This is a genomic window from Rubripirellula tenax, from assembly GCF_007860125.1.
GTDB lineage: Bacteria > Planctomycetota > Planctomycetia > Pirellulales > Pirellulaceae > Rubripirellula > Rubripirellula tenax.
On record NZ_SJPW01000005.1, the window covers coordinates 1 to 57,671 of the forward strand.

Here is a 57,671-nt window from a genome sequence, read left to right on the forward strand (position 1 = left end):
GCTCGCAAAACATGTAGAGAAGCCGGAAATCACTTCGCCCGCTACTCGGAATCCGAATCTTCGCGACTGAAACTCGTAAGCTCACCCCGAGGAAATCGCACTCGGAGTGATTTCCGGACAGACACTAGCTAGTCCCGCCAGGGTTCAGTTGAATGCAGATCGAAATGGACTGAACCCTGGCGGGATCAGCTACGACCGTTGTTTGCAAATACGGAATCTGTTTCGGGACAGTTCCTTATTGCGTTCGTTGAGCGTTCGCTTCACACTACTAGCGGGACGGTGTGATCACCGGAGGAGTGTCACACCAGGTTTCCAAGTTCTGTGAAAATTCTGTTGATCGTGCGATCAATGGGTGTTCTTGCAAAAACTCTCTCTCAGTGACGGATGACTCGATGGCCGCGAAGCCGGACTTGAAGGACTCGTCAACCTCGCATTCAATGCTGGACGGTATGAAGGCGGGCGACTCCGGGCAGTGGGATCGCTTCGCGCTCCTGTTCACACCGTTGATCTACCAGTGGTGCCGCAGAGCCGGGGTTGAACATCAAGATGCGGCGGATGTGACGCAGGAGGTTTTCCGGGCCGTGGCGAAGAACCTGGGCGATTTCCGTCGCAGCCGTGAAGAGGATTCTTTTCACGGTTGGCTGTGGGGCATTACTCGATTCAAAATCCTGGATCACTTTCGGGCTGCGGCCAAACGGCCGATCGCAACAGGAGGATCGTCAGCCCTAGTCGAATGGAATCGGCTCGCCGAGAACGTGCCGGAAGTTCTCGAGTCGAAACAGGCCAAACACGACATTCGAACGATTTACCGACAAGCGGTTGAGCTCTTGAACACGGAGTTTGAACCATCCACGTGGCAAGCTTTCATTAAGGTTGCCGTCGACGGGCGACTTCCAAAAGACGTGGCCGACGAATTGGACATGACCATTGGGGCGATCTACAATGCGAAGTACAAAATCTTGCGCCGCCTGCGATCCGAGTTCCAAGAGTTCTTTTGAACGACGGACTGTCGTAGCTGGGCCGGCCACGGTTCAGACGATCATGACCAATATCCAACTGAACCCTGGCGGGATCAGCTACGGGACTTATGCCCGATCGCTCTCAACTGCGATCAATACGCAGCGTCAGCCGAAGACAGACGTTGCGGGCGACCGGCATAGATAGCCAAAGCGATGAGTAACGCGATCACGCACAACGAGATTCCGGTCGTTTCGATGTACCAAGATGAAATGTCATTCGCCATCGGCCATTTCCGCATCAAACGAACAAAGTGCATCGTGACGGCTGCTAGCAGACCCACTCGTAGGTACAGATAGGCCATGACACTCATTTCAATCGCCGTGACGACGAATGCCAACCAAGCCGGCTCGTACTGCGCGGCGACCATTGTTGACAAAACCGCGACGAAAATGGGCGCCGCCACAGCAGTGCGGCCAGTCAGAACTCGCAGCGCAATGAGAAAAAAGAGTTGGAAGAAGATACTGTAGACAATTGCCTGGGATGCGGCGGTGGTAACCTCTCCGACGGCGATGCGAAGCCCATGTAACGGCGTCAGGTTGGTGACGTTGGGAAGTCCGAACGTCGCATCGCCCCACAGTGATGGCAGATCGAAAATCAAGTGCTTGCTAATCGCGGCCAGTGCGCCGACCGTGCATCCGATCAACACATCGCGACCGACCAGGGAATCATTCCAGTTTCCGTGCAATAGACGACTCCAACTGACCAGTGAAGTGGGCCAGTGACGTCGTACCACGGGTTCAAAGGCGATATACGCGAGCCACATGACAACGTAAACCAAACAGGCGCCGGCCAGCGCGGTGACCAGTGTATCCATTTCCAGCGCATCGACCGCATGGGTGCCACCAAGCAACCAAATCATGATCACGGTAAACGCACCGAAGCCAGCCAATCGAATCGCACCAAGGCGGTCAGCTCGTTTTGCGTACAAGTTTTTTCTGACCTGCCAAACGATTAGCCCCAACAGCACCGGAATCCAGGTAATAATCAGAATCGCTAGCACCCGATTGCGACTTGCGAACCCATTCCATGGGATCACGGGCGAGGCATCGTCCCAGGGCATGACGATTCGAAAGTAAGTCACGGTATCGTCCGCTCGTGCTGCATCGATGCGAACCATCTGCTCGATCCGAGCCGCGATCGGTGTGTCAGTGTTTGCGTTGTCGATGCTTGCTGCAGAATTCACGCGAGAAGATAGTTCGTCGTCGGTCTTCGGCAAGATCCAACTGCGGCGCTCGTTCGCAAATCCCAATGGAGTGAATTCAGGCGGGATCGGCTGCAGGCGGGAAATCTGCGACGGCGACAACCCAGCCAACTCCAATGGCTGATGCCACCAGGGGTTACCTTCAGCGTCTTCAAATTCCGTGTCTTCAACATCCGGTGCAGAAGAGTCTTGACTCGAAAAGAATTCCGTGGATGGAATCGCAGAATAGTATTTGAGATTTCCCTGTGCATCTAACCGCATGTGCATGCCATCGGGTGCAAGGATCGAAGGACGAACTTCGTCGACGACCAAGAAACCATCGCCTTTCCAATAGGGCAGCAGCGCGATCAAGGGCGTTGGACTTTCCCGATACCAGAAATAAGAACTTTCGTAAGCACTGTAAGATCGATTTCCTGACTCGTGCTGGTCTGGTGCAGCCGCGTTGTTGCTGAACCATCGCATCGCTGGTCGATTGGCGACGTATCGGTACACGTTGCTGGTCCCCGCGGGCCAACCAAGCAATTCTCGGTACTCGGAAGCATCATCGGCTAGTGAAGTCAATGAGCGATCAATGCCGAATTGCTGAAACGTCGTGCTGAAATATGCCACTGCGATCAAGACGCTGATGCAGGCCGCCATGATCCAACCGATGCGATGTCGGTCGATCGTGCTGTTTCGTGATCGCACTTCGGCGATCATATTGGGCGAGGCCATCTCACCAGATCGAAAGGCGTCAGACAACGATAAGCGTCCCGGCAGCGTTTCCGCGAAAGCGGCAACACTGGACGGTCGGTCTTCGGGTTTGCGGCGTAGACAAGTCGCGATTGCGGTAACGATCGCGGGCGAGATGTCATTGCGTTTTAGGATTGCCTGTTCGGCTTCGTCTCGCTGGTGCATCCTCCCAATTTCGTCTCGTGAGGTGCCGTTATGCGCGGGCTTGCCCGTCAGCACTTCGAACAGAATCAGTCCTAGCGAGAACAGGTCCGACTGGACGCTCGTTTCGTTGCGTGCCATTTGCTCCGGTGCCATATAGTTAGGCGAACCCGTCAAGCCTTCATTTGGGTCGATCAGGTTTTTCTCGCGAGCAAGTCCAAAGTCGGCGATACGCGCTCGTCCACGCTCATCAATCATGACGTTCGCGGATTTCAAGTCACGATGTAAAACTCCGACTTGGTGAGCGGCATGGAGTCCGTCGCAAATCTGATGAGCCAGTTCCAATGCTTTCGGCTCCGGAAGCGGTCCGACTCTGCGAAGCAACGATTTCAGATCTTCGCCCTCGATGTATTCCATCGACAAACAATGCTGGCCGTCAACTTCCACTAGGTCGTGTACACGACAAATGTGTGGATTGGTCAGACGCTGGGACAGACGCACCTCTTTGTACAGGTACTCCAAATGTCGTTGGTTGCCCGCTCGTTCGACGGGCAAAAACTTTAAGGCGACCGTGTGCCCCAGGCGTATGTCTTCAGCCCGATAGACTTCACCCATGCCGCCGCGGCCGAGCATAGAAACAATCCGATAACGATCAGCGAGCAATTGACCTGGCATGAACCTCGCACCGGCTCCAGATCGATTGCCGCTACCACTTAGCGGCTTTACAGGCCGCGAATCGGCCGTGACGGTCGGTGCATTTCCCGCGGGTTTGTGCCGATTGTCGTCATCAAGATCGCTGGTTACATCCAATTGGGATCGAGTGAACTCCTCTCCTCCCACAGAGAAACTGGCGTTGAGGTCGTCTTGGATGGTTTCCAGCCGAGTTCGTAGAAACACCGACTCATCGCCCGTCCATCCCTCTAAAAATGACTCGATTGGCGGTCTTTCACCATTTCGCAATTGCCGCTGAAAGTCGTCGCAGAGCTTTTGGATTTTGCGCTGAACCTGTGAAGGAAAATCTGATTGCATGGCCGAGGTCAGGGTGTAAGCGAAACGTCGAAACGAAGTAGCGACATCGGGCGACGCTTCAACTGGAGAGCCAACCTATCCAAAGCTAGCTTTGAAAACAATCGTCAAGAAGGGGCCGACAAGCACTGGATTCCGCTATCGTTTTGTCCCTTTTCGCGTGAGTTCGCGAAAAATGCTGTGAGACTCACGCGATGAAGGGAGATAGAAAGAAGTGCGTGCAGCTTGACTGTGGTCGCCGAGTCCCTTCCATGTCGTCTCTAGCCCCTTGTGATCTAAACTCATGTCCGAGCACATCTGTCACCCTACAAAGGCCGATTTGCAAGGTTTATGGGATGGCCGTATCAATCGCGAACAAGCGGACCTCATTTCCCGGCACCTGGACGAATGCGAAGCATGTCTCGCCTGTATTGAACTGATTTCACTCACATCAGACCCTCTGATCGCCAAATTGATCGGATCTAATAATCGCTTTCGGTTTTCAAATGAACTGTCACTCGCTCAGGCTCGCACCACACTCCGTCGTCGCGCCCACGATATGTCCAGCGGCGAAACTAGAAATGACCACTAGATATTTGCAGCGTTTAAGTAGAAAATCTATCTTGGCGAGCGCTAACGGCTTTATTGCGGGGGTGAGTCAAGGGAGGCTTTGGATCGCTAAGAGCATCTAACATTTCAGTTTCAATTTCCGCTGCTTCGATGAGCCCATCTGTGACAAACAAGTCAGATCAGCCCCTGCGCCGTGTCAACCGAGGGTTCACTCTTATAGAGCTATTGGTTGTGATCGCCATCATTGGCGTGCTGGTTGGATTGTTGTTGCCAGCCGTTCAAGCTGCTCGTGAAGCGGCACGCCGAATGAGTTGCCAGAACAATATAAAACAGTGTGGGCTGGCTCTCCACAACTTCCACGGTGCATTTTCTGAGTTCCCAGGTTACTGGGAATACGGTTTCTCGGGTGCCCCGGGGCCGACAACGAAGTTGAAGCTACAAAGCTGGGTGATTTCCACCGCACCGTATCTGGAGCAAACCGGATTGTTTGAGGCATACGACAAAACAACTTTCTTTGCTGACACGGTCAATCAACCCGTGGTCAGTTCGCCGATTCCTTCTATGGTTTGCCCGTCGGCAGCGCGAAGCAACCCGACCATCACCAAGGCTTTTGATCCGGCTAATGGTTACAACGTGGATCAACTTGCCCTGGCTGGATTACCAATCAATCCAGCAGCGTTTGTCCGCACCAATACCGTGCTCGGAGTCTCAGACTATTCGATCTGCAACGCAGTGGCAGGCAATTTGCTTATCAGCGCGGGATTGGATCGCAACGGCAATGGCACGATCGAGACGACGGATGATCCTCGAATCAAACCCGATTTTGAAGGCAGGCCCGTGGTGATGGGAATGTGGCCCAATCCCACTGTCGACTTTGCGACTCTGACAAGATGGGCAACCGGCCAGATCTCCGATACCGGGCTTCTGTCAAATCGTTCGAGAATGCGAGATCTGCTGGACGGATTGAGCAACACGATCATGTTGGTAGAGTGCGGTGGTCGTCCTGACAAGTTTTTGTTGGGCCGGCTTGATCCCAGCGGCACGGACGTCGAATCGGCGGGTTGGTCAGATCCGACCAACCAATTTTACGCGGATAACGAACGAGCGATCAACTACACCAATGATGATGAGATCTATTCGTTCCACGGTGGTGGTGCCAATTTCTTGTTGGCCGATGGATCAGTCCGATTTCTCACCGAGAGTATTTCTGCGAAGGTGTTGGTTGACTTGATCTCACATCAGGGCCGCGAAGTGATTGAAGAGTTTTAGGGAATTCTCATTTTTCTCGTTTGGCCGCAGGAGCTGATGCATGAGAAAATCGACCACTCGGCGTTCACCGTGTGGGATCGGAAGGCAGGCACGCCGCTACGGCAAATTGATGCTGCGCAGACCGGGAGCATCACCGCCCTAGCACCTAGCCCCGACGCACCGGCCATTCCGTATCCGACAGTCGCCAAGATGTAGCCGTTCGTGAAGGACGCCGCTGTGCGAAGACCTGCCCGGAGTCGTCGAAGGCGAACAGGTGAAGGATGCCGAGCCGCATACATTGGAAGTGACCGTGCGCCTCGACGGCGAAAACGCGACCATCACCACCAATCTCGTCGGCCAGCCGCTTTACGAATGGACAGGCTCCATCGCCGCGCTCAGCCAGAGTAAAGTCTGGTACAAGGCGCAGCCCGGTGTCCTGGCCATACGCACCAAGCTCGGCGGCTGGGTGGTGTCGGAAGTTAAGGTGAAAAAGTTAGACGCGGCGCTCGAAGCAGGCGAGAAGCCTGACGCATTGGGTGAATATTGGGCTTCGACAAACCATGTACTCCGGGGGATGATGCAGCCTCACACGGTTACCAACGGTTCGAGCAAAATCCAAAACGCTCTTCCGTTTTTTTAAGAAAAAAAACGACTCCCGGTCGTTTGACTCTGGGGGCTTTCTGGGATAATCGGGCCGTTTCGGAACTGCACGTGAAGCGAATCGACTCGTTCAAAAGTACGCAATGAACCATAATTCACCGGACGCGAGTCGTGACGACACAAACCACGTTCGCTCAAACTCATTACCGGACAGTGAAGTTCTGATCGATCAGATCGCTGAGGAGTTTCTATTAGCGACGCGTGAGGGGAAGATCACGGGAATTGATGCATTTGTCGGTTCGCATCCCCAAGTGATCAAGACCCCAGCCATTGACGGGCCGCTTCGGCGGATGCTGGAAACCCTGTGTGTGCTGCATAGTCTCGGTGCTGAATCGTTCGTTGATGAAAAGCGGTTCGAGCCGCCGTCACTGCCCGAAGCCGGTTGGCCCGAGATCGAAGACTACGAATTGATTCGCGTCGCCGGACGTGGCGGGATGGGGGTCGTGTATGAAGCGGTTCAAGTGCCACTGTCGCGAAAAGTGGCGCTCAAAGTCTTGCCAAGTCACGCGGCAACCAATCCCGGCGCGGTAGCACGGTTCCAGCAGGAAGCTCGTTCAGCGGCCGGGCTTCACCACACCAACATCGTTCCGGTGTTCGAGGTCGGCGATGACGGCAAGCATTGTTACTATGCGATGCAATTCATCGGAGGCTATTCGCTTGACGCGGTGATCCGCCAATTGCGCGAGATCCGCGACAAAGATAGGGCCCAATCACGTCTCGGTTTACCGAATGAAGTCCGTCAAGGTGAGCCGAAGGCGCTGGCAGCAGACAAAGAACGATCCGCGGTCACGGTAGCCGCGACGAACACCAAAAATGCTGCCGCCGATTCGCGACTCATGACATCGTGCATTGCCTCGGTGTTGGAACTGCCGCAAACGCAACCGATCCTTGGCAGCGACGACACGGTCCCGATTGCCAAAGGAAGTTCGACATTGACGGTGTCGGGGCAGTCCAAACCGTTCTTTCGCAACGTCGCGCGAATCGGACAGCAAGTTGCCGATGGACTCCAGCATGCTCACGAACGTGGCATTGTGCATCGCGATGTCAAACCGTCCAACATCCTCTTGGATCCGCAAGGAGTCGCGTGGATCACGGACTTTGGACTTGCGAAAACAGATGACATCGACTTCACCCGTGATGGTGACGTCGTTGGGACGCTGCGGTACATGTCACCGGAACGTTTTACGGGATCCTGTGATGCCAGCAGCGATGTCTACTCGTTGGGCGTGACGCTGTACGAGATGCTGGCGTTACAAACGCCATTTGCCGCGTACGATCGTGTCAGTTTGATCGCCGCGATCCGCGACAAGCAACCGGCTCCGCTGCGATCGTTGAATCATCGCGTACCGCATGACCTGCAAACCATTGTCGACAAAGCGATGGAAAAGGATCCTCGCCGGCGCTATCGCACGGCCGCGGCAATGGCCGACGACTTGGAACGGTTCTTGGACGGTCGCCCTATCCGCGCTCGCCGCGTCGGATCGGTCGAGCGGTTGTGGCTGTGGTCAAGGAGTAACGTCGGGCTGGCATCGTCGATCGCCACGATCGCGGCTGTCCTGGTCGTGGCCAGCGTGGTCAGCACGTAGCAGGCAGTTCGTTAGAATGAATCAGAGAAGGAAGCCACCCGACATGCCGCTCGGGCTGGTTGTCGTGATACGGCGACAACGAGCTGATCATTCTGAGCGCTAGTTCTGGAAAGAAAACACGATCATTGCACTTCATGGGCGATGAGGTGCGACGGCTCAGTCCCAGCGGAGCTGTCGTTGCAACCAACAATGCGAACCGCATCCGTCTGGCGGTGACGCGAGCGGAATGGTTCGGATTCATAGTGCAACCGATGGCGACGAGATGCTGGCCCTTTACGGTCTGTCGCAGATGTGGACTTCTGTCCCAATGGGACACTCATCGCCGCAATTGGCAGGGATGGGCTTGTCAAAATTTGGGATCGCAAGATTTCGAACCGCGCGGCAATGTCATTCCCGCCATCGAATTTGAATCATCCGTCGCCCGCACCGAAATCCGAGGCCAAGAAGCCGCGATAATCCAGCTGCCGCCGCATAATTTCCACTACAGCCGCTAAATGCTTCGAGGGGGGGCATGGGGAAGTGAAAAGCCTGGCGAGATTTGCTCCCTCGTAATGGAAACAAACTCGCATCCCCGGATGAGTGCCGGCCAGCATTGATCACCACAAATCGTCCACTCGGAAGATGACGATGCGGCCGAGAGGACTCGAACCTCCACGGGATTAACTCCCACAAGGCCCTCAACCTTGCGCGTCTGCCAGTTTCGCCACGGCCGCTTGATTCGTGTCTTTGGTGTCTGCAGATGGGCAAAGTGTCTCAGATTGCACTTTCACGTCAACGCCCTGACGCCCCGGTTTGACCATGATTTTCAACTTTCAGCCTCGATTGCGCCGACTTTGCGGGCCAGCGGCATCGTCGGCGCGGGGGATCGACGTTGACCTTGGGGCCGTCTTTGTCGAGAATCGTAGTGCAGCGCCGCACCCAAAACGTGGGATAGGCTTCCAGCCTGTCGTCTAGCCTGTCATTGAAAACTAGGCGAAAATGACAGGCTGGAAGCCTATCCCACGTTGAATTCCACTAGGTATCTAGGTTCCCTTTCAAACATGTCTTCGCTCGTCACCGAACCTGAACTCGGTACTTATTGTCGCCAAACTGCCGAAGCTGCACGTGCGGCGTCGTACGAGTTGGCATCGCTTGATACGGAAGTTAAGAACCGCTGGCTGCACCAATCTGCGGACGCCCTGGTCGCCCATTCGGACAAGATCATCGCTGCGAACCAACTCGATTTGGCTGCGGCGCCGGAATACGGATTGACAGACGCTGCGATCGATCGACTTCGACTGGACGACCAACGAATTGCCGCGATCGCCGCGGGGCTGCGAGAGATCGCGGCGCTGCCCGATCCGATTGGTGAAGTGATTGACGGATTCACGCGTCCGGGCGGACTGCAAATCTTGAAGCGACGTGTTCCGTTGGGCGTCGTGTTCTTCATCTACGAAAGCCGCCCCAACGTGACTGCTGACGCGGCCGGCATCTGCGTCAAGAGCGGCAATGCGGTGATCCTTCGCGGCGGCAAGGAAGCCATCCACAGCAGTCGCGCCATCGTCGACCAATTGTCGGCCGTCGCGGTCCAAAGCGGAATCCCAAAAGCTGCGGTGCAATTGGTCGCTACCACGGATCGCGCCGCCGTCGGCGAATTCTTGACGATGAGCGACTTGATCGACGTGACGATCCCCCGCGGTGGCGAAGGGCTGATCCGTCGGGTTGCAACAGAAGCGACGATGCCGGTCATCAAACACTTCGACGGCAATTGCCACGTCTATGTGGATACCTCGGCCGACATCGACATGGCCGCGTCCATCATTGAAAACGCGAAGTGCCAGCGTATGGGTGTATGCAACGCGTGCGAGTCGCTGTTGATTCACGAATCGGTCGCGTCGACGGCATTGCCCGCGATTGCCGATCGTTTACGAAAATACAACATCGAAATGCGTGCCGATGCTCGAGCCAAAGAGTGGTTGCCCGATGCGGTCGCAGCGACTGAGGAAGACTGGGGCACCGAATACTTGGGGCCAACGATCAGCATTGCGGTCGTGGACTCGATCAGCCAGGCAATCGAGCACATCAACCGTTACGGATCGCACCATACCGACGCGATCGTCACCAACGACCTGCAGGCTGCGGACACGTTCACGACGCGTGTCGACAGCGCTGCGGTGATGGTCAACGCCAGCACTAGGTTTAACGACGGTGGCGTTTTCGGCTTGGGCGCCGAGATCGGAATATCAACCGATAAATTTCATGCTCGCGGGCCCTGTGGGTTGCGCGAACTTACCAGCTACAAATACATCGTTCGTGGAAACGGACAGATCAGGGAATAGGTGTCTGGAATCATGCGTTTATTGTTCTTACCAGATTGACCTATCAAGGCGCGTGGGTGCGATGTCATCGTTTCGTCCACTTTGGATTGCGTTTGAAATTGGCAACGGGCGGCGATGACCTGCGAATGTTCGTTCTGCAAGAGTGTGTTTTACTTCCATCCTGATCGCCACGACCTGATCTTTCAACCGAAGGGGACACGGACATGTCCGATGAATCACTGAGCCAAAACCAAGTCGAAAGCCTGTTGAAGGCGATGGAAACGGTCGACGGTGCACCACCGAAACCGCAGACTCCTAAATTCAGCGACGAAAAAAGTCCGACGGCGGGTGCGCGAACGACTCCGGCTGCCCCGGCTGCGGCTCCTCGTGTGACTGCGTATGACTTCAAGCGACCCGAACGGGTCGGCAAGGATCAAATGCGAGCCATGCATTCCTTGCACGAATCGCTCGCTCGTAACTTCGGTGCGTCGGTTTCCGGCATGCTGCGAACGATGATCGAAGTCAAGCTGTTGAGCGTGGATCAATTGACGTACAGCGAGTTTGTTTTCAGCTTGGACAACCCTAGCTGCTTCAACGTTCTGGCGCCGTCCCCTTTGAACGGCAATTGGATCTTAGACATCGCGCCGACGCTGTCGTATGCGATCATCGACCGGATGCTTGGTGGTGACCCTGATCCGAACGAGACGATACGTCGGCCGCTGACCGAAATCGAGAATCGACTGATCGGTCGTGTCGTCGAACTGTTCCTGAAACGGCTGCGCGAATCTTGGGAGAACATCGTCGATCTCGAATTGACGATCGAGAAAGTCGAAAGCAACCCGCAGCTGGTTCAAATCGTTCCGCCCAACGAAGTCGTGATCCTGGTCGGATTCGAAGTCTTGTTGGGCAAGAACCGCGGAATGATGAATCTGTGCATCCCTTTCAACACGATCGAGAATTTCAATTCTCGGCTGTCACGCAACGGATGGGTCGGCTACGGAAAAGGGACGCCCACCGAAGAAACGCGTGGAAAAATCTCGACCAGCATGAGCGAGGCGCCGGTGGATATTGTGGTCACGTTGGCGAGATCGAAGATTCGGACCGGAGACCTGCTGGAGCTGGCGGTCGGCGACATCATCACGACAGAAAAAGAAATCAATTCGCCGCTGGAGCTTGCGGTTCAAGATGTCCCGAAATTCAATGCCCGCGTGGGTGCATTCAAGGGCAAGAAAGCGGTTCGCATCGAATCGGTGATGGAGCGTCCAAAGAGAGACGCTCCGCCACCAGAATCGAAGTGATTGGCGACCGCTTAACGTCGCCTATCGCCAATCACGATTGTTCTCAGTCAAACTGATAACGGCTTTACGCCATTTCCTTCAGACCCTTCAAAGGGCGGATCGACAACTTCTTGCTGGCGGGCTTGGGCTTCAACCAGATTTCTTGTCCGTCGGCCGGGTTACGTCCCTTACGCTTTGGCTTTGCTGGAACGTCCTTCAGGACGATCTTGCAGAGGCCAGGGATCGCGAATTGGCCAGGGCCGCCCTTGCCAAGCGACTTGGCGATTTCGGCGGTCAACGCGTCGAAGACGGCCGCTACGTCCTTTTTGGACAGTTCGGTCTCTTCAGCGATGTTAGCAAGGATTTGCGTCTTGGTGGGTGCTTTGGGAGCAACGGCGGCTTTTGCCATGGGGTCGAACCTTGTTTGTAGACGTGAATTGGAATCGATCGGGGCATCCAATAATTCAGCCCGCGATTACTATCGGCAAAGTGTTATGCCGCATTCGGTCTTGTTGCAACCCGGCTTCGACCAAAAAAGCCCACGATTTGCGGGTTTTTCGATCGGACTTGACACGCCGAGAGCCATTTGACCTAGATCTGACATCCTCCAAGAACCCCGTTTTTACGGTTTTCTATGCGTTTTTCGCTTTTAAAAGCGACGTCGTCAGGCCGTAAAACAAGCCCTCGAACGACTTTCGGCACCCCACGAAAAGCTGCATTTGCGATGTGAATCCTCCGTCGTTCGGAGGAGTTTTCGCACGCCATCGGTGACGCGGCGGATGTCAAATGTCGGTGCTCAGAACCTGATCAATGGCTTCGCTAGAGATCGATTCTTCGTCCGCTATTTGCTCGCCAGCAACCGAGATTCGCGTCAGCTCCGGTGCAACGGATTGCATCGCGGAATCGATCGACGAAACGTCCGTGACGTTCGCGTTCTGGGCGATATCCGCTCGATTCGCGTCGGCGGACTCGTCCGCATTGTCGTCCAGCGTCGTTGCCAATGGGGATGTATTCGGAGCGTCGAGCAACGAAGGCACAAAGACATCTGCGACCGTTACGCCGGCGGTTGCAACGGACTCACCTTCGGCTTGCTGTTCACCGAACGTCAACGAGCTTGATGACAGTCCGCTTGAGGACTCCGATGCAAGCGGTTGTGTGCTGGAAATCGTCGACACACTGCCGGTCGATCCGGTTGTCGTTGTGGTGGTCGTGGTTGTCGGAGTGGTCGGCGTGAACGCAACACCGCTCGATTGGACGTTGATTCGGTAGAGCCGCAACCCGTCGACTTCGCCGCGAAATTCGACGTTCCGATTGTTGACGGTTGAAACAGTGGCTTGAACTTCCTCGGTGGTTGCGGCTGTTCCCGTGCCGGTCGGCGCGGTGCCGCGAATCGTCACGTTCGTACCCGCTTCGTCCAACGTCACGACCGGCGATGTGATCGTGTCGGTATTTTGCGAAGGAATGACCAAGGTATGTGATTGTCCCGGGGCAACGGCAACAAGCAAGGACTTGCGAGGCGAAGTGCCCATCCAATCGCGGATCGAAATGTACTGGGCCTTCAACTGGCCGACATCGATTTGAACCGTCGAATCGCCGTCTTCGGCCGCACTGACGACGTCAATCGTACGAGCTTCCGAAGCACCTTGTAGGAACCCGAGTGCCGGGATGTCGATTTGGTAATTTCCAGGTAGCACGTTCTGGAAGGAATACGAATCGCCGCTTACGGTCAGGGCCGCATTGACGTCGTTGCCCAAGGCATCGGTGCCTTTAAGAGCCAACGACGCTGGTACGAATGCCGAATTCGCGTTGTAGTCCAGGAAAATATTTCGCAATGCGAAGTCGTTCACTTCGACGGTCAACGTACCGTTGCTGGTGAGCGTACCGTCACTGACCGTATACGTGATCGAATCGGTTCCCGCATAAGTCGCGGATGGCAGCGTGTAAAGAATTCGTCCGGTCGCCGCATCAATGCGAACGGTGCCGCCGCCGGTGGTCGTGTTGGTTGCGGCGGTGATGGTCAACGTTTCACCAGAGTCCGGATTCGTCGGCAATTCCGAAAGGGCGAAAATTGGAAAGTCAGCTGCCGTTCCACGGTTGATCGGGATTGTCTTGTTCAGAATCGTTGGCGCGTCGTTGACGGGCGTCACGGTGAACGTGACGGTGCCCGTTGCGCTACCGCCACCGGAATCGCGAATGGTGTACGTCACCGTTTCGGTACCGGCAAAATTGGCTGCCGGTTTGTAGAAGAACTGCGTACCATCGGTGCTGACCCGCGCCGCGCCGCCGGATGCTGCGTTTGCAGCAGTCAAGAGAAACGCTTGATTGGATGCATCGCGGGTGTCGTTGGCGGTCACGTCGAACACCGCTTCCGCCGCATCCTCGATCACGGTGAAAGCATCGGCGACAGCGGTTGGAGGCGCATCGGCCGATTTCACCGTAACTGCGACCGTGGCTTGGTCAGTCAGGGTGCCGTCGCTAATCGTGTAGGTGAACGAATCGGGGCCGACGTACCCGGCCGCCGGCGTGTAGAGCACCGCGGTACCACCGGTTGCGATCGTTACCGTTCCACCGTTGGTCGTCGTACCAACCGCGGTAACCGTCAGCGTTTCACCCGTGTCGGGCGCAAAGGTGTCATTGGCCAGAACGGCCAGGGACGTGTTGGTCGAGTCTTGGTCGACCGTGAACGTATCGTTGACCGCGTTGGGGGCGTCATTGACGGGGGTCACCGTCACCGTGACTGAACCATCTTGCTGGACACCCGTCGAATTCGCGACTCGATAGGTAAAGACCGATGTGCCGTTGAAGTCGGCGGTCGGCGTGAAGCGAACCTGGCCGCCGGAAAGGGTTGCCGTCCCGCCGCTTGTCGGCTGTGTCACGGAAACGACCGACAACGTTCCGCCACCCGATACGACGGCATCGTTTGCGAGAACATCGATTGTGGTCACCGCGGCGTCTTCGGCGATCGTGGCGGTGTCATTGCCGACGGTGAACGATTGCCCAACGGCCAGCGAGACGCTGCCGTATGCGACCGTGCCCGCGGGGACACGTTCGTCCTGGCCAAACAACAATACGTCGCTGTCGCTATCGTCGGCCGGCTCGCTGCGAATGTTGACGTTGCCGCTGGCAAGTGCCCGCATGCGTACGGTCGCGATCAAGCTTTCGGCTTCGTTGCTGGCAACGATACGGTTGTTGACGGCGCCCAATTCGTCGATCAATCCGTCACTGAACGTTCCCTTCGGAACCACGGTGAAGTCGTCGTCGTAGTCGATCGGCGTGCCAGTCACGGGCGTTACCAATGTTCCGTCGAACAATATGTCGGCATAGGCGGCATAAACACCTGGTTTGGTGAACGCGCGAGCATCGACGCCAATCATTTCAAGAAAGAACTCTTGGCCGACGGCGATGGACGTGATCGCGTTTCCGTTCAGATCCGTGGCGCGCAGCTTGATCTCGGCTTGCGGAGTCCCTGATACAGTGACAGTAAACGATTCGGTGCGAACGTTTCCGGCTGCGTCGGTCAAACTCAAGCTGAACGTGTTCGCGCCGCTTTGCGCGGTCGTTGGCGTCCAATTGATCACGCCCGTGGTCGCGTTGATCGTTGCGGTCGCCGGCGCGGTGGTCAATGTATAGACCAAACCGTTGCCTTCTTCGGTGCTGATCAAATCGCTGACATAGGCGCGGCCCACGTTCGCGGTGGTCAAGGCCGAACTCGTGACCGAGGCGGGTGATGTCGTGTCGTAGACCAGCGAAAGAGTCGGCGACGCGGTGCTGGTAACGCTGCCGACACGTTGTCGTGCGGCGAGCGTATAAGTCCCATCGCCGAGCGCCGCGATGTTGTTGGTCGTGATGTTGACCGTTGTTCCGGTCGCCACTGCGGTGCCGACAACGCTGCCGCTGGCGGTGTTGACCAATTCGACCGTCGCGCCGCTGGTCACACCAGAAACCGAAAACGTCAACGAGCCCGCGTTGGTGATATTGTCTGTGCTGCTGGACCCTGAGTCGCTGGCGGCTTGCAGGTCGACACCGGTCGGTGTGGCGACGGCGTTCTCGGCCTCGAAATTGAAAGTAACACGTTGGTTGTCATCCGCCGTTTGGCCGGACGCGGTCGCGGTGTCGCTGACGCCGACGTTCAATACGATGGGCCCGGTAAAACCAGTGGTCGGGGTGACCGTCACCAATCCTGTTGATGCATCGACGTTGACCGTACCGTTGGTCGCACCGGAGACGATCGATGCGGAATAGAATACCGGATCGCCTTCGACGTCGACGCTGGAAAGCTGCAGCGTTGCCGCGTTGTCCTGCGTGCCGCTGACGGTCGGAGCGATCGTGTTCAAGAACGGCTGGCTGTTGTCGGTATCGCCCGTCACGGTCACCGAAACGGTTTCCGAGAAGGCGTTTCCGTCCGCATCAGTGACCGTGAACGTGACGTTCGTAGTACCGGTCGCGTTGCCGATCGCCTTCAACATCACAATGCCGTTTTCGGTGTCGTCGAATACGTCGATGGTGTTGATCGTGACGTCGTTGACGGGCTTGTTCTGGGTCGTGTTGTTGACCGCCGTTTCACTGATCGCCTCGCGAACATCAAAACCTTCGACCAACTGACCGAAGATCGAGTGATTGAAGTCCAGGAATCGCGTCGGCGTTTCGGTGACAAAGAACTGTGAATTGTTGGTGTCGTCGCTGCTCTTGGCAAACGACAAGACGCCCTCGCGGTTGTGTTGAAGATCAGGGTGGAAATCGTCATCGAAATCGCCCAGCGTTGAACCGCTGGTGCCGGTACCGGTGGGGTCGCCGGCTTGGATCACGAAGTTGTCGACGACTCGGTGGAAAATGATTCCGTCGTAGAACCCGGAATCGGCTAACTCGATGACACGCCCGGATGCTACGGGTGCGCGATCCTCGAACAACTCGAACACCATGTCCCCATAGCCGTTCAAATCGACTCGAATCGATCGGTTGCCGGTCAAGACCGATGCCTGCAAGAGTGCCGGATTGGCCACCGAAACTGTGACGGTCAGTGGCCCATCGCCTGGATCGTAGGCATCGATCGGCACATGAAGCGGGCTGCCGGTGCGAACGGTCAAGTTGCCGATCGGTTCAAAGGTGGGCTGGTCGCTTTGCGGAATGGCGACGTTCGCTGTGGCACTGAGCGTGGCCAAAGTTTGGACGCCAACCAATCGAGTCCCGTTGGGGAAATCCCACGTCGGATACTCGGAAATGCCCTCTGCGATACCCACCGAGTTGAGCGAACGGTCCGGATTGGTGACCTCGACGAAAGGAAGATTGTCTTTTCCGTCCGAAAACAACTCCTTTTGCGCCGTGCAGGCGGGGCACCAGTGGGCGCCATAAAACACGACGCCCGCGTCGGCTAGATCTTTTGCGAACTGGACCAAATCGGGAGCCGATTCGCCTTCGGCTTGGGTGGTCGTCCGCAATCCGCTGGTCGACTGGTCCGAAACGGACGCACGAGTATCAACGGCAGTCTCGACCCCATCGGTGAACAAAAGGTCCATGTCGCCCGCCATCAACTCTCGCTTTTCGAGCGATTCGAGCAGCAATCGGCCCTTTCGCGGTTGGACGCGGTCCGTACCGCCCAGGATGAATCTTTCGAGCAATCGACGAACTCCTCGCGAGGGATCAGGCAGTGAAGACTTGGCATTGGAAGAACGCATCAGAATTCTCAGGAAACGCGAGCGACGAAGTTAAAAGATTCGCTTTGAACGGATATCTCGTCGCCAGGGCGCGAAGAGACGGTCATCCATCGGTGTTGCTTCGGCATCGGATAGTCGGAAACGCAAACAAATTCGGCACGACCGCTACCGTTTAACACACAGCGGGCGCCGCGGATCATTGAAAAGTCGGCGGCACCACGTTTGAGACGCCGTGGCCGATGGATCCGTTCCACGATTATAATGGCGACCGCGAAAACGACGAGCAGATTCTTAGAAACCCGGCGTCAGAGCAAATGCACGCACTGGCCCTGCAGGGGGGCTGCGGCAGGGTCTTTCGCGGAACGAAGATCATTCCGTTGCAGAGAAGAAGCAGAAAACTCGCGACGAAAGCGGAACGCCTTCAGATGCCTGACGTGTGAATCTGGGGGGCTCGCAACCGCCAACAAACACCAAATTCGGAGCACGTCGGGTGAATTGAAAAACCAACCTTGGTATCTACAGCCTGGTTTTCGGGCTGGAGATGTTATCCGGACTTACACCGTTCGGTTTTCCGCGACGCCCTGAAGTCTGGTGACTCCAGTCGCGGAAAACCCTACCCAAATACCGTGGTGCGTTGGAACGCTACAGTTTTTCGATCAGCGATTTACGCTGAGCAGCAATTGCGGTGAGCAACCTTGTAACGCGGCTTTCGATTTCGTCCGCGAAGTAGCTGGTCATTTCAAACACCGAAGTGTCCGCTTTCAAAGCGTCGAAGGGCTTCAGCAAATCGGCATCGAATTTGATATCCGAGTTCTTTTCGGCGGCGGCAAGGTACGCCTGTGCGACCATCACATGACGATACGATTGTTCGGTGTCATGACGGTACTGTGTTTTCGCCTTCAACAGGGCTTCTTGGGCGATTTCCTTTTTCAGCTCGGGATCCTTCTTTGTTTCAGCAGCTTTGACGTCAGTGCTTCCAATCCAACGTTTCGACCGGGCATCGTCATCAAACGTATCGGCACGAAGCACATGCGACTTCGCGGTTACCAGTAGTGCCAAGGTCATCAAGTTCTTAAGTTTCTCGTCGGAGGGGACGTTTTCCTGGCTGGCGATGGACTCAACAGCGTCATCGATTCGCCCGGCCGCGCCGATGATGCCTTCTTCGCCATCCGTATTTGCGGCCGAGGCAGCGAGCAACAGCCATGCGGATACCTTTTCAAGAGCGGCCGTCAGCTCTTTCGGCTTGCCCTTGCCAATCAAAGCTGCCGCTTCCTCGGTTCGATCAAGGGACTCGTAGCAAAGCGGCCAATAAGCCTGGCGCGAAACGACGACCCAGGAGCGTGACCAGTCGGGGCGTTCCTCCGTGAAAACGACACGATTCTTTGCGTCGACGGCGACACCGGCCTCGTCAGCTTGTGCGACTCGGACAAGCGAAGACTGCGTCATGGGTAGGGCGACCAAGCCGAACATGAAAATGCGGACAAGACTCATCAACAGGACTCCAAAATTCAGGAAGTGAAAAGACAGGCGGAATCTTGCCACCCAACACGCTTTCGTGCGACTCGGTAACAAGCTCGAAGCGATCGGGAATGCAGGGGAAGCACTCACTTCGCTTGCTCAGAGCTTGTCGATGAACCGAATTTGCAATGCAAATGGCATGAATCATCAAACATCATGCAACCACACCTCAGAATGTGAGATTCCGATGAAACCGCTGTTGGTTGAGCGAGATTGACTAGAAAACCCCCATTGGGGCGGTAGTTCCGAATTTCTTTTCCGAAAGGTCAAAATAAATATCGCGGTTGCCCGTGATCAAGACGGGTGACCCGGTGCGATTTCCATCGACTCAAGGGATCGAATCTGAGGTAGAGTTCTCGTTCGTTTGGAACAGTGACTCGTCGTGGCAACTCGCGGGCGCGTTCCAGCTGATCAACGCCGATCCAATCCGCTAAGATACCTTGCATGAATCAAACCATTTTTTACCAACGCCGCGCTGTTGCGTTTTCTGTATCGCTGGTCGTTCTTCTGGTCGCCGGCGGATGCGGTGCTGCAGTCGAATCGAACGCTTCGCGTGACGCGTCGACGGAAGTCCCGTCCACCGACACGGCAAGTGAGTCCGAACCGTTTGAGGATTCGGAAGTATCCACGAGTGTTGCCCAGAGCACCGTCGGTTCTGCGTCGGTCCGCTACAGCGACGAGGCTTTTCGAGTCGCTGCACACGACGGAAATATCGACATCGTTCGCGATGCGTTGGCGGCCGGAACCAAAGTCGACGCGCCCGATCCGGATCGCAAGTACACGGCACTGTTGATGGCCGCCTATAACGGTCACAGCCATGTGGTGAAAGTGTTGCTGGAAAACGGCGCCGAGGTGGACGCCCGCGACTTCGAAGGCAAGACGCCGCTGATTCATGCCGCATCGGGCCCGTTTCCCGACGCGGTAGCGATGCTGATCGATGCCGGTGCCAACATCAACGCGACCGAGACCACCGAAGGGTTCACGGCCTTGATGACGGCTGCCGCGATGGGAGAAGCGGATGTCGTTAAGCTGTTGCTCGTACGAGGCGCTGACCCAACCGTCGTTGACGCTGACAACGACACCGCGAAAAACCACGCAATCAATGCGGGAAAATCTGACGTCGCGGAACTGCTGCCCTGATGATCGGGTGCTCAGGCGATTCGGTTCCTATACAGCCTGTTGAAAAAGGGGGCTGACCCTCTCCGACGTTTCGAATTCACAATGTTTCAGCAACGTCTCCAAAGGGTCAGACCCCTTTTTCAACAGGCTCGTTCGTGCATCTCTCTTTTCACTCGCTTTGTCCCACGCACAACAAGTCGACACGATGATTCGTTTTGCCCTTGCCGCGTTGATCGCCGTTTCGGCTTTGTCCGTCACACACGGACAAACGAGCGGACGTGATCCGATCCGTTTGACCCACGGTCCCATGTTGGGCATGCCGACCGACCGTTCGGTTCGGGTCTGGGCACGAACATCCGATCCCGGTTCCTTTGAAGTTCACTACGGAACGAACCCCGATCAACTCAATCGGACCAGCCCCGCCGCCCAAACTTCGATCGATCACGACAACACCGGGTCCGTCACGATCGACCGTTTGCAAGCCGATACGCGGTTCCACTATCAAATTTGGGTCAACGGTCGACCGCACGGATTGCCGGGCAGCTTCATGACCTTGCCAAGCACCCCATTGTCGCGGAACGCCGAACACAACCCCGATGGATTGTTTAACTTTCGCTTTCAAATCGGATCGTGTGCAAACCAAAATCCGCTCCACGGACCCGGCCATCGTTTGCGAACGTACGAGCATTTAAACGCCGATTGGGCCGACAAAGTCAATTTCCACATCATGAATGGGGACTGGCTGTACGAGGAACTCCGCACTTATCCGGCCGAAGCTTGGCGACTCGTTCAAGGCGTCGACGAAGTCCCCAAGGTTGTCGAGGTCGCGCCGACCATTGTCGGAGTATGGGAAAACTACAAGCTGTACCTCGATCGTGGCGTGGAATTGGCGAAGTGGCACCGTCACGTGCCCAGCATGTTTACCTTCGACGATCACGAGCTGGTCAATGACATTTGGGGCTCGGGGGAAGCAGGCAAGCGTCATCGACGAACTGTTTTTCGCGACATCGGCACGCAGGCTTGGTTTGACTATTTGGGTTGGGCGAACCCGATGGCACACGACCACCCGGTCCACTTTGGTACTGGTTCGATGAAGGCTGGCAGCGAAGTGCTGTTCGATGCGTCAGCCGATTTCCAAGCCATGCCGATCGACCAAATGTCGAACCTCCATGTCCACTGGGGCACGCCCGAAGCCGGTGTCAATGAAATGGTCTTTGATGACGACAGCGGCGAAGCAAACTCGTACGTCTACGACATTGTCGAAGTGATTGACAAACACAATCTGCGTTTGCACATGCCGGCGAAAGTCGACAGCGGTTCGCTGAGCTACTCGATCGGCCGACGAAGCTATGGCAGTTACCGCGTCGCGAATTGCGAGTTTTATATCCTGGATACTCGCGGCGATCGTGACATGCACGACATAAGCCAACGTGACAAGCCGGGTGTTTCGATGCTTGGCAAAGCCCAGCATGATTGGCTGCTTGAATCGATGAAGGAAAGTGACGCTGATTTCTTTTTCGTCATCTCGTCGGTACCGTTCATGATCCCGCACAGCGGCGCGGGTGGGTTCGAGGCTGACAACGAAAACAAGGAAGAGGCGTGGACGGGATTCATCGCCGAACGTGAATCGCTAATTGACGCCTGGGACGCGATTGGGAAAAAGGTTTTTGTGATGACGGGCGATCTGCACAACAGTTTTGCGATCAAAGTCACCGACAACGTCTGGGAATTCTGCTGCGGCCCGCACAACAGCGTCAACCACGTCCCCGCGCTCGACGAAAGCGATCGCCCGGCAACCGGGACATGGAAATTTGGTCCGCGGGAAATGGATATTCGATGGAGCAGTTATTTGCTGCCCGACCTTCCTCGCGAAGAGCGAATGTATCCGTATTTCTGCGTCGTCCAAGTCAACAACGTCTTCAATATGCCCAAGAAGTTGGGCGGCAAACGGCTGGTCGCTTACCCCCATCCGCAAATCATCTTTCAGTACTACGACGGGCGTTCAGGCGAACTCGCCTATGCCGAATCGGTCACGATGGATCATTGATCCGTTGCCGCCGCCGTGATTTCCACAGTCACCGATCGATGGTCCGACCCCGTGGGCCCGCCGACTCGGTGCCCGACACATTGCAAACGGTCGCTGATCAGTACATGGTCGATGACCAAGCCGAACGGGAACCAACTTGGGCCGCTGTAGTGGGTCGGCGTGAAGTCGATGCCCGTGATCGCGCGATCCAGGCCGGATCCGTCGCTCAGATCCGCCAGCGCAGGCGACCAAGGTGTCGCGTTGAGGTCGCCGATCAAAAGAAAATGACAGTCGGGATGCGAGGCCCGATCTTCCCGCAATTTTTCGGCAAGTAAACGCAAGTGCTCGTTGCGTTGGTCGAAGTTATGGTGGCTGACCGGCGGCAACGGATGGGTCACGTAGATCCGATACGTTTCTTGCCCCTTTGAAAACGTTGCTGCAATCGATTCAATCCCCTCGTCAAACGAGAACACGTCGACGTCGTCCAGCGGGTGCTTTGAAAACAGTCCGATTCCGAAGTCGTAGCTGCTGATTGGACGGACAACGCGATAGGGATATCGATGAGACGAGTGCTCGATCATTTTTTCCGACAACTCGTGACTCAATTCCACCACGCCGAACACGTCCGGCGAAGCTCTCAGGATGTCGGCAATCACTTCGCCATGACGTTGATTCTTGGTCAACGCATTGGACACCGTGACAGTAAGGTCTGGTGCCGGATCGCCAAATTTCGTCGATGGATTGGGATCGAATCGCCCAGCCGATCCACCGCCAGTCAACCATGGTGCATGCAGCGCGAGTGCGATCAGCATCATCATCGCAACGAATCCTTGTTGGCGGAACATCGCGACGGCCAACATCACGACGATCACCGTGCATTGCTGAATTCGTAGCTCGGCAAGCAAGTTCATGCACCAATGCAGGGGCGCCGTCCACGTCAGCACGCTGACGAAGCAAAGGACGCCTGCCGAGGCAACCCAAAAGACCTTTTCGAGATTTCGTTCGCGCGTCGGCGGACGTTTCTGCAACTCGTTAGATACGTCGGCATCCATCGGTAACTATTCAAACGTACTTTGGATCAACACGTAAATCTTTCCATCGTTATCCGACGGATCGATGTCGAACATCCGCAAAAACAACCGCCCCGATTTTTCCGCGATGAAGTCCTTACCATCACTCAGCAACATTGGTTTTCCGTCTTCTAGTTCCTTCGGCGACGAAGCAATGACGGCGATCAGCGAACCCAACTTGATTCGACCGTCTTTGGGACGCATTTCTTCCGGGATCTCGATTCCACCTGGGCCGGTTTCGTAAACGACTTTCCAAGTCCCCTTGATGCCGATTCGCACGGGCATGCCTTCGACCAGCGAGGCGCCCGAGTCTTGCCATCCTTGGTTTGCTTGAACATCGACTAGCTTTTTGTCCTGCATCGCTTGGTTGCCCAGGATGCGCTGCAACGCCTGCTCGGCCGCCGTATTGCTGGGCACCAGCCGCACCAGCGACTCATAGACCTCACGAGCCTTTTCGAATTGCTTTTTACGTTCGAACTCCGTCGCAAGCTTCTCGGCTTTCGCAACGAATTCTTTGTGGAGAGTCAGAAGTTGCGGGTCAGTCGGCAATTCGGCTTGGCTTTCCGCGATCTCTCGCATCCGTTGCTGCATTTGCTGTTGAGCTTGCTGTTGTTGCTTCATCGCTCGGCGCGCTTCGGGCGATTGGGCAGCGACCCGCAGCGTGGGCTGCGAAAGAAAGCCCAGTGCTATGGCGAACGTGATCGAAAGGTATCGGGTTTGCATTGAACGACATCCAGAGTGAGTAAAGCAGTCTTCTACGCGACCGGCAGGAAAGATCACTTACGATCGCGGTGAGACATTTACCGCGATCCTACTTTTAAACCGTACCCGTAAAACCGATTCAGACTTCGATTTGGTAGCCTTCTCGCTGCTCGCGAGCAATCATCGAATTGGCTTCGTCATCGCCAATGAAGACCTCCTTGCTGGGGTCCCATTTGACTTTGCGGTCCAAACGCATTGCAATGTTCGCCAAGTGGCAAAGACTGACACTTCGGTGGTGCGAGTTCACGTCGCTGATCGGAGTACCTCCTTCACGAATGCATTCGAAGAAGTTCGCCATGTGGTTGCCTGGTTTCTTGCCGTGGCAAAGTTTGTCCACGGCTTCTTGCAACCAATCGGGCCCGCGTCCGCCAATCGGGCTTCCATCGGCCGCTTCGCCCGAGCCCCATTCATCGACGCCAATCTTGTGCGCGACGCCCAGTTCTTCGGCGGGTTTTCCAGACAAGCCACCGCGATTGACTCGGATACGTCCCTTGTCGCCGCTGATGATCAGTTCGTTTTTCCCCGAATACAATCGCGCGGTGTGACCGCCTTCAAATTCGAACTGACAATCGAAGTCGACGGCAACGTTGAACCCATTTTCAATTTTTGGATAAGTACCTTTTCCTTGGATCGAAGTGGGGCCCGAATCGCTCATGCCCATCGCCCACATCGCAATGTCGCCGTGGTGAACGCCCCAATCCGTGACCTGGCCGCCGCTGTATTCGAGCCACCATCGGAAATCAAAATCGCAACGCTCGGGACAATACGGGACCTTCGGCGTTTGACCAAGCCACTTGTCCCAGTCCAAATGCTCAGGCACCGGCGCAGCCTTGTACGGGCCACCTTTCTCGCCGTTACCGACGCTGATCAGACAATCGAGTGTTTCGCCCAGCATACCGCTTTGAGCAATCGCGACCGCGTGCAGAAAGACTTGGTCGAATTCGCTCCTTTGTTGCGTCCCGACTTGGAAAATCTTTCCGGTTTCCTTGGCGACCTGACAAACCTGCTGGCCTTCGCGAATGGTCAGGCTGAGCGGTTTCTCGCAATAGACGTGCTTACCAGCACGCATCGCGTCGATCGCGATTTTGGCGTGCCAGTGATCGGGTGTGCCGATGGTCACCGCGTCGATGTCGTCGCGCGCGATCAAATCTTCGTAGTCTTTGTACATTTGGCAATTGCCTTTGTACCGATCGGCGAAGAACGCCGCCGCCTTGCTGTTCACATCGGCAACCGCCACCATATCGCCCAGGACGCCGGCCTGGTGCCCGATGACCGCACCGCGGCCGGGGTGATCCCCGTCGCCTGTGTAACGGTTCGAATAGATACTGGTCCCGATCGAACCAATGTGCAGCTTGTCGTTCGCCGACTCTGCCTTTGCGGACGCGGAAGTCCAAAAGTACGGTGTTGCAGCTACGGTTGCGATACTGGCGGTCTTCAGAAAATTGCGACGTGTTGCTGGTGAATGCACAGAGTCTGTCATGGGTGTGGAGTGACTGCGAAAATGGAGATCGGATACGTGCGAAATCACGAGTTCGAAGAAGTCATCTTAGCGAGTCCCGATCGCGAAACAATGCGATCCGACGTTTGGGTTCTTCAATGTTGCGTCGGTTTTCGCCGACCAGACACGGTCGGGGTTCTACGAAATTCGTCGTCTTTACCTATGCAAGGCGATTAGCATGGGATCGTCGCTCGAATTCGCCGAAGCCACCGACACGTTGAAGCCACCGACCCATTCGACTCGGATACCTTTTTCTACTTTAAAGTCCCCTATGAAACCCCGTTTGAAAATCGTGGTCGCCGTCGTGGTGGTCCTGCTAACGCTCGCCGCGATTATTGTTCCGCAATTGATTCCCAAGCCGTATGTGGCGACGGCGTCGCAACAACGTCAGTTCACATTGAATTGTGACTTTGCGAAGTTCCGACAAATCATGGTGCGAACCAACGCGACGAAAGCGATTGTCAATCGTGATGGTATGGAACTGATCAACGAGAGTATCGAGGAACTGAATCTCGATTCGTCGAAGGACGAACGACCGCTTCTGAACGCGATCCTTGGCAAGTCAAAATCGGAACTCGACGCGATTCGCACGATCACCGTCAGCGTGAACGACCCATACGCCAAAGTGGACCAATTGAAACTGCGCCAAGTTGCCGACATCGACACGGATCAAATGAACGTCAACACGGCAGCGATCGGTCGCCAAGGGAACATTCACGACTATGCGACCACGTTGACGGCAAGTCGCGATGGCAATGAAACCAAAGTCGAATTGACTCTCGACATGAAAATTGAGCTATCTTTGCCGTCGATGTTTCGCGGCCGCGCCGATACCCAAGTGGCTGATACAGCGACAAACGCATTGGCTGATCAAGAAGCCGCGATCACCGAGTTAGTGATCGAGAACGCGGACAAGGCGTTGATCCTTCCGAAGCTGAAATAGGGCGCTAGCAACATTTCATTTTCTGTCGAATTGGAATCAGCAGAAATTCCGGCGATTCAGGAAAACCGAAGACTGGCGAGCCCCGATAGGGTGCGAACCCAAACAAACTTTGCCGACTAGAACGCCGGCACTACTGAGTAAGCGTCGCGTCTTGCGACTGTTTGGTCAATTCACTTTCGCGCGCTAGCGTGCAAGTGGTCGTGATGGTTTTGCCTGCGAAGAATTTGCTGTAGGCGTACAGATTGCTGTCCATGGGCGTGGTGACGACAACTGTTATTTCAGAAGTCCTTGGTGTGATCGTTGTTGGAGTCACGGTGATTACCGCGTCTACGATTCCGAGCGTATCAATGTTTGCTTGAACGACTTGTTGAATACCCGATGCTGTTCGTCCCGGCAGTATACCCTCGCGAGCCCCTTCGTACGCAGCCAATGCCGCGGTGTTGCGGACATTCTGTGCGCGTGAAAAATCAATTGCCGCGAACAGCAACCCGAAGATGATCGGAATGACCAACGCCATCTCCACCGCGGTGGTCCCTCGACGTGAATGCTTCTTACGACTCACAGTTGATTGATCAATCCGTCAGGGTCACGGGAAGGTTGAATGCAAGGTCTTCGAACGCAGCAATCAGACTCGGCCCATCGCTGGCGTGATAGTGTTCTCCGCTGCCAAATTTGGCCACCTTGACCATGTCCGACTGATCCGCGGTATCCAGAAAAGTGATTGTGTGAACGATGATCCCTTCTTGATTGGCGGCTTTCGCCAGAGTGGCAGGGTTGATACCCGTGTTCCACTTTCCGTCGGTCATCACAACCATTGTTTTCGTTGCGTGCGATTGCGATGTCGGACCGACAAGCATGTCGATGCCCATCTGCATTCCGGAAGACAGATTGGTGCCGCCCAGCATGACGTCGTTGGTGCGATTTTGAATTGCTGTTAAAACCGCCGCGAAGTCCGATCCCAGTGGAACGTCGAGAGCGGTTGCGGGAAACGTTCGACCGGTCAAGTTACCTTCATAGGTCGAAAGAGTAATGTTGGATCCGAAGGTAACCAATCCGATTCGCTGAGCCGCATTGCGTTGTTCGACGATTTCAACGAACGCGTCGACCGCTTCTGCCAAATAACCCCATCGACTCGCCGACGGGTCGGGAGGAAAAATGATCGGGTCATCAGGTCCTGTTGGAATCGCTGGCGGATAGGAAAAATCGGTTCCGGTCAAATCGAAACACATCGAGTGCGAACGATCGACGACAAGACAAATTTCGTTTTCCGTTGCGCAAGCGGTCGAATGCATGTTCGTGCTAAAGTTTTCTTTGCCAGTGATTGCGCCAAAAAATAAGGAAACGGGTTGGGTCGCATGGACTCGAACACCACTGTACGGCATCGCACCTTGTGTGAACGCCCAGCTTCCATCGCTTTGGCGGGCCGAACGGCCGAAAAAAATATCGCTGTCTTGTAACGTCAGTGGGGCACCACCGACCAGATTCATCGATGCCAACTGTTTCGCGGCTGTTCTTGCGTCGTCAACGGAGCCTTCGCGGGAAAGAGCTTCGGCACCTGCTTTTGCAGCAGCATCGGCGCTTGTCCGTAGTTCCAATCGCGACAATTGCATGTAGGCAACGTCGATTGAAAACGCGGCCATGATCAAAAAGACTGAAAAAGTCACGACCACCAATACCGCAGCGGTTCCGTTTCGTTGTGGACTGTTCTTAAAGTTGAATGGAGTCATCGTCGGGGCTGACTATTGTTTGACCATGGAAACGGTTGAAGTGATTTGTCGATTCGGCATCACGAAATTCAGGCCGCCCGAATTTAGCTCAGACGGAATCGCCACACTGAGCGTCACCACCGTTCCGCGAGCGAGTGAATCGTCGATGGCTGGCGTAATCGTGACGGTCGCCCCAGTGATGTTTAGTCCCTGAAGAACTTCGTCCACACGAGCGCGAGCGACTGATTCTGATCCGCCGGCGGCCGTCGCAACGCGTGCTGCTTCATAGGCCGCCGCAGTCGCGGCTTGTTTTGTGTAAACGCCGTTGCTTAGCTCGATTGAACCGAAAACCAAGAACGTAAGCACTGGCAAGCAGACAGCAAACTCGACCGCAGCAACGCCGCGCCGAGTCGACGTCATTCTTCGACTAATCTTACGCAGTTCCATATCGGACCGATTACCAGTGTGAGACTCTGTTCAATGGAACCTTAGGTCAGAAAACGATCGATTGCGGAAAAGATTCGCATTTTCTTGCCCGACTATCGCGGTTTTCAGCCCCTATAAGTCCTCATCGATCGATTCACCACCAACCGCACTGCCAATCGCCCCCCACAATCCGTAGGGGCTGGCCAACGGAACCTCGCTTTTTTCCGTGGCGATCGTTGGTGATTGGGCATCACCGGCGTCGATGCTGTCCGTCACAAACTTGACGGCGCCGTCCATCATCAGGACGTGGCATCCACCCTGGTGCATGCTGCTGGCCGAATAGATGCCATCGACTTCTTGCGTCCCCATCACCGCGCAGCTGGGGCTGTTCGGCGGCAAGATCATGTTGGCCAAAGAAAAGCCCGCCGCACCATCAGCCCATCTCATCCCTCGGCCTTGCACGCCCAACTTCACATCGGCGCCGAAGTAGTTGGGACGATCGGGATCGGCCAATTCACGACACTGCGACGGAGATTCTAAGATCGAGGCCGGCTGCTTAACGGCGAACTGAGTTTTCGACATCCGGTCATGCAAGACGGCGATTTCGGCCATCGCGATCGTGTTAGAAAGACCGTCGTTGATGCTGCGAAAGGTCGTTGTCTTACGACAAGCGAAACCGCCGCGCTGGGCATCGGGGCGATGGATTTCACGCGCCGAATCACCGATCGAAAACGTAAAACTGGTCGCACCGAAGCCGGCCGGTTCGTTCGGCGAGCTGGGGCACATCAGATTTTCGATGTTGTATCGCCAAGGATCGTACTGCATGACCCAGGGCGCCGGCCCCATCGCAGGGTAATCGACATCGCCGAAGCGGTTGGGTTTCGAAATGCTCTCCCACGCCGCTTGTTGCTCGATGAACGGCAACAACGCAACCAAGCCACTCAAGCGACTCGCGTTTGCGTGGTTGGGCGTCGGTCCCAAATCGGTGCCGCCCATCGCCATCGGAAGCTGTTTGTGATTCGAGTGATAGTTGTGAAGCGCTAAGCCGAGTTGCTTCAGGTTGTTGGAACAAGACATCCGCCGCGCCGCTTCATGCGAGAAACGCGTTGCCGGCAACAGCAATCCGACCAAAACGCCGATGATCGCAATCACGACCAACAACTCAACCAGGGTGAAGGCGAGCGGGGACAACGCTTGTTTGCGAATTCGAAACCTGTTCATGGCGAGACCCTTTCGGTAACGGACGAAGAGAAGGAGACCGAATGTAGAGAACCAGTTCGTAAATCAACCAAGGCGCCAGCCAACTGACCCACGCATTGATACGGTAGAACGTTTCTGACTCGGCATCCAAAACGCTTGCCAAGCCCGACACCAATCGCAACAGAAGCGGAGACAGCAAGAGCAGAAAACAACGCGTCGCCCACTTGCGATGCGAAACCCAGCTTCTTTGCTTCGCGGTTTGCATCGCCCTCACCGCGGTCATGGCCGTTGCGATCGCAAGCGAAGCAAAACCGACGCCCGCGATCGGGCCGGCATGAGCTCGTATGGCCATCAAAAAACCAGTTGGCGCAACGACCGTCACCACGATCGCGATGTGAAGTTTCGCAACCCGACGATGCATCGACGCCAGGGGCCCGCGGCCGCCGGTAAACATCAAGAACGCGGCGAGCAGAAGTACGATCGGTCCGGCAACGATATGCGCATAGAACGCGATGCTGTACCAACCGAAAAACGTGTCACGCATGCCGCACAGAAAAGCGGAATCAAAATTCGGCGGAATGTAGTTGCGATATTCCCAAATGGTCAACGCCCAAACCCGCGTCAAAAGCAACGTTGCCGCGAAGAGGATTGCCCGATGTAACCAAGACCGACGCGCGGTCGTGTGGGTGGCACTCATGCCGCTACTCACTGAAAAGATGAGAAGAAGTAGCTGTCAGAGACATCTATGGTAAACCAGAGCGCCGATCAAAACCGTGGGAATACAAGATCCACGCCAAAAAATGTGACGTGATCAAATACGAAATGCGTCGATCACTTTCCGCACGTACCCGGGACCGGTCGAATAGGCGATTCGTGCGGTTGGCGAGATCGAATACGGCAGCACCTGATCCGGTCCATCAGAGGCAAGCTGTTTTCGGCTATTCTAGTGAACGTCGCCAGTCGATACGCATTCGCATCGTCACCAGAGCGGGGGGAGGGTGTGTCATGTTTCGAAGTCCGCGTGCGTGCCGAATCGGAAGCCCACGGAAGTTTTCATGAGTATCAAAGGAAAATCCGTACGCGTCGCTCTGGCACCGTTCCTTGCCTGCTTGGCTGGGGCGACGGGATGCCGCGACAATGCCGATGCGCCACCGAATACGCCCACCGCAAATAGCGACTTTGATCAATCGCATCGCAGCGAAACGCGGATTGAGTTGACCCAATCTGCACAGGAAAAAGTACGCGTCCTGATCGCCGAGCAACATTTTGCGGAGGCGGAGAATCGCATCCCGTCTAAGCTTCTGGGCGATCCTGAATCCGCCGTCTGGCTTACTTTGTCGGGTGAACTTGCGTTGGTTCGCGGCGACACGAAACAGGCGATCGAGTGCATTGAATTTTTAGACGACTCGGCGTGGAATCTTTGGGATACCCAACGATTGGTCTCAGAAATCGTTCGTATCGATTCGCAGCCCGTCGAACGTTGGGGGATGGAACGAGTCTGGCGCGCTATGGAAACGGTTCTTGCCAAAGAAGCGGGTAGCCACCCCCTGCGTTTTGCCCTCATCGACCTGATCGCTTCGCACGGTTTTCGGCACCGTGCTTGTCAGCACATCGATTACTTGATTGCCACGGGAAACGCGCGTCGTCGAGACTTGGAAATTGCTTGCAATCGGCGCGGTTACTTGAAGGTGGACTTCACGTCGACCGAACTTAGCAGCAGCCATCCGATGGCGATCGCTCGGTTGGCGTTGGCCCGGCTTGACTATCGCCACGGACTATCGGCGCTAGAAGAACTGCAACGCGACAACCGCAGTCCGATTGACCGGCTAGTTCGCGCTCAGCTTCGCTCGCATCGTGGACTTTGCTTCCGCCAACGCCTCGGGCAGTTTGCTGGGGTCGCTGCCGCCGGCTTGGGCCATGTCGGGACGCCCGCCGCCGCCGCCGCCGACCATTTTGGCGGCTTGGCCGACCCATTCGCCGGCCTTCAAGCCGCGGTCAACCAAATCGTGACTCAACCCACCGACCAACAAAACTTTATCGCCTTGAACGGCAGCCAGCAGGATTGCTGTTGGAACGCCCGCTTTCTTGCGAATCTGGTCGATCCATCCTCGCATCACGTTCGGATTTGCTCCTGGCGTGTCGGATACGATCAACAACGTGTCGCCGATCTTTTCGGCCCCTGCGATCAGGTCGTCCGCAGACAATTCGCCTCCCGCGGTCACTTGCTTCAGTTCTTCGACCAACTTAGATCGATCGGCCAACAGGGCTTCGACACGATCGGTTACATCCGAAATGGCCACGTTCAATCGGCGCGTGATCGCGCGAACGGCCGAACGGACCGCGTTATAGTCCGACGTGTCCGTTTTCGGGCCGCCGGCTTGGTACTTGAACGTCGGTGAGTGTTCGGCGGGTTTGCCGGCCGACAGTTCTTTCTTTAGCGAGCGGACTTCTTCCATCAATGCTTCGGTGGCGGCCATCGCGTCGGATTCTTTGCAACCGACGGCGGATGCAACTTGCGACAGCAATTGCCGAGTCTGTTCACGGTGTTCCTTCGCTCGTTCACCCGTCAACGCTTCGATTCGTCGTGTTCCCGTCGAAACGCTTTCCTCGACGACGACTTCGAACGCTTCGACTTCGGCGGTATTGGTCAGGTGCGTGCCGCCGCACAATTCGCGACTGAATTGGCCCATCGCAACCATCCGGCACGGATCGGGATATTTCTCACCAAACAGCATCATGGCGCCGGCTTCACGCGCGTCGGCAAGCGAAACGGTGTCCCATCGAATCGGTTCCCCGGCGGCGACCAACTTCAAAACGTCCTGCTCGATCAAAACCAAGGTCTCGTCGGGGATCGCTTTGGGGTTGGTAAAGTCGAAACGCAAACGGTCCGCTTCGACCTTGCTGCCCTGTTGTTCGGCGTGTCGGCCGACGTGATTGTGCAGAGCGTGGTGCAAAATGTGCGTTGCCGAGTGGGCGCGGGCCAGCGCCGTTCGGCGATCGGTGTCAACGACGGCTTGGCACTCCACGCCTTCGTGGATGGATCCGCGAACCAAATTCCCGTGATGGACGATCAAGGCAGCGTGTTTTTGGGTGTCGGTGACTTCGAAGGTGAAGTCCTTGCCTTCGATGGTGCCGACGTCGCCCACCTGGCCGCCCGATTCACCGTAGAAAGGCGAATGATCCAGCACGACGCGAAGCGGTGTTGAATCGGGGCGATCGACGTGGCTTAACAGTTGCCCCTCATCACCCTTGCCGCCCACGCCGGTGATGATGCCTTTGACGATCGCTTTTGCGGAAGTTTGTTCGTAGCCGATGAACGGCGTTTCACGCAGCGCTTCCTTCAAGGTTTCCAGGGGACCGGTTTGGAACAGCACGACTTGGCCGGCGCCGCTGGCTTCGGCATGATCGTCCATCGCTTCGCGGTAACCGGGCCAATCGAACGTAAAGTTCTGTTCGGCGGCAAGCGTTTGCACCAATTCGGGCGGCACGCCATAGGTCGTTTGCAAGTCCGCGGCAACGGCGCCGGGGACCATCACTTGCGAATCGGATCGCATCTGGGTGAACAGTTTTTCGATGCGAGACATGCCGCCGTCGATGGTCGCAAAGAATGTCCGCTCTTCAGCCTCGATCGCCTCGGCGACGCGCGCCGTCGTCTGGCCAAGTTCGGGATACGGATTCTTGTGAGTCTCGGCGACGGCTTCGACCAATTTGTACAAGAATGGCTCGCGCAAGTTCATTTGATAGCCGTCTAGAACGGCGCGGCGAATCAGCCGGCGGATCACGTAGCGAGCATCTTTGGCGCCGGGATAGACATTTTCATGAATCGAAAACACGCTGGCCCGCGCGTGGTCGGTGATGCGCCGCAATCGGCGACTGTTGTCGTTGTTGTATTCGTATTTGACGCCGCACACTTCTGCAGCGGCCTGGACGATCGGAAACAGGCTGTCGATGTGGTAGTTCGTGGGAACGCCCTGCAAAACGCTGGCCGTTCGTTCCAGCCCCATTCCGGTGTCAATGTTCTGACTGGGCAAGGGATGCAGGTTGTTAGGCGGAGCTCCGATGCGGTTGAACTGCGTGAAGACCAAGTTCCAAATCTCGACATCGCTGCCGTCGTCGAGTTGGTAGTAAATTTCGCTGCACGGACCGCAAACGCCGTCGGGGCCTTCGCTGGGCGCCGACGCTGGCCAGAAGTTCTCGTCTTCGTCCATTCGCGAAATTCGCGTCTCCGGCAAACCGATCTTGTTGTGCCAAATGCCGTGCGCATCGTCGTCGTCTTTGTAGACGGTGACTTTCAGTCGTTCGCCGGGGATTCCCAACCACTTTTTGTCTGTCAAAAACTCCCAAGCCCAGTGGATCGCTTCCTCTTTGAAGTAGTCGCCGAACGAAAAGTTGCCCAGCATCTCAAAAAACGTATGGTGGAACGCCGTTCGACCGACATTGTCGATGTCACCCGTTCGCAGACACTTTTGGCACGTCGTCGCCTTCGTGAAGTCCAGCTTGACCTTGCCCAGGAAGTGATCCTTGAACTGGTTCATCCCGGCCGGCGTGAACAAGACCGACGGATCCCAGGCGGGGACCAGCACGTCACTGGGACAGACCGTGCAGCCCTTGGATTGGAAGAAGTCGAGATACTTTTCGCGAAGTTCGTCAGTTTTCATCGTCGGTGACAGATTCAATTCGTCGTTAGATTGGCGTGTGAAGACCCGATCATATCGAACGAGACCGGATTCTTGGAATGCGTCTGATATTTGTTGCTAATAATGCGTGTCAGAATTGGACACTGAGCTGGTAGAATTGGTACCGGCGTTCGACTGCCGTCGATGTTGATCCTTTGACCCGCGCCCGAGATGCCCCCATGAAGAACGTGAACTGCATCGCCGTTGCTGCATGGCTGCTATGCGTTGCCATCGCAGCGGATTTCATCGTTGTGAACCCGGTCAACGCCCAGGTTTCGAGTGCCGCGGGTCCGAGTGCAGTGAAGGCGGATGAAACTCCGACTCCGCTGCCGATCGAAACCTACGTTGCCGAAATTGCCAATGGTGCTCGCGTAACGACGATGATCAAGTCGGGCACGTGGATGCGCGTGGTCGAGCACCGAAACGGAATCGAAACGCAAACCAAAAATGACGCTGGTGAGGTCAATCGTCTGTTTTTCAAGACTCTCGACGAGGCCGCGGCGGTGAACCCTGAAAGCATCGCTGCGTTCCAATGGGTGCAAAGCGAAGGACTAAACCGATTCGGACCGTCGGGCTTCGGTTCCTTGACGCGAAATTCGGGATCTGGGTCGAGTCGTTTCGGACCGAGTAACTTTGGCGATTGGGGCCCAGATTCGCGTGGATTCGGGTCGAGTGGATTCGGACCGCGCCGTTTCGGGCCACAAGGTTTCGGTGCAAGCAATTTCGGCGGAAACGGATTCGGGCCGCAAGCCTTTGGGCCGGGGCAAGTTCCAGATATTCGTTCGCCCGATGTGATGGATATTCCGAATCCGATCCGTGGCGGTCGTGACATGACGCTGGAACCCATCGACGCGCAATCGATTCTCGGGGGAATGCAAGATTCGATGATGAAGGGAATCGGTGAAATGGATGCAAAGCGAAAGAAGTCGGAAGACGATATGGACGCGAGAAGCGAAGCAATGAAGCGGCAGATGGACTCGCTGAAGAATCGAGTACGCCGATCATTCTAGCTGCACAATCTCGCGAACTTGAGGAGCGAATCTGGACCCGGAAGGCTACAATGAACTTTCGAACCGTTGGAACGTCACCCTGCATTCCCGGAAAATCTCTTGTCGTCTGAGTCCCCTTCACCCGATCACTCGGCCGATCACCAGCAAGCGCCGTCGCCCCAGGCAAATGGAGCCCGGGCGAATGGTGCCGATCCCGCGGTTGCGCGATCAAGGTTCGCGCGAACAACGCCGTTGGTCACACGGCTTGTGGGGCTGGAAACCGAATACGCGACGCTGGTCGCGGACCGGCAAAACATAGACGTCGAAGATCTGCCGCCGTCCCAATTGGTGTACTCGCAAATCTGTGAAGCGATTCGCCGCGACCAACCCACCGTGACTGGGTTGTTCGATAGCGAACAGATGTTTCTTGCCAGCGGCGGCGCCGTCACGTTCGAGTCGCACCCGTCGATGCACGCGTTGCCCGGCGGATTGGTCGAGATTGCGACTCCGGAAGTCCAGAGTCCCGCCGACCTATTGGCCTGTCAACGATCGATCGACCAACTGGCAAGCGATGCCACCGCGGACTCGGAAACAAGCTTCGATCTTCGCATCTTAAAGAACAGCAGCGATGCGCTGGGGCACGTGTACGGTTGCCACGAAAATTATGAGGCACAGGTCGCGACCGGGCTTGGGCTGTTGGTCTATCGCTTGTTCGTTCTTCTGCTTTGGGTCATGCAAGCGATCAGTTTGGTGGTTGCCATGCCGTTGATGGCGATCACGTTGGCGACGGTCAACGTGTCGAGAATCAGAAAACGCCACGAGCTTCCGACGACTGAGATTGAACCGCAAGACATCTTCGAGCTCGTTCCGACTTGGATGTCGAGCTTGTTGATTGCATCCCTTCGCTTGGTGCACTTGCCGACGGTTTTGATGCTTCGCTTCGTCGCCCGCCATGTCGCGTTTCGGGTCCAGCGACGGTACTTAGCGGCTCTGTTGGTTTCGCGAGTTTCACTTTGCGGAACCGGCAACTTGGATCCCGAAAATCGATTTCAATTGAGTGCCAAAGCGATGGCGATCGATTCCGTTGCCGACATGGGCGGTTTCCGTGGCGAACGCCCCATTTTTGTCTACGGCCACTGGCTGGGGCAGTTCTGTGCGAAATCGTTTCTGTCGCTGGGTTCAACACGGCAAATGTTGCGTCAGCGCCAACGGCTGCAGATCGGGCTGTCGGATTCGAATATGTCGGACTTGGCCGAGTACGTCAAAGTCGGATCCGTCTCGTTGGTTTTGGACATGTTGGAATCGGGTCACACCGAAGGCTTGCCGATTCTTAAGAAGCCGATCGATTCGCTGCACCGGATCGCCAACGATTGGAATCTGGTTTCACGCGTTCCGACCCATCGCGGCGATATGTCGGCGCTTGAAATTCAAAAAGAGTTTTTGCTGGCGGCAGAGTCTTTCGTCGAATCGACTCCCGCCAACATGCGCGGCGAGGCACCGTTGGTGGTTTACCGTTGGCGCGAGTTGTTGGATTCGGTGTTGGCCTTTCGTCGCGAGTTTTCGGACGTCGACATGGCGCTCGGTCGGGTCGATTGGATGACCAAGCGATGGTTGATCGCTCAACTGGGTGATGAAATCGAATGGACGGCACGCAAAAAGATCGACCTCCGCTACCACGAACTGTCCGAAGACGGCTACTACATCCAATTCTTGAAGTCACGGCCTGATCTGCGTTTGGTGGACGACGAAAGTATCGCCCGCCGGCGACGATCACCGCCGGCAAGTTCGCCGGCGGCAAGACGCGGGTGGCTGATCCGCGAATTCGCCAACAGCGACGAACTGCTGCAAAGCGAATGGACCTACGCGATGATCGGCCGAGGTCGACGACGACGAAGGATCGAGTTCGTCGATACGCCACGGTAATCGCCATGTCGATCACTTAGCAGCCTGTTGAAAAAGGAGTCTGAACCTTTGGAGACGTTGCTGAAACATTGTGAATTCGAAACGTCGGAGAGGGTCAGACTCCTTTTTCAACAGGCAGCTAGCCCCCGTGAAACCCGGCTGTTTCACGGGCGTTGATGGCGAACTGATCTTGCTGGTGGGTGGCGGATCGAACTATCTCCTAGGTTGCTACCAGTTATCAACAGGAAGTTGTCCCACCTAAATCAGTTCCTGGATGCATCGCCCACCACGTCCTTTCCCACCTGTCGCGATCCAGCTTTGGAAAATCGCCGCGTTTTCGATAGCGTTGGTGGGTCTGGTGCTATGCGCGACCGGGTGTGGAACGACACGCGAGTACAACGCCACTCAGCAGTTGGTGATGAGCGACGCGGTCGACCGCAGCATCGCGTCGATCGATTTTCGCCCGCTCAGCGGACAACGTGTGTATCTGGACACCAGCTATATGCGACAAATCAAAGGTGAGAGTTTCGTAAACGCCGACTACGTCACCAGTTCGCTAAGACAACAGATCGTCGGTGCAGGTTGTTTTATCCAAGACGCTAGCACCGACGCGGACATTATCATCGAAGCACGAATCGGAACGCTCGGTTCCGACGACCACCGCGTCACCTTCGGAATTCCGGAAAACAATGCCTTGGCCACTGCGGCGTCGTTGGTGCCCGGCGCGCCCCAAGTTTCTTCGGTCCCCGAAATTGCATTCGCCCGTCGTGAAGCTCGCGAGGCTGCTGCGAAAGTTGCCGCGTTCGCGTACGACCGCGAAACACGAGCACCGATATGGCAATCCGGCGTGAAGCCGGCAATGGCAACCGCGCGAGACACGTGGGTCATGGGTGTCGGCCCCTTCCAAGCCGGATCGATTCGCCGGCGAACAAAATTGGCCGGCAGCGGGCTGAAGTTCGGTGCCACACCGACCACCGGATCCCCTGCCCGCTTCTTTGATCGGCCGCCTGTCGACTACACTGCCGTGACGCGATTCCAAGAAGGTTGGCCGGTGCTAGACCAAGGCGGACCCGGCGCCGACTTGATGGGCCATGGTGAATGGATCGATGTCGCGCTCGAAGAACCGGTGCAAATTGCCGATCGAGCACCCGACGTCGCACCGTCGCCGTCAGAAGCGCCTCCGGATGGTCAATCCTATTCAGCGTCGGCTGACGGTTCGACCATTCGATAGCGGCTGGTCGATAGCCGCTGGTCGATGGCGCCAGGTCCATGTCGACTGGCACGGATCGGTTGGAATCGCGATCCCGAGTTTCGTCCGTGATTTCGTTGAGCTTGTATTTTTGTGATGGACGACCAGTATCGATTGTTGGACTTTGGCGACGGTCGAAAGCTGGAATCGGTTGGCGGCTATCTGATCGATCGCCCCTGTCCCGCCGCCGCCTGGTCAAAGCCCGCCGACAAGTCGAAGTGGCAAAACGTGGACGCGAGATACGACGCAGACACGAAACGCTGGACCTATCACTCGCCGTGGCCCAAAGATCATTCGATTCAGTGCGAGGGATTCAAAATGCCATCCGGGGCGACGCCTTTCGGACACATCGGATTTTTCCCCGAGCAGGCCGATAACTGGCGTTGGCTCGCGGAATCGGAATTCACCGATTCGGTACCGACGGCGACTCCCAACACGGACCGCCCGAAAGGATTGAACTTGTTCGGTTACACCGGCGCCAGCACACTGGCCATGATTCGAGGTGGGTTTCAAGTCGCCCACGTTGACGCCGCCAAGCCGAACGTCCATGCGGTTCGCATCGCGGCAAAGGCGAACGGTTGGGACGATCCACCCATTCGATACTTGGTCGATGACGCTGCGAAATTTGCCGCGCGTGAAGTCCGCCGTGACAAGCGTTATCATACGATCGTGTTGGATCCACCCGCCTACGGGCATGGACCCAGCGGCCGCTCGTGGCGTTTGGAACGCGATCTTTGGCCGTTGCTCGAAGACTGTTTGAGACTGATCGATGCCAACCGGTTTCGGTTGCTGATCAGCGGTCACTCACCAGAAGTCGACCAGGGCGACGTCACAGACTTTTTAAGCCAATCAAAACATCTCGATCCGTCCAGTTTGCGAATCACGTCAGGTCGATCACAATTAACCGATCAAGCCGGTCGAGCCCTCGACACGGGGTTCTTCGTGAGAGTCGAACGGTAATTCGACAAATTTGATGACGTTTCGATTTGTCGAAGTACAGGGAAACCATTGCACCGATGCCTAGTGAACCGAAAGACGCAGCGGTAGCCGACAAAGCGACGCGATTGATCGATCGGCTGTCACAGTTTGCGCACGTCGCGGTTGCGTTTTCCGGCGGTGTCGATAGCAGTGTTGTCGCGGCCGCTGCACTTCGGGCACGCGCGAACGCTGCCATTGCGGTGACGGCGCGCTCACCGAGTCTTGCCAAGTCGCAAGCCGAGATTGCCGTCCGCGTCGCCGGCGAGATGGGTATCGCACATCGATTCGTCGAAACGGACGAGATCAACAACGGCGACTACCGACGTAACGATGGGCGGCGTTGTTTCTTTTGCAAACAAACGCTGTACCGAACGATGGCTGCGATCGCGGCACACCACCCGTCGTCAGTCATCGTATCGGGAACGAATGCCGACGATTTGGACGACTATCGTCCGGGCTTGAAGGCTGCGGAGGAAGCATCCGTCGTAGCGCCGCTTGCCGAACTGGGACTGAACAAACGAGACGTCCGACAACTGGCGGTTTACTTTGGGTTGTCGAATCACGATCTTGCCGCCGCGCCGTGTTTGGCCAGCCGAGTTGCCTACGGTGTCGAAGTCACTACCGAGCGGCTATCGCGAATCGAAAGGGCCGAGGCTTGGCTGGCCGACCGAAAGTTTGTCCATTTTCGCGTACGTTTGCACGAAGGCGAATTGGCGCGGATCGAAGTCACCAAAGATCGGATCGCCGATTTGGTGGCACTCGACATGGACGGAGCACTGACGGACGCTTTTGTATCTTTCGGTTTCAAGTACGTGACGATCGACACTCGCGGATTTCGATCGGGTAGCCTCAACGAGGTTTTGACGCCGCAATCGATCTCTCTTTATTCCATCGGTGAGACAGCTTCGTGAACGACGATACGATTTCGAGCGAAAATTCCAACGGCGCAGGTGCGTCCAACTCGGCGGTCAGCCTGGTCGGTACCCGCATCGGTGACTACCAAGTGCTGCGAAAACTCGGTCGCGGCGGGATGGCGGATGTCTACGCGGCGCGGCATCTTTCACTCGGCCGCGATGTGGCACTGAAGGTCCTACGCAGCGAATTCGCGCGAGATAAAGAGTACGTCGAACGTTTCCGACGCGAAGCACGGGCGGCCGCGAAGCTGAACCATCCCAACATTGTTCAAGTGTTTGATGTCGGCAGTGCCAACAATGCCCAATTCATCGCACAAGAGCTCATCGATGGCGAAAACCTGCGCGAAGGTCTCGACCGGCGAGGCGTCTTGTCACCTGAAGAAGCAGTTCGCGTCTTGATAGACGTCGCGTCCGCGTTGGAGGTTGCTTCGGAAGCCGGCATCACCCACCGCGACATCAAGCCCGAAAACATCATGCGTTCGTCACGCGGTTCGATCAAAGTCGCTGACTTTGGACTGGCGCGCGTGGGCGGCGGGAATGCAGACGTTAGCGGCGCGAACTTGACGCGGGCCGGCTTGACGATGGGAACGCCTCGCTACATGAGCCCTGAACAGGTCCAAGGTGTGACGGCCGATGCACGCAGCGATCTCTATTCGCTGGGTGTATCGATGTACCACTTGCTAGCCGGGCGACCGCCGTTCGAAGCCGATGATCCGTTGGCGCTAGCGGTGATGCACTTGCACGAAACGCCCATGCCGCTTGATCGCGCTCGGAACCGTCGCGACGCCGATGGTGACCCGGACCTTCCCGAATGGTTGATCGCCGTCATTGCCCGCATGATGAACAAGGCGCCTCAGGATCGTTTCCAATCGCCGGGCGAATTGCTCGACGCGGTGCGCAACGAAGCGTCGACTTCAACGCTTGACGGTTTTGGGATCGGCACCGCCGCCGCGACGACCCGCTTGCAACGCGCCGCCGATGACGCGCGGCGGCAACGACGTCGAAAAGGAACTCGTATTTTGGTCGCGACAATGTTGCCATTGGCTTGTGGTGCCGCCGCAGTGTTGTTCGCCTATCAGCAAACCGAAAAAGATTTGTCCGAACTGCTTCGTCCAGGGCAAGTCAGCAAGGCAGACTCGATCCAAGAACAATATTTCGTCGCCGTCAATCGCAACGACGAAGCGGGCTGGCGCGCGGTCAGCCAACACTATCTGCCGAGTGAAAATTCGACGAACGCCCACTTTCACGCCAAGGCGATGCTGCAGCTCTCGCGATTTTTCGTCGACCAAAATCAATTCAAAAAGGCGGATGTGGTGTTGAAGTCTGTCCTCAGCGATCCGGCCGTCGACCGCGTCGTCCAGGTGGTGGCGTTGGTCGAACGATGCAAATTGCTACGAGCCAGCAACGAGACGGCCGAACTGCAAGTCGCGAAAGATCAACTTCAAGGCTTGTACGCGGAAATAAAGAACAGCAACCCGGCGTCGCTACGGACGCTGCAACGCGTGGTCCCCGAATCGGATCGGTCACAGTGGGACATCGGCGTCTCGGGGGGGTAAGATAAAGACGATATCTTTGCGTTTTGCGTTGCCGCGAACTATGGTTTGATCGGATCCAGCGTTCAAATTTCCCGCGAGAAACCGTTTCAGATGTTGTACTTCATCCCTTGGGTCATGCTACTGTTGGCCGTCATTTTGGCCGTTCCGGTTACGTCTTTTCTCGAAAAACGCAAGTATGCGCCGGCGAAACCGCGACCGGACGAGATCACGGATGAATCGGGATACGAAGACGAACACGAGGTCGCCGAGGCTTCGGATGAGGTCGTGATGGATGAAGAACAAGTCGAAGAAGTCGCGTTTGAAACGCCCGGTGGTGATGATTTTTCGGCTTTTGACGAAGACTTCAAATAGTTTCTTTTGAATCGGTGGACGAATGGATGTCGTGACTGTGAAGCGTTTGGCCACCCTTTTCCTCTCGTTCGGTTTGGCGATTGCTCTCGCCGGCCAGACACTTGCCGGCATCGGCCCCGAAAACGTTGTCGTCGTTGTCAACGCGAAATCGTTGATCTCGCGGACGGTTGCCAACCACTATGTGCATCTTCGCGATATTCCGATCGCGAATGTCATTTTGTTGGACGACGTACCGACGGGTTTGGCGATGACCCTGGAGGACTTCAAGGCAAAAATTTTGAAGCCCGTGTTAGCCGAAGTCGACGCCCGAAAGATCGCCAACCATGTTCGTGTGATCGCCTACTCGGCGGACTTCCCCACGGCTGTCGACGTGCGATCCGACATCGACAAGTTGCCCGCCGATGGGTTGAAGAAAATTCAGTTGCCGACGGCGTCAATTACGGGAGTCACGTCGCTTTATCAATTCGTTTTGAGCGACAACCCGAGCTACATCGACCTGGGCAGCAATCTGTACGCGCGCGGGAATATGGATCGGCACTTCCTGAATCCGTTCATGGACACCGAGCGGCGTGACAAGTTCAATCAAGCGAAGCAAGACTTGGTGGATGAGAAATTCGCCGAGGCGGGGAAGCAGTTTTCCGAAATCTTTGAACAGTCTCCGACGCAGGCGCCGATTGCGATCATGGCGGCTGAGGCTTACGCATCGGCCGAAGACAGTGAAAACGCGGAAGCGATGTTGGTCAAAGCCTTAAAAGCAGGCTGGCAATCAGCGACTTACCTGACGCGGAGCGAAACTCTTGGCCCGATCATCGCGGACGAGAAATACAAAGCTGTTCTCGCCCAACTCTCGGATCACCCCTTGGTCGCACAGGGACCCGTTGGCTTTTCGGGCGATGTCGCGTGGATGGGAAACGGGACAGCGTCTCGCGAGTCGTCCGATGGCGTTCGGTACCTGCTGTCGTGCATGCTGGGTGTCGTCCACGCTCGCGGCAATACGTTGGAAGAGGCCGTCGAGGTACTCCAGCGTGCCTCAACTGCTGACCGAACTTATCCCGATGCAAACTTTTGGTTCTCGTTGACGGCTGACGTTCGGACAACGACGCGGAAACCGGGGATGACGGATGCGTTACTTTGGCTGGGTCATGGTAAGCACAAGGCATCGATCTTTCGCAAAACGATGCCGTCTGAAACGGATGACTGTGTCGGATTGATGCTCGGCACACCGACAATGGTATTGCTGGGAAAACCGTTTACTTTTGTGCCTGGTGCGATCTCAGAGAACTTAACCAGTTACAGTGCTGCGTTTGGTACCAGTTCACAGACAAAAATGACCGAGCTGCTGCAAGCCGGCGCGGCGATGACCAGCGGTCCGGTCGCGGAACCGTTTGCGCTCCAAGCAAAGTTTCCGGTGCCGATGATGTACGGCTACTACGCATCGGGCGTTTCTGCGATCGAAGCGTTCTATTTGTCGATTCAGTCGCCGTACCAATCGCTGATTGTTGGGGATCCCATCACGCAACCGTTTGCTCGACCACCACGTGGACGATTTAACTTTGCGGTGGTTGATAAATTGACGGGCGAAAAACTTCTGCGTTTGTCGTATGCCCCGGACAACGTTGTCGAATCGGATCGACGGACGACGCTCGGATTGGTCGAACTGTACATCGATGGCAAACTTGTTCGTGTTTTGCCGCCGATGAAGTCGATCGAAATGGGAGTCGCCGGTGCGCCGCCTGGATTCATGGAACTGCGCACGGCAGTCGTTGGTAATGACGCAACCCAGCCGCGGTTAAGCCAGTCGCATTGGATGAAACTGGTGTCGTCAGAACTGGTGCCGGTCGGATCCGTTTCATCGGACGGAAACTCGGTCACTTGCAAGGCGATTGGCGCCGAGCGTATTGAGTGGCGGTTGTTTGGTCGCGAGTTGGAATCGACGGACGGTGAAACGAGTGCGTACACACCCGACAGATCGGTTTTGGGTTCTGGTCCGCTGCTTCTGCAACCTTGGGCGATCAAGGGTGAACAGCGAATTCCGGGTCAACCGGTCGTGCTTCCGTAGCAGTTCGCGAACGCGCGAGATCCGATCGTCCCACGAAAAAAGGGTGCTCGACGTTACATCGAGCACCCTTCGTTCATTTAGCATTCAGTGTTAACTGATTTGTGTGGACTAGTAGCGATCGCCACCACGTCCGCCACCACCGCCGCCGTAGCCGCCGCGGTCACCACCGCGTCCGCCACCGCCACCGCCGCCACCACCGTAGCCACCACGGCCACCGCCGCCGCCGCCACCACCGTAGCCGCCGCGTCCACCACCACCGCCACCGCCGCCGCCACGATCTTCGCGTGGGCGAGCTTCGTTAACGGTCAGCGAACGACCATCGTGTTCCTTTTCGTGCAGACCATTGATGGCTGCCTGGGCTTCCTCATCGGTGCCCATTTCAACAAACCCGAAACCTTTACTTCGGCCTGTGTCGCGATCAGTGATGACCTGCGCACTATCAACCGTCCCGAACTGAGCAAACAACTCTTCGAGGTCGGAACTCGAGACATTAAAGCTCAAGTTTCCGCAATACAATTTCCTTCCCAACGCTAACTCCTAGGCAAGGATTCACGACCCGTCGTTTACTTTCCGGGCCAAAAAGAAAGAGGCCAGCTTGGAGACCTACCAAGTGGGACGAACGAAAACTGAACGGGTGTCACTCCCAAAGCCTACAAAGCTCCTGGGCGACGGTTTCACGATCGACGAACCTACCGTCCGAAATTTTACTCATTTTCCCGCCGACGAACAGCCCAAAGACGACTCGTGGTCGCCACTCGGACGAAACTTCACGATTCCCCGCCTTCGTGCCGGCCCGAATCCATGGCAAAATCTCCTTTCGCCGCACCGAATCCTCGTCCCCTTGGGAAAACTCACTTGTCTGCTGACGTCATTTCGGTCCGCGGATGCCGCGTTCACAACCTGAAAAACATCGACATTGATGTTCCTCGCGGTAAGTTGGTTGCCGTTTGCGGTCTTTCCGGCAGCGGCAAGACTTCGTTGGCGCTCGACACGCTGTATGCCGAAGGTCAGCGTTGCTACATCGAAAGTTTTTCCGCGTACACGCGGCAGTTTCTCGAGCGACTCGACAAACCCGACTGCGACGCCATCGTTGGAATTCCACCGGCGATCGCAGTCACACGCGCCGGTGGGGCGAAAACCAATCGCAGCACCGTCGGCACATCCACGGAAGTCGCCGATCACCTGAGGCTGCTGTTCGCGAAAATCGCCGACTTGTTCTGTTTTCAATGCGGCAACCCCGTACAGAGCGATGACCCGGCCGGTGTCGCCCAACAACTGTTAAGCTTGCCCACCGAAGCTCGCGCCATGATCGGATTTCCGATTTGGCTGGCCGATCGCAAATCGTCAAGCGAGGTGCTGCTGGGTCTTCAACAAGAAGGCTATCTGCGTCTGATCATCGGGGAAGAAACCTTCCACCTGTCGGACGAAGACCGAAGCCGGATGGCGAAATCGATCCGTCGTGGCGGAGTCGAAGCGGTCGTCGTGGTCGACCGCGTGACCGGTTCCGACGATATCGGGCGACTGACGGAGTCGATGGAAACTGCGATGTCCGAAGGCAACGGACGTGCGGTCGTGTTGACGGAAGGATCCGAAACGGAATCGGCGAAGGTCGCCGTCATCGATGGTCGGACGTGGACTCGACGCGTCGTCAGCCGCGAGAACCGATGCGATCGATGCGACATTGACTACCCCGATCCAGTACCGCGATTGTTCAACTTCAACAATCCGCTGGGTGCGTGTCCCGTCTGTGAAGGTTTCGGTGACGTCGTTGATGTCGACATGGACTTGGTCGTTCCCGACAAAACGCTATCGCTTGCCGAAGGCGCTATCGCGCCCTGGAACACTCCGTCGTACGAACACGAAAAACACGAACTGCTCGCACTTGCCGACGACTATTCGATCCCCGTCGACAAGCCCTTTCAAAAACTGACAAAGAAGCACTTGAAGTTGATCGTTGGCGGCGTTCCCGAACGAAATTTTGGCGGACTCGACGGTTTTTTTGCTTGGCTGGATCGGAAAAAATACAAGATGCATGTGCGCATCTTTGCATCCCGTTTTCGATCCTATCGTCCCTGTGACGCGTGTGGCGGAAAACGGCTCAAACCCGCAGCGTTGGCGTATCGCATCGACGGCAAGAACGTCGCCGATTTGTTGGCGATGCAGGCGGGCGAACTGGCGACATTCTTTTCATCTTTGGCGCTGCAAAAACGTGAAGCCGCGATCGCGAAAGAAGCCATCAACCAGATTGTCGATCGGCTGGGCTACTTGCGTGACGTCGGGTTGCATTACTTGCAACTCGATCGCACGCTGCGAACGCTTTCGGGTGGTGAGACCCAGCGAGTGGCGTTGACGTCAGCCTTGGGCAGCAGCCTTGTCAACATGCTTTATGTGTTGGACGAGCCCACCGCTGGTCTGCATCCCGCAGATGTCGATCGGTTGTCGCATGCGATCGTGGGTCTGCGTGACCGAGGAAATTCGGTGATCGTGGTCGAACATGACCAGACGATGATCCAGCTTGCCGATCAGGTCATCGAGATCGGTCCCGAGGCGGGCGTGGGTGGCGGGAACGTCATGTTCCAGGGAACGCCTGCGGAAATGTTGGCCGATGCAGATTCGTTGACGGGACAATTTTTGACCGGTCGCCGTGGCGGGACGCTGCGAAACCATACGCCGCGCCAGCCACACAGCAGAATCTCGATCACTGGCGCGACGGGGCGCAACTTACAAAGCATCGACGTCGACTTTCCGCTGAACGTTTTGACGCTGGTGACGGGCATTTCCGGCAGCGGGAAAAGCTCGCTGGTTCAAGACACGTTGTATGCCGCCATTCGCGCTGAAAAAATGGGGGAAGCTGCCAAGCCGCTGCCGTATAGGTCGTTGCGTGGGCTAAGCCAGATCGACGACTGCGTGATGGTGGACCAGTCGCCGATCAGCCGCAGTGCTCGCAGCGCACCGGTGACCTATGTCAAGGCGTTCGATCCGATTCGTAAAGCGTTTGCTGAGACCGTCGAAGCTCGCGTGCGAAACTTCACACCCGGACACTTCAGCTTCAATAGCGAGAAGGGCCAGTGCGCGAATTGCGAAGGTGCGGGTGTTTTAGAAATCGACATGCAGTTTCTGGCCGATGTTTCGATGCGTTGTCCGGTATGCCGCGGGTCTCGGTATCGCGACGAGATCTTGAAGGTCCGCTATCGCGATCGGTCCATCGATGATGTGTTGCAGATGTCGGTTCGCGAAGCGTTTGCATTTTTTCGAGGCGACGAAAAAGTGCGCGACCGATTGCAGCGGATGATGGATGTCGGTTTGGACTACATCAAACTGGGCCAGCCTGCGACGACGCTTTCGAGCGGCGAAGGCCAACGGTTGAAATTGGCGGCGTTCTTGGCATCGGCGAAACGTCGCCGCACTCTGTTCGTGATGGACGAGCCGACAACGGGATTGCATTTCGCAGACATCGTCCGCTTGGTGGACTGTTTTGATGCGTTGATCGAAGACGGTCACAGCCTGCTGGTTGTCGAGCACAACGCGCTGCTGATGCAAGCAGCCGACCATATCATCGATCTAGGCCCCGGCGCGTCGAGCGAAGGTGGCCGAGTCGTCGCCGAGGGAACACCATCAGAAGTCGCGAAAGTGAAAGACAGTGCAACGGGACGACTGCTGGCTGACCTCAACACCTGAGACCCAACGTGTACCTGCGACGGCGTCACAGGGCCACATCGGGTGCTTGGTCTAACGGTCTTCGTTTTGGTTTCGGATCATTGTTGCCACCAGCGCCGTCCATCCCGTTTGGTGGCTTGCTCCCAAGCCCTTGCCCGTATCCGCGTGGAAGTACTCGTAGAACAGCACCAAATCCTTCCATGCCGGATCGTGCTGATACACTTCGTCGCTGCCGTGCGACGGACGGAAACCGGATTCGTCTTGCTCGAACAATGAAATCAATCGTCGTTCCAGTTCGTGTGACACTTCCATCAACGTCATCAAATTTCCGCTGCCGGTCGGACACTCAACTTTCAACTCGTCACCGTAGTAATCGTAGTACCGTTTCATCGCTTGGATCAGCAAGAAGTTCATCGGAAACCAAATCGGCCCCCGCCAATTGCTGTTTCCACCAAACATGCCACTGTCACTCTCGCCCGGTACATAGCGGACTTCATGGTGTTCGCCGCCGAAGTCGAACACGAACGGTTCATCGCGGTGGATGGCTGACATGCTGCGGATACCGAACGGCGACAGAAACTCATCTTCGTCCAACATCACCGCGATCAATCGGCGAAAACGATCCTCCGATGGAATCGCCAGCAAACGCTTCGAAGCCTTGCGTCCGTCAGGACATTTCAGCTCCATGTACGTCATGTGTTCGCTCAGGTCATCCCGGTTATCCAAGAACCATTTCATCCGCTTTTTGAAACCGGGCAGCTTGTCGACGATCTTCTCTTCCAGCACGACTCCCGTCGTCAACGGAAACAAGCCCACCAACGAGCGAACTCTGATCGGTATCGATTGGCCATCGACATAGAGGTGGTCATAGTAAAAACCGTCCGCCTCGTCCCACAGCCCCGTGCCGTCCATCGAATTCATCGCCTCGGCGATCGCGACGTAGTGCTCGAAAAATTTGCTGGCCATGTCCCCATATGCCAGGTGATCTTCCGCCAACTCCATCGCAATCCGCAGCATCGAACCGCAATAGAACGCCATCCACGACGTTCCGTCGGCTTGCTCCAAGTGACCGTGCGGCAGCGGCTTGCTGCGATCGAAGACTCCGATGTTATCCAAACCCAAGAAGCCGCCGGCGAATATATTTTTTCCGCGCGGATCCTTCTGGTTCACCCACCAAGTGAAATTGAGCAACAGCTTTTGAAACGCCCGTGCCAAGAAGACTCTGTCGCGTTGCAACGGTTTGCCAGTCGCTTTGTAAATCTCCCAAACGCCCCAGGCGTGAACCGGCGGGTTCACGTCACTGAGTTGCCATTCGTAGGCCGGGATTTGCCCGTTGGGGTGCATGTACCATTCTCGCAAGAAAAGCAGCATTTGCTCTTTCGCGAACTGACCATCCAGCTTTGCAAACGGAACCATGTGGAAGGCCAAATCCCAAGCCGCGTACCACGGATACTCCCACTTATCCGGCATTGAGATCACGTCGCGGTTGAACAGGTGACGCCAATCGGCGTTGCGACCTTGTTTTCGCGTTTCCGAGGTGGGGACGCCGTTGTGGTCGCCGTCCAACCAAGTCGCGATGCTGTAGTGATAAAACTGTTTCGTCCACAGCAAGCCGGCATACGCCTGACGCATGATGGCTTTTCGCTGGGCCGACAAATCGTCGGCGATCAACGTTTCATAAAAAGCATCCGCGTCCTTGATTCGTTCGGCAAACGTTTGGTCGAAAGATTCGTCGAATGCGAGCGAAGCAAACTGTTTCGCATCGCCGCCGGACCGCTTTGCAATGACGGGCTCGTCGATGTGCGCGATGCGCATCCGAATCGTCGCTGACGCGCCCGGTTCAAGAGAAAGCATTCCTGCCGCGCCACATTTCGTGCCACGCTCGGCCGGGTTGACGGCGTCGGTCTTACCGTGAACGACATACTCGTTGAACGCATCTTTGAAGAACTCCGACTCGCTGGGCAAACCCGGGTGCCGCCGGATATTCGTTTCATTGTCGGTGAAGATCCAAGCGAATGCATCGGGGCTGCTATCGACAGCACCGTCAAGTGTCTGTTCACACACGCACCACATTTGCCCGAGCGATTCGTGATTCGTTTTGACAACGCCGTCTTGCAATCGCATCGACGGAGGCAGCGTGCATCCCTCGTCGGTGCATTGCCAAGTCCACGTGTTGCGAAAGAACAGCTGAGGGATCGCATGAACCACCGCCACGTCGGGGCCCCGGTTGACGATTGTGATCCGCACTAGAACATCATCCGCGCTCGCCTTGGCATACTCGGCAGTAACGTCGAAATACCTTGAATCATCGAAACAAGGTGAATCCAATAATTCGTACTCGTCATCGGTGCGACTGCGACTGCGGCTGATCGACACCAATTCTTCGTACGGATATCGCGACTGCGGATACTTGTACAGTGCCTTCATGTAACTGTGCGTCGGCGTGCTATCGAGATAGTAATAGCACTCTTTGACGTCTTCGCCGTGATTGCCTTCCGGTCCCGTTACGCCGAATAAGCGTTCCTTCAAGATTGGGTCGCGTCCGTTCCACAGCGCAACCGAAAAGCACAACCTGCATTCACGATCAGAAATCCCCAACAGCCCGTCTTCGCCCCAACGATAGGCGCGGCTGCGGGCGTGATCGTGCGGAAAGTAGCTCCACGTTGCATCGCCGCCTTCGCTGTAGTCCTCGCGAACGGTGCCCCATTGCCGCTCGGACAGATAGGGCCCCCAACGCTGCCAATTGACTTGGCGGCGGTCAGATTCGAGCAATCGCAGTTCTTCAGCAGACATGGGCGGGAATAGGCTTCAGGTGTCAGGTAACAGGTTTCAGGAAGAAGTTGCCGCATTGTGGCATAACTCGGCAACCGCGTGACACGTGACTTTCCCTTCCTAGTACCTGTGACCTGTACTGTTACCTATTCCCCCGCTTCGTCCAGCAAATCGACGGCGGCGAAACGTTGGCCTTCCAGCATGGCCAGACTGGCGCCGCCACCGGTGCTGACGTGACTGACTTGGTCCGCGAAACCGAGCAATTCGACGGCCGCGGCACTGTCGCCACCGCCAATGATGCTGACCGAATCGCTGTCGGCGACGGCTTGCGCCACTGCTTTTGTGCCCGCATCCATCGGTGGCTTTTCAAAGACACCCATCGGTCCGTTCCAAACGATGGTCTTCGCATTCTTGATGATCTCGGCGTACTTCTTTGACGTTTCCGGTCCGATGTCGAATCCTTCCATGTCATCAGGGATCTCGCCCGCCGCGACGACCTTTTTGTTGCAACCGGCGATGTTTCCGAAATCGTCGCCGCAATGCGTGTCGACGGGCAGTTGCAGTTTATCGCCGCCTTTGGCCAGCAATTCTTTGGCCAGTTCTACCTTGTCCTTTTCGACCAAACTGCCGCCGACTTTGCCGCCGCGTGCCAGCGAGAACGTGTACGCCATCGCGCCGCCGATCAATACCGTGTCACAAATTCCCAGCAGATTGTTGATCACGTTGATCTTGTCGCTGACCTTTGCCCCGCCGAGGATCGCAACAAAGGGACGCCCCGGTTTGCTGATCGCGTCGGTCAGATACTGAATCTCACGCGCGACCAAGTGGCCCACTACGCGTGGTTTGCCCGCCATCGCTTCGGGGACGGCGACCATCGACGCATCGCTGCGGTGACAAGTTCCGAACGCATCGTTGCAGTAAATGTCGGCCATCGCAGCCAACTTGCCCGCGAACTCGGCGCAACCCTTCTTTTCACCCGAGTTGAAACGCAGGTTCTCCAGCACGACCACGTCGCCGTTGCCAAGTGCTATGACCTTCGCGGCCGCGTCGTCACCGACCGTATCCGATGCCATGGCAACCGGTTTGCCCAACATTCCCGCCAACGCTTCGGCGGCCGGCGCAAGGCTGTACTGCGATTCAAAGCCCTTTCCTTCAGGGCGACCCAGGTGGCTGACCAGGATCACTTGGCCACCGCGATCGACCACGCTTTTGATACTTGGCAACGCCATTCGCACGCGGCGATCGTCAGTGATCTTTTGGTTGTCGTCCAGCGGAACGTTGAAGTCGACGCGGATCAGTACCTTTTTGCCAGCAACGTCAACTTGGTCGATTGTCTTTTTAGCCATGAAAATTTTCTAAAGTGAGAGGTTTTCGGGTCACGGTCCGTGCCGACGCCATCGGCGACGAATACCAAGGCGGTTCAAAAAATCAGGTCTCGCCTTCGGTGCCGCTAGGGCACGAACGTGTCGCGATTATCGGGAATCGCGGTGTGGTGTCGAGTACGCCATTTCAGCTTGCCTGCACTCGGTCCGACGTTTTCCTCAACTCGGTCGGTCCCTGCGACCGAAAAACCCTCACATGCCTTTCGTCCGGCACTCCGTCGACGAAGGTACGCATTGCCGAACCCCGCGTGAAACTTTTTCACAACGAGCGGCCGATTGGTGGATCGGTCGAAATGGCGGTGCGAGCAGACTCGGGGGGAGACATCGGTGGCCGGAAGATCGATAAAAACGATCGGACGCTCAGGCTCGTGGTGCGCTTTGGCGCTGTTCGGCCTGGTCGCGACGATGCCGGTGACCGCTTGCGGCGAAGGCGGCTTTTTCGGCCGTGGCGACAACGACGGCGACTCCAGTCGTGCCCAGCGAAAGGCGGCGATCGAGTCGCTGCCCATGCAGCGGCTGACACCGGCCGCCCAATCGCGGATTCTTTCCGTGGTCGAATCGCCAACGATCTTTCGACGATTGCCGACGCAAGATATCGATTGTGACCGCGACATGTTTTTGTTCCTCAGCCGCAATCCCGAGGTGCTCGTCGGCATGTGGGACTTGATGGGGATCACCAATGTGCAAATTCGTCGAACCGGCCCCTATCAATTGGAAGCCATCGACGGCAGCGGGACCACGTGCCAAGTCGACCTCGTCTACGGTGACCCTCACTTGCACATTTTCGTCGCCACGGGCAGCTACGACGGCGCGCTGGTCGCAAAGCCGATCGGCGGCAACGGTGTCTTCATCTTGTCCAGCCGCTATTCCGAAAACGGCGACGGACGAACGTCGGTGACCGGAACCATTGATTGCTTCTTGCAGCTTGAAAGTCTGGGCGCCGACTTGGTCGCCCGAACACTCAGCGGCCTGATCGGGCGATCGGCGGACAACAACTTTACCGAGACCGCAAAGTTTATCTCGCAAGTTTCGATGGCGTCCGAAAACAATCCGCCCGCGATGATCGACGTCGCAACCCGACTGCCGCAAGTCGACGACGGCACACGCCGCGAGTTCGTAAACCGAATCACCGAAATCGCCCAAAGAGCATCGCTCAGGGAATCGAAGGTCGCACGTCGGCAGTAACCCAACGTCCGTCCAGCTACTTCTGGCGGCCGATTCCGCCCCGCAAAAACTTCGCCATCGCGGCCGGCAACTTCGACTCGATGGCGATCGGCTTACCACTGGTGGGGTGATCGAAGCCAAGAGTCTTCGCGTGCAGAGCGATGCGTTTGCGAATCCATCTCGGGTGCATGGATTTGTCCGTTTCGTAACGAGGGTCCCCAAGCACGGGGTGGCCGGCATCGGCGAACTGGACTCGAATTTGGTTGCGTTTTCCGGTTTCCAGGCGAATTTCGACCTCGGTCGTGTCGTCCATCCGTTTGATGACGCGATAGTGAGTGACGGCCCGTTCAGTATGCCTTGACGGCGCCGTGATATAGCGATCCAGATTGTTGCCCGTCGCCATATGAGAATCGAACGTGCCTTCGTCGGCGGCCACCAACCCGGCGCAGATTGCCGAATACAAACGCATCGGCTTGCGATGTTTGAACTGTTCGATCAGCGCATCGGCGACCTCCTGTGACTTGCCGATCACCAACAACCCGCTGACTTCTCGATCGAGTCGGTGGACGACGAACGCTTGGCGGTATCGTTTGGAGTGCGATAGGTATAACGAGACACGATCGACCAAAGTGTTTTTTTCTTCCTGGTTGGTCGGTATCGTCAGCGTCCCGGCGGCTTTGTCAACGACGATCAAGTCGTTGTCCTCGTATGCGATCGTGAACGTGCGATCGTCCCAGCGAACCTTCTTTTTTTCACGGTAACGTTGGTTTGCGTCATAGCGAAGTTCGATCGCGTCACCCACCTCGACTTCCTGCCCGCCGTCCTCGCAAGGTTCGCCGTTGATCGCGACGCAGCCATGGTCGAACATTCCTCGCACCTGGCTGTGCGACAAACCGACCAACGCCTTGACGACGCTATCAACGCGCCCGACTTGTTCTGGCATTACGGTTGTCGTGGCAGTGGTCAGCGGCATGCGAGGCGACTCGGTCGAAGATGGGAAGAAGCGAAAACGCAGCAGTCGGACGAGGCACGACTGCCGGCCAGGGCGAAAGGACCTCAGAATCAAGAATCTTCGTCTTTCAGCACGTTTTCAGCATAGACCCCCAGGGGTCAACAGCGGAATGGGTGCCCGTAGATGATCAGCAAAGGTGCCCGCGCCCGACCATTTCATTTTTGCACGATCACTAGCCCCGTACGATCCGTTATTATCCAACAACTCACCCAAAGTCGGTCTTGACCGGCAGCTCGGTGACTTCGGGGATGGGTCGCTGGAGCGGCCCCATCGTTTATCCAATCGATAATAGTTCACTCACTCATCTGCGAGGCTTCTTCGGCATCCATTCGCCAATCGGTACCGCAGTGTTCGTTCGGCCACGTTTCATCAACTTGGTGGGCGGTTCACGCGGCATTCTTTCTTAGCGGTGGTAGGGTTCAGTTGTCAGCCATTTCTGCGTGCATCGGATCGCATCAGGAAGTCGGATGACGATTGAAAATCCCAATATCGGAGAAGTCCGCAACATGCTAATGCGCCAACCGTGCCCATCACTACAATTCGCCTACGCCCCGCCGTTCGGTGCGACGATTCAAGATACCGGCGTCCAGTTTTCGGTCTTCAGTCGTTCGGCAACGGCGATGCGATTGTTGCTTTACAACAAGGTCACCGATCGCGAACCTGCCGAGATCATCGACTTTGATCGCGACGCGGATCGCTGGGGCGATGTGTGGAGTATGCATGTCCCGAACCTAGCCGAAGGACAACTTTACCACTTCCAAGCCAACGGTCCTTGGGCGCCCGAACGGGGACATCGATTCGATTCGACCGCCCGTTTGATAGATCCGTACACTCAAGCACTCGCAGGCGAATATCAAAAGGGCAAAGATGGCGTCGTCCGGCCGCCGAAGTGCGTGGTCGTCGACGGCGAATTCGATTGGGAAGGCGACCGGCACATCCGACGGGACATAAGCGAATCGGTGATCTATGAAATGCACGTCAAAGGTTTCACCAAAAGCAAGTCCTCGAAAGTCAAACATCCAGGCACCTACCTGGGCGTGATCGAAAAGATCCCGTATCTGAAAGACCTCGGCGTGACGGCCGTCGAGCTGATGCCGGTCAATGAATTTCCAATCAAGGATATCCACGGCAACAAGATGGATCGGTCGAACTATTGGGGCTATGACCCAATGGCTTTCTTCGCGCCGCACCGTGGATATGCGTCCGACAGCACACCAGGTGCTCAAGTTCGCGAGTTCAAAGAAATGGTCAAAGCGCTTCACAAAGCTGGTATCGAAGTCATCCTCGACGTTGTGTTCAATCACACTTGCGAAGGTAACGAAAAGGGACCAACGCTATCGTTTAAGGGACTCGAAAACCAAGTCTATTACATCCTGTCCGAAGGCCAGCATTACTGTAACTACAGCGGATGTGGCAACACGCTCAACGGCAACCATCCGGTCGTTCGCGAGATGATTTTTCACTGCCTTCGTCACTGGGTTCACAACTACCACATCGACGGTTTTCGATTCGATTTGGCCAGCATCCTGAGCCGCGACACGAAGGGGAACTTGATCCCCAATCCACCAATGGTCGAATTGATCGCCGAAGATCCGTTGCTGGCCGATACCAAGATCATCGCCGAAGCATGGGACGCCGCCGGTGCCTACCAAGTCGGTTCGTTCGGCGGCGCTCGCTGGGCGGAATGGAACGGACGTTACCGCGATGACACGCGTGGTTTTTGGCGAGGTGACTCTGGCACGTTGGGCGCTCTGGCTACTCGATTGGCCGGCAGCAGCGATTTGTACGAGCATGACAATCGTCCGCCGCACTGCAGCATCAACTTGATCACGACCCACGACGGCTTCACGATGAACGACCTTGTTTCGTACAAGGACAAGCACAACATCGCCAACGGTGAAGACAATCGTGATGGTGACAACCACAACATCAGCGACAACTATGGTGTCGAGGGGCCGACTCGCAAGAAAGCGATCACGGTCACTCGCGATCGCCAAATTCGCAACATGATGACGACGTTGTTGCTTAGCCAGGGCGTGCCGATGCTGGTCAGTGGTGACGAAGTCCGCCGCACTCAAAAGGGTAACAACAATGCCTATTGCCAAGACAACGACATCAGCTGGTTCGATTGGCGTTTGGCCACCAAGAATGCTGACATGCTGCGTTTCGTCAAAGCGTTGATCAAGTTCCGTCGCGAGCAACCGACGGTTCGCCGGAAAACATACCTGACCGGCCAACCGGTCGATGGCCGCGCGATTCCCGATGTGTCTTGGTACGCGCCCGACGGCACCCATTTGAATTGGAACCAATCGGAACTCGCCATGGTGGCGTACATCGCCGCACCGACGCGCATCGAGGACCCCGAGGGGCTTGGTCGTGACATGGTGATGATGTTCAACAGCACCGGCCAGGACCGCGTCTTCAAGATGCCTGAAATTGGCTGGGGTATGAACTGGAATCTGTTCATCGATACCGCCGTCGAGTCGCCTGGCGACATCTATCCCGATGTCGACGGACCCGTGCCAGCAACGGGCCATTCGCTCAGCATGGCATGCCACTCGATGAAAGTTTTTGTAGGAAACAGTTAGCGTTTCATCCCGCCACTACCTCGGGGCAATGGGAGTCGCCCGACTTCAGGGCGTCTCCGAAAACCCGAGCTCTGGCAAGTCCCGCTACGATTGTGAAACCCAACTTTCCACCTTGCCGAAGTCTTACGCTTCGGTGAACCAATCCAGAAACAGCACTCAGGTCATTGGCTCAGGGCGGGAAAAGTCTGCTTCTGTTCGTCAATGACCTGAAATCTGGCCCCGGACGGGTTCGCTTCTGCGTGGCCTTGTCAGTTTCCGGGTCAGTGGCGAACATTAAGGGGTGGTCGGTCGCCCGTGAACGCAGCCGCTCCGCGAAATGCAAAAACCTCGTCCCTTCTAAATTGCCCATTCTCACACGTTCGACAGACACCGAATGAATTTCCCAACGGCTTACGACCCCCGAGATCCCCAACTGGCCGCCAGTTCGTATCAGGGTTACCAGCGTCAGCGTCAACTGACGCTCGGCGACTTGCTGATGGAGAACCGGATTGTGTTCCTCCAAGGCGAGATCCATTACGGCAACGCGAACGAAATCGTGATGAAGTTGCTGTATCTTCAAAGCGAAAACCGTCGCAAAGACGTCCACTTCTATATCAATTCGCCTGGCGGATCGGTTACCGCGACCCTGGCCATCTATGACACCATGCAAATGATGTCATGCAGCATCGCGACGTACTGCGTCGGTGAAGCATGCAGCGGTGCGGCAGTTTTGTTGGTCGGCGGTACGAAAGGCAAACGCTATTGTTTGCCCAACAGCCGCGTGATG

At 56.3% G+C, this 57,671-nt stretch carries 39 protein-coding genes and 1 tRNA gene (1 of these 40 running past the window's edge); 22 read left to right on the forward strand and 18 right to left on the reverse strand.

The annotated features are described in order from the left end of the window. Positions 1-392: 392 nt before the first annotated feature. Positions 393-998: an RNA polymerase sigma factor gene (locus Poly51_RS18145; RefSeq protein WP_146459226.1), complete on the forward strand. Its 606-nt coding sequence runs from the start codon at positions 393-395 to the stop codon at positions 996-998. Positions 999-1,111: 113 nt separating this feature from the next. Here Poly51_RS18145 and Poly51_RS18150 read toward each other — a convergent pair whose 3' ends face one another. Beyond that, positions 1,112-4,123, reverse strand: a complete 3,012-nt coding sequence (locus Poly51_RS18150) for a serine/threonine-protein kinase (protein WP_146459227.1) — start codon at positions 4,121-4,123, stop codon at positions 1,112-1,114. Between the two features lie 708 nt (positions 4,124-4,831). Here Poly51_RS18150 and Poly51_RS18155 point away from each other — a divergent pair. The 4 genes from Poly51_RS18155 to Poly51_RS18165 all read left to right on the forward strand — a co-directional run bounded on the left by Poly51_RS18155 (position 4,832) and on the right by Poly51_RS18165 (position 8,163). Next, complete coding sequence (locus Poly51_RS18155; RefSeq protein ID WP_186775645.1) at positions 4,832-5,938, forward strand: DUF1559 domain-containing protein; 1,107 nt, start codon at positions 4,832-4,834, stop codon at positions 5,936-5,938. A 36-nt stretch (positions 5,939-5,974) separates the two neighbouring features. After that, complete coding sequence (locus Poly51_RS30540) at positions 5,975-6,133, forward strand: hypothetical protein (RefSeq protein WP_186775646.1); 159 nt, start codon at positions 5,975-5,977, stop codon at positions 6,131-6,133. Positions 6,134-6,191: 58 nt separating this feature from the next. Continuing rightward, positions 6,192-6,557, forward strand: coding sequence for a hypothetical protein (locus tag Poly51_RS18160; protein WP_146459229.1), 366 nt, complete (start codon positions 6,192-6,194; stop codon positions 6,555-6,557). 103 nt (positions 6,558-6,660) lie between these two features. After that, positions 6,661-8,163 (forward strand): serine/threonine-protein kinase, encoded by a 1,503-nt coding sequence (locus tag Poly51_RS18165; RefSeq protein ID WP_146459230.1) that lies wholly within the window; start codon positions 6,661-6,663, stop codon positions 8,161-8,163. Between the two features lie 628 nt (positions 8,164-8,791). Here Poly51_RS18165 and Poly51_RS18170 read toward each other — a convergent pair. Then, positions 8,792-8,876 (reverse strand) — tRNA-Leu (locus tag Poly51_RS18170). A 327-nt stretch (positions 8,877-9,203) separates the two neighbouring features. Between Poly51_RS18170 and Poly51_RS18175 the strand changes: the two genes are divergently transcribed. Beyond that, positions 9,204-10,481 (forward strand): glutamate-5-semialdehyde dehydrogenase, encoded by a 1,278-nt coding sequence (locus tag Poly51_RS18175; protein WP_146459231.1) that lies wholly within the window; start codon positions 9,204-9,206, stop codon positions 10,479-10,481. Between the two features lie 203 nt (positions 10,482-10,684). Further along, positions 10,685-11,758 carry a flagellar motor switch protein FliM gene (fliM, locus tag Poly51_RS18180; protein WP_146459232.1) on the forward strand — a complete coding sequence of 358 codons (1,074 nt, stop codon included), beginning with the start codon at positions 10,685-10,687 and terminating at the stop codon, positions 11,756-11,758. A gap of 64 nt (positions 11,759-11,822) precedes the next feature. Here fliM and Poly51_RS18185 read toward each other — a convergent pair whose 3' ends face one another. The 3 genes from Poly51_RS18185 to Poly51_RS18195 all read right to left on the reverse strand — a co-directional run bounded on the left by Poly51_RS18185 (position 11,823) and on the right by Poly51_RS18195 (position 18,879). Then, complete coding sequence (locus Poly51_RS18185) at positions 11,823-12,146, reverse strand: HU family DNA-binding protein (protein WP_146459233.1); 324 nt, start codon at positions 12,144-12,146, stop codon at positions 11,823-11,825. Positions 12,147-12,519: 373 nt separating this feature from the next. After that, the gene (locus Poly51_RS18190) at positions 12,520-17,409 is read right to left on the reverse strand and encodes an Ig-like domain-containing protein (RefSeq protein WP_146459234.1); all 4,890 of its coding nucleotides are present in this window, start codon (positions 17,407-17,409) and stop codon (positions 12,520-12,522) included. A 621-nt stretch (positions 17,410-18,030) separates the two neighbouring features. Beyond that, complete coding sequence (locus tag Poly51_RS18195; protein WP_146459235.1) at positions 18,031-18,879, reverse strand: hypothetical protein; 849 nt, start codon at positions 18,877-18,879, stop codon at positions 18,031-18,033. 471 nt (positions 18,880-19,350) lie between these two features. Here Poly51_RS18195 and Poly51_RS18200 point away from each other — a divergent pair, with 471 nt between their 5' ends. Both Poly51_RS18200 and Poly51_RS18205 read left to right on the forward strand, forming a co-directional pair. Continuing rightward, a complete protein-coding gene (locus Poly51_RS18200; RefSeq protein WP_146459236.1) occupies positions 19,351-20,046 on the forward strand; it encodes an ankyrin repeat domain-containing protein in 696 nt (231 codons plus the stop codon). Positions 20,047-20,230: 184 nt separating this feature from the next. Beyond that, entirely contained in the window at positions 20,231-22,072 is a 1,842-nt protein-coding gene (locus tag Poly51_RS18205) for an alkaline phosphatase D family protein (protein ID WP_146459237.1), read from the forward strand. Here the strand turns inward: Poly51_RS18205 and Poly51_RS18210 are convergent. The 3 genes from Poly51_RS18210 to Poly51_RS18220 form a co-directional block, all read right to left on the reverse strand. Beyond that, complete coding sequence (locus Poly51_RS18210; protein WP_146459238.1) at positions 22,066-23,103, reverse strand: endonuclease/exonuclease/phosphatase family protein; 1,038 nt, start codon at positions 23,101-23,103, stop codon at positions 22,066-22,068. The two genes, Poly51_RS18205 and Poly51_RS18210, sit on opposite strands and share 7 nt — an antisense overlap. 6 nt (positions 23,104-23,109) lie before the next feature. Then, positions 23,110-23,844 (reverse strand): hypothetical protein, encoded by a 735-nt coding sequence (locus tag Poly51_RS18215; protein ID WP_146459239.1) that lies wholly within the window; start codon positions 23,842-23,844, stop codon positions 23,110-23,112. A gap of 118 nt (positions 23,845-23,962) precedes the next feature. Next, positions 23,963-25,363, reverse strand: a complete 1,401-nt coding sequence (locus tag Poly51_RS18220; protein ID WP_222435891.1) for a Gfo/Idh/MocA family protein — start codon at positions 25,361-25,363, stop codon at positions 23,963-23,965. A 289-nt stretch (positions 25,364-25,652) separates the two neighbouring features. On the opposite strand from Poly51_RS18220, the gene Poly51_RS18225 reads away from it, so the two are divergent. After that, positions 25,653-26,324 carry a hypothetical protein gene (locus Poly51_RS18225; protein WP_146459240.1) on the forward strand — a complete coding sequence of 224 codons (672 nt, stop codon included), beginning with the start codon at positions 25,653-25,655 and terminating at the stop codon, positions 26,322-26,324. A gap of 130 nt (positions 26,325-26,454) precedes the next feature. On the opposite strand, the gene Poly51_RS18230 is transcribed toward Poly51_RS18225, so the two are convergent. From Poly51_RS18230 to alaS, 6 genes are all read right to left on the reverse strand, one after another. Continuing rightward, positions 26,455-26,886: a TadE/TadG family type IV pilus assembly protein gene (locus Poly51_RS18230; protein ID WP_146459241.1), complete on the reverse strand. Its 432-nt coding sequence runs from the start codon at positions 26,884-26,886 to the stop codon at positions 26,455-26,457. A gap of 10 nt (positions 26,887-26,896) precedes the next feature. Next, positions 26,897-28,051, reverse strand: coding sequence for a VWA domain-containing protein (locus tag Poly51_RS18235; RefSeq protein ID WP_146459242.1), 1,155 nt, complete (start codon positions 28,049-28,051; stop codon positions 26,897-26,899). A 12-nt stretch (positions 28,052-28,063) separates the two neighbouring features. Next, positions 28,064-28,450 (reverse strand): TadE family protein, encoded by a 387-nt coding sequence (locus Poly51_RS18240; RefSeq protein WP_186775647.1) that lies wholly within the window; start codon positions 28,448-28,450, stop codon positions 28,064-28,066. A 138-nt stretch (positions 28,451-28,588) separates the two neighbouring features. Further along, the gene (locus Poly51_RS18245) at positions 28,589-29,677 is read right to left on the reverse strand and encodes a DUF1559 family PulG-like putative transporter (protein ID WP_146459244.1); all 1,089 of its coding nucleotides are present in this window, start codon (positions 29,675-29,677) and stop codon (positions 28,589-28,591) included. Continuing rightward, complete coding sequence (locus tag Poly51_RS18250; RefSeq protein WP_146459245.1) at positions 29,619-30,353, reverse strand: DUF2306 domain-containing protein; 735 nt, start codon at positions 30,351-30,353, stop codon at positions 29,619-29,621. The genes Poly51_RS18245 and Poly51_RS18250 overlap by 59 nt, the downstream gene beginning before the upstream one ends. Before the next feature lie 1,129 nt (positions 30,354-31,482). Further along, positions 31,483-34,314, reverse strand: a complete 2,832-nt coding sequence (alaS, locus tag Poly51_RS18255) for an alanine--tRNA ligase (protein WP_146459246.1) — start codon at positions 34,312-34,314, stop codon at positions 31,483-31,485. Between the two features lie 197 nt (positions 34,315-34,511). Between alaS and Poly51_RS18260 the strand changes: the two genes are divergently transcribed. The 8 genes from Poly51_RS18260 (at position 34,512) to Poly51_RS18295 (ending at position 44,330) form a co-directional block, all read left to right on the forward strand. Further along, on the forward strand, positions 34,512-35,342 hold the full coding sequence (locus tag Poly51_RS18260) for a hypothetical protein (protein WP_146459247.1): 831 nt from the start codon (positions 34,512-34,514) through the stop codon (positions 35,340-35,342). Between the two features lie 231 nt (positions 35,343-35,573). Beyond that, positions 35,574-37,244: a proteasome accessory factor PafA2 family protein gene (locus Poly51_RS18265; RefSeq protein ID WP_186775648.1), complete on the forward strand. Its 1,671-nt coding sequence runs from the start codon at positions 35,574-35,576 to the stop codon at positions 37,242-37,244. Between the two features lie 253 nt (positions 37,245-37,497). After that, positions 37,498-38,454: a DUF6655 family protein gene (locus tag Poly51_RS18270; protein WP_186775649.1), complete on the forward strand. Its 957-nt coding sequence runs from the start codon at positions 37,498-37,500 to the stop codon at positions 38,452-38,454. Positions 38,455-38,568: 114 nt separating this feature from the next. After that, complete coding sequence (locus tag Poly51_RS18275) at positions 38,569-39,432, forward strand: class I SAM-dependent methyltransferase (protein WP_146459249.1); 864 nt, start codon at positions 38,569-38,571, stop codon at positions 39,430-39,432. Between the two features lie 56 nt (positions 39,433-39,488). Continuing rightward, on the forward strand, positions 39,489-40,361 hold the full coding sequence (gene larE / locus Poly51_RS18280) for an ATP-dependent sacrificial sulfur transferase LarE (RefSeq protein ID WP_146459250.1): 873 nt from the start codon (positions 39,489-39,491) through the stop codon (positions 40,359-40,361). After that, positions 40,358-41,920 (forward strand): serine/threonine-protein kinase, encoded by a 1,563-nt coding sequence (locus Poly51_RS18285; RefSeq protein ID WP_246114594.1) that lies wholly within the window; start codon positions 40,358-40,360, stop codon positions 41,918-41,920. The genes larE and Poly51_RS18285 overlap by 4 nt, the downstream gene beginning before the upstream one ends. A gap of 90 nt (positions 41,921-42,010) precedes the next feature. Further along, positions 42,011-42,271 carry a hypothetical protein gene (locus tag Poly51_RS18290; protein WP_146459251.1) on the forward strand — a complete coding sequence of 87 codons (261 nt, stop codon included), beginning with the start codon at positions 42,011-42,013 and terminating at the stop codon, positions 42,269-42,271. A gap of 31 nt (positions 42,272-42,302) precedes the next feature. Next, positions 42,303-44,330, forward strand: a complete 2,028-nt coding sequence (locus Poly51_RS18295) for a hypothetical protein (RefSeq protein ID WP_222435892.1) — start codon at positions 42,303-42,305, stop codon at positions 44,328-44,330. Between the two features lie 108 nt (positions 44,331-44,438). Here Poly51_RS18295 and Poly51_RS31610 read toward each other — a convergent pair whose 3' ends face one another. Continuing rightward, complete coding sequence (locus Poly51_RS31610) at positions 44,439-44,858, reverse strand: RNA recognition motif domain-containing protein (RefSeq protein ID WP_146459253.1); 420 nt, start codon at positions 44,856-44,858, stop codon at positions 44,439-44,441. Positions 44,859-45,131: 273 nt separating this feature from the next. On the opposite strand from Poly51_RS31610, the gene uvrA reads away from it, so the two are divergent. Further along, complete coding sequence (uvrA, locus tag Poly51_RS18305) at positions 45,132-48,008, forward strand: excinuclease ABC subunit UvrA (protein ID WP_146459254.1); 2,877 nt, start codon at positions 45,132-45,134, stop codon at positions 48,006-48,008. Between the two features lie 51 nt (positions 48,009-48,059). Here uvrA and Poly51_RS18310 read toward each other — a convergent pair whose 3' ends face one another. Both Poly51_RS18310 and Poly51_RS18315 read right to left on the reverse strand, forming a co-directional pair. Continuing rightward, entirely contained in the window at positions 48,060-50,780 is a 2,721-nt protein-coding gene (locus Poly51_RS18310) for an MGH1-like glycoside hydrolase domain-containing protein (RefSeq protein ID WP_146459255.1), read from the reverse strand. A gap of 125 nt (positions 50,781-50,905) precedes the next feature. Then, on the reverse strand, positions 50,906-52,105 hold the full coding sequence (locus tag Poly51_RS18315) for a phosphoglycerate kinase (RefSeq protein ID WP_146459256.1): 1,200 nt from the start codon (positions 52,103-52,105) through the stop codon (positions 50,906-50,908). Positions 52,106-52,468: 363 nt separating this feature from the next. On the opposite strand from Poly51_RS18315, the gene Poly51_RS18320 reads away from it, so the two are divergent. Further along, on the forward strand, positions 52,469-53,326 hold the full coding sequence (locus Poly51_RS18320; RefSeq protein WP_146459257.1) for a hypothetical protein: 858 nt from the start codon (positions 52,469-52,471) through the stop codon (positions 53,324-53,326). A 16-nt stretch (positions 53,327-53,342) separates the two neighbouring features. On the opposite strand, the gene Poly51_RS18325 is transcribed toward Poly51_RS18320, so the two are convergent. Then, entirely contained in the window at positions 53,343-54,278 is a 936-nt protein-coding gene (locus tag Poly51_RS18325) for an RluA family pseudouridine synthase (protein WP_146459258.1), read from the reverse strand. Between the two features lie 545 nt (positions 54,279-54,823). On the opposite strand from Poly51_RS18325, the gene glgX reads away from it, so the two are divergent. Both glgX and Poly51_RS18335 read left to right on the forward strand, forming a co-directional pair. Continuing rightward, positions 54,824-56,905 (forward strand): glycogen debranching protein GlgX, encoded by a 2,082-nt coding sequence (gene glgX / locus Poly51_RS18330; protein WP_146459751.1) that lies wholly within the window; start codon positions 54,824-54,826, stop codon positions 56,903-56,905. A 373-nt stretch (positions 56,906-57,278) separates the two neighbouring features. Further along, positions 57,279-57,671, forward strand: the 5' portion of a protein-coding gene (locus tag Poly51_RS18335) for a ClpP family protease (protein WP_146459259.1). Its footprint extends 246 nt past the window's final position; only the first 393 of its 639 coding nucleotides appear in the window; the start codon lies at positions 57,279-57,281; the stop codon falls past the right edge of the window.

What these genes read in the sequence shown, in the direction of transcription:
- Poly51_RS18175 (WP_146459231.1), top strand. Translation starts at nt 9,204, where the DNA reads ATGTCTTCGCTCGTCACCGAACCTGAACTCGGTACTTATTGTCGCCAA.
- Poly51_RS18250 (WP_146459245.1), bottom strand. Translation starts at nt 30,353, where the DNA reads ATGAGTGCCACCCACACGACCGCGCGTCGGTCTTGGTTACATCGGGCA.
- Poly51_RS18195 (WP_146459235.1), bottom strand. Translation starts at nt 18,879, where the DNA reads ATGAGTCTTGTCCGCATTTTCATGTTCGGCTTGGTCGCCCTACCCATG.
- Poly51_RS18235 (WP_146459242.1), bottom strand. Translation starts at nt 28,051, where the DNA reads ATGACTCCATTCAACTTTAAGAACAGTCCACAACGAAACGGAACCGCT.
- Poly51_RS18245 (WP_146459244.1), bottom strand. Translation starts at nt 29,677, where the DNA reads ATGAACAGGTTTCGAATTCGCAAACAAGCGTTGTCCCCGCTCGCCTTC.
- Poly51_RS18315 (WP_146459256.1), bottom strand. Translation starts at nt 52,105, where the DNA reads ATGGCTAAAAAGACAATCGACCAAGTTGACGTTGCTGGCAAAAAGGTA.
- Poly51_RS18225 (WP_146459240.1), top strand. Translation starts at nt 25,653, where the DNA reads ATGAAACCCCGTTTGAAAATCGTGGTCGCCGTCGTGGTGGTCCTGCTA.
- glgX (WP_146459751.1), top strand. Translation starts at nt 54,824, where the DNA reads ATGCTAATGCGCCAACCGTGCCCATCACTACAATTCGCCTACGCCCCG.
- Poly51_RS18240 (WP_186775647.1), bottom strand. Translation starts at nt 28,450, where the DNA reads ATGACGTCGACTCGGCGCGGCGTTGCTGCGGTCGAGTTTGCTGTCTGC.
- Poly51_RS18185 (WP_146459233.1), bottom strand. Translation starts at nt 12,146, where the DNA reads ATGGCAAAAGCCGCCGTTGCTCCCAAAGCACCCACCAAGACGCAAATC.
- Poly51_RS18210 (WP_146459238.1), bottom strand. Translation starts at nt 23,103, where the DNA reads ATGGATGCCGACGTATCTAACGAGTTGCAGAAACGTCCGCCGACGCGC.
- Poly51_RS18220 (WP_222435891.1), bottom strand. Translation starts at nt 25,363, where the DNA reads ATGACAGACTCTGTGCATTCACCAGCAACACGTCGCAATTTTCTGAAG.
- Poly51_RS18310 (WP_146459255.1), bottom strand. Translation starts at nt 50,780, where the DNA reads ATGTCTGCTGAAGAACTGCGATTGCTCGAATCTGACCGCCGCCAAGTC.
- fliM (WP_146459232.1), top strand. Translation starts at nt 10,685, where the DNA reads ATGTCCGATGAATCACTGAGCCAAAACCAAGTCGAAAGCCTGTTGAAG.
- Poly51_RS18215 (WP_146459239.1), bottom strand. Translation starts at nt 23,844, where the DNA reads ATGCAAACCCGATACCTTTCGATCACGTTCGCCATAGCACTGGGCTTT.
- Poly51_RS18290 (WP_146459251.1), top strand. Translation starts at nt 42,011, where the DNA reads ATGTTGTACTTCATCCCTTGGGTCATGCTACTGTTGGCCGTCATTTTG.
- Poly51_RS18200 (WP_146459236.1), top strand. Translation starts at nt 19,351, where the DNA reads ATGAATCAAACCATTTTTTACCAACGCCGCGCTGTTGCGTTTTCTGTA.
- Poly51_RS18150 (WP_146459227.1), bottom strand. Translation starts at nt 4,123, where the DNA reads ATGCAATCAGATTTTCCTTCACAGGTTCAGCGCAAAATCCAAAAGCTC.
- uvrA (WP_146459254.1), top strand. Translation starts at nt 45,132, where the DNA reads ATGGCAAAATCTCCTTTCGCCGCACCGAATCCTCGTCCCCTTGGGAAA.
- larE (WP_146459250.1), top strand. Translation starts at nt 39,489, where the DNA reads ATGCCTAGTGAACCGAAAGACGCAGCGGTAGCCGACAAAGCGACGCGA.
- Poly51_RS18205 (WP_146459237.1), top strand. Translation starts at nt 20,231, where the DNA reads ATGATTCGTTTTGCCCTTGCCGCGTTGATCGCCGTTTCGGCTTTGTCC.
- Poly51_RS18275 (WP_146459249.1), top strand. Translation starts at nt 38,569, where the DNA reads ATGGACGACCAGTATCGATTGTTGGACTTTGGCGACGGTCGAAAGCTG.
- Poly51_RS18145 (WP_146459226.1), top strand. Translation starts at nt 393, where the DNA reads ATGGCCGCGAAGCCGGACTTGAAGGACTCGTCAACCTCGCATTCAATG.
- Poly51_RS18190 (WP_146459234.1), bottom strand. Translation starts at nt 17,409, where the DNA reads ATGCGTTCTTCCAATGCCAAGTCTTCACTGCCTGATCCCTCGCGAGGA.
- Poly51_RS18325 (WP_146459258.1), bottom strand. Translation starts at nt 54,278, where the DNA reads ATGCCGCTGACCACTGCCACGACAACCGTAATGCCAGAACAAGTCGGG.
- Poly51_RS18270 (WP_186775649.1), top strand. Translation starts at nt 37,498, where the DNA reads ATGCATCGCCCACCACGTCCTTTCCCACCTGTCGCGATCCAGCTTTGG.
- alaS (WP_146459246.1), bottom strand. Translation starts at nt 34,314, where the DNA reads ATGAAAACTGACGAACTTCGCGAAAAGTATCTCGACTTCTTCCAATCC.
- Poly51_RS18260 (WP_146459247.1), top strand. Translation starts at nt 34,512, where the DNA reads ATGAAGAACGTGAACTGCATCGCCGTTGCTGCATGGCTGCTATGCGTT.
- Poly51_RS30540 (WP_186775646.1), top strand. Translation starts at nt 5,975, where the DNA reads ATGCATGAGAAAATCGACCACTCGGCGTTCACCGTGTGGGATCGGAAG.
- Poly51_RS18165 (WP_146459230.1), top strand. Translation starts at nt 6,661, where the DNA reads ATGAACCATAATTCACCGGACGCGAGTCGTGACGACACAAACCACGTT.